Genomic DNA, 57671 nt, shown 5'->3' with positions numbered 1-57671 from the left:
GCTGCAATGTTAGTTGGGATGTTTAAAAATTCTTCCTTATATAACCCAAGACCGCACAGAAACCCTATAGGAACTAAAAATAGGAGAAATGTAGTATTGGCGCAATTAGCAAGATATGATTATATAACAGAGCAAGAAAAAGATTCTTTACAGGCTTTAGAGATGAAACTCAATTATAATCCACAATCTCACAGAGACGGTCTTGCAACCTATTTTAGGATGTATTTACAAGGCTATATGAATGACTGGATTAAGAAAAATCCAAAACCGGCATTAGAAGGAGAAAGGGATAAATGGAATCTTTTTCTTGATGGTCTTAAAATATATACTACTATAGATTCTCGTATGCAAGCAAATGCAGAAGACGCAGTTTCGCAACATATGACAAAATTACAAGCCGAATTTTTTCATCAAAATACACCAAAAAGGAATAAAACAGCACCGTTTTTAGATGTAGATAAAGATCAGATTAACCGTATTATGGAAAGAGCCATGAAAAACTCGGACCGTTGGAGACAAATGAAGAAAGAAGGAAAATCAGAAAAAGTTATTCGAGCTTCTTTTACCAAGAAAAAAGATATGACGGTTTTCGATTGGAAGAGTGAAAACAAGGAGAAAGATACCGTTATGACTCCTCTGGATTCTATTCGTTATTACAAAACTTTTTTACGCACCGCTATGATGTCTATGGAACCACAAACAGGGCATGTAAAAGCATGGGTTGGGGGTATAAATTATAAACATTTTCAATATGATAATGTAATACAGGGTTCCATGCAAGCAGGTTCTACTTTTAAACCTTTTGTTTATGCAGCCGCAATAGACCAATTACGCTATTCTCCTTGTGACGAATTGCCAGATACGCAATATTGTATAGAAGCAGATAAGCATGGAAATCCAGAGCCTTGGTGTCCAAAAAATTCTGATGGAAAATATTCAGGGAATAATTATACTTTAAAAAAGGCATTAGCAAATTCAATTAATACGGTTACTGCCCAGTTAATAGATAAAGTAGGACCTAAATCTGTAGCAATTATTGCTAAAAATTTAGGTATAACTGCCGAAATTCCAGAAGTTCCGTCTATTGCATTAGGTACCCCTGATGTCAATGTGTATGAAATGGTAGGGGCTTATGGTGCTTTTGTAAATCAAGGTGTTTACGTAAAGCCCGTAATGGTTACCCGTATTGAGGATAAAAATGGAACGGTTCTATATGAATATGTGCCAGAGACTAAAGATGTACTTAGCAAAGATGTAGCATATGCTATGTTAGATTTAATGCAGGGGGTTACTCAAGGTGGTTCAGGAACCCGCTTACGTACAACAGGCGTAAATAAGTGGAAAAAAGAATACGATGAAGTTATTACTGGGTACCCATATGGCTTTAAAAATCCTATTGCTGGAAAAACGGGTACCACACAAAATCAAAGTGATGGTTGGTTTATGGGCTTAGTTCCTAATTTGGTTACTGGAGTTTGGGTCGGTGGAGAAGATAAACCTATTCATTTTAAAAGTATAACATACGGACAAGGAGCGGCTATGGCACTACCAATATGGGGGGTTTATATGAAAAAAAATTATGAAAATAAGGAATTAGGTATTTCAGATAAGAGTTTTCTTAAGCCAAAAGACTTATCTATTAATGTAGACTGTTCTAAAGTATTAGAAGATGAAGCTTCAGACGAAGAAGATGCGGATGACTTAGAAGAGATAGATTTCTAGAGTTTTTAATTCTAAAATAGTAAAAGCACCTTTCTATTAAATTTAATAGAAAGGTGCTTTTTTCATATTAAACTTGTATTTTTAGTGAGAATTATTTAAAATGGGACTAATATTTAATCTAAATATGAAGAATCAATAATGATAAATAAAAAAGTAGACACTGTTCAAGAGGCTCTTCAGGGGGTTCAAAGCGGAATGACTTTTATGCTAGGGGGCTTTGGACTTTGTGGAATTCCAGAAAATGCAATTGCCGAATTGGTTGCGTTAGGAATTAAAGATATTACCTGCATATCTAACAATGCAGGGGTAGATGATTTTGGTTTGGGGTTGCTATTGCAAAAACATCAAATTAAAAAAATGATATCTTCTTATGTAGGGGAGAATGATGAGTTCGAAAGACAAATGTTAAGTGGGGAGCTAGAGGTAGAACTTACACCGCAAGGAACATTAGCAGAAAAATGTAGAGCAGCACAATCTGGTTTTCCTGCATTTTACACTCCAGCTGGTTATGGTACAGAAGTAGCCGAAGGAAAAGAAACAAGACAGTTTAATGGAAAAATGTACGTGCTAGAAGAAGCTTATAAAGCCGATTTTTCTTTTGTAAAAGCGTGGAAAGGAGATGAAGCTGGCAATCTTATTTTTAAAGGAACTGCTCGTAACTTTAATCCAGCAATGTGTGGCGCAGCAAAAATAACAGTTGCAGAGGTAGAGGAACTAGTACCTGCGGGTACATTAGATCCAAATGAAATTCATGTCCCTGGGATTTTCGTTAAAAGAATTTTTCAAGGAAGTAATTATGAAAAAAGAATAGAACAAAGAACGGTTAGAAAAAAGTAATTAAACGATTTGAGGATTATTTAATTTGAAAATGAGAAACGATAAAGAAAATTTAATAGTAAAGTTAACTTTTGAATTAGCTCTTGAAGTGGTTTCATTTTCAGAACAGATTAGAGCTAATAACAGGTTTGAAATGGCTTCACAGATTTTTAGAAGTGGAACATCAATAGGAGCTAATATTAGAGAAGCTCAGAATGCAGAGAGTAAAAGAGATTTTATTCACAAATTTAAAATCTCTGCAAAAGAGGCAGATGAACTTATGTTTTGGCTAGAAATTTGTGAGTCTTCTGATTTTTACCCAAACCCAGGAGAGAATTTAATGAAGAATTTAAATTCTTCAATTTTAATTATATCCAAAATTATTTCGACAAGTAAAAAATCCTAATTAACACATTTCCAAATTTAAAAAGATGTTAGATAAAAACGGAATAGCAAAAAGAATAGCAAAAGAAGTACAAGATGGCTATTACGTAAATTTAGGGATAGGCATACCTACCTTGGTGGCTAATTTTGTACAAGAAGATATAGATGTAGAATTCCAGAGTGAGAATGGTGTTTTAGGAATGGGACCTTTCCCTTACGAAGGAGAAGAAGATGCGGATATTATTAATGCAGGTAAACAAACCATTACAACCCTTCCAGGAGCTTCATTTTTTGATTCTGTAACGAGTTTTGGGATGATTCGGGGTCAACATGTAGACCTTACCATTTTAGGAGCTATGGAAGTCTCTGAAAGAGGAGATATTGCCAATTGGAAAATTCCAGGAAAAATGGTTAAAGGAATGGGAGGAGCAATGGACTTAGTAGCATCTGCAGAAAATATTATAGTTGCCATGATGCATACTAATAGAGCAGGAGCATCTAAATTATTAAAAAAATGTAGTTTGCCATTAACTGGTGTTGCTTGTGTAAAGAAAATTGTTACTAATCTTGCAGTATTAGAAGTAACCAACCAAGGGTTTAAGTTATTAGAGCGTGCTCCAGGAGTTAGCGTAGAAGAAATAAAAAAAGCGACGGAAGGGAATTTAATTATTGATGGAGAAATACCTGAGATGCAAATTTAGAATAAATTATAGGGGTCATATATCGAGTAAAAAAACATTTAATCTTTTACACCACAAAAATAGTGACTTACGCAACAATAATTTAAATAACAATGCCGTTATGAAGTACATTTATAGTGCGAAATTAGAGTAAAACCCAAATCAATTTAATATAATGGACGCCCAAATTAACAACATGCCAGCACCAAAAGAAATTCAAGTTTATAGAAATGATTTTTTTAGCGGTGTTGTTCACTTAATGCGAAAACTATTTATGTTGTAAGACAACTAAAAAGAGTTTTAAAAAAAGCAGCAGTCTTGTTAAAGGTTGCTGCTTTTTTAATCCAATAGATTCTAGTGGATTTTTAATTTTTTTAATATTTGAGATTTGTAACTACGACCAATCGGAATTTTTTGATCTCTCATATAAACTATATTCCCAGATATTTTATTTATCTCTTCATGATTAATAATATGAGATTTATGTATTTGCGTAAAATTGTATTCAGGAAGTTTTTCTATCCAATTTTTTAAGGAATCTAAATAAGTAAATTTCCTTGTTTTGGTGTAAACCGTCACATAATTTTTATCCGAAGAAATACATAGAATGTCTAGTATTGCAATCTTATGAAGGGTCTTATCAACATTTAGAAAAATACAGTTTTCTTTTTTACCTTCTTTCAAATCAGTAAAATTAAGACCTCTTTTGTATTTATTTACCGCTTTTAAAAAGCGCTCAAAAGAAAAGGGTTTTACTAAATAGTCGCAAATATTTTCTAACTCAAAACTTTCAACGGCATGTTCGGGATAAGCCGTTGTCATTATAATCGCAGGAGAATTAGGAATGGTTTTTATAAATTGAAGGCCAGAAATATCGGGTAAATTAATATCTAAAAAGATACAATCAATGTCTGTATTGGTAATAGTGTTATTTGCGTCTAAAGCGGATTGAAATACCCCAATTAAATTAACCTCTGGAATTTTAGAAATATAATTAAGTAGTACTTTTTGGGCTGGAATTTCATCTTCTATTAATATGCAATTCATGTTAATTCCAGTTTTAGTTGTACGCTATAATTTTCAGTCACCTCAATTACTAATACATGCTTATCCTTGTAAAGTAACTTTAGACGTTTCTTTAAGTTTGCTAAACCAATAGGAACGCCTAAATTTTCGGAGCTATGAATAGCAATTTTGTTAGTAACACCTAAACGTAATACGCTATTCTCTACATTGATTTCTATGTTAATTGTTGATTTAGATGCGCTATGTTTAAAACTATTCTCTATTAGTGTAATTAAAAGTAATGGCGCAATTTTGTAATTCAGAGTATCTATATTCTTCTTAAAAATTACAGTTTTTATGTTTTGGGTTCTTATTTTTTGAAACGCAATGTAATTGGTAACATAATCTAGCTCTTTTTCCAAAGAAACAAAGGTTGTATTGCTTTCGTATAGAACATGTTTTAAATTGTCGGATAACATTAAAACCATTTCGGGCACTTTTTTAGGTTCTTCTAAAGCGTAAGAATATATAGTGTTTAGGTTATTAAAAAGTACGTGGGGGTTTATTTGAGATTTTAAAAATTGTAACTCAATTTCATTATTTTTTTCTTTGATCTCTCGTACTTCTTCTTCTTTTTTTAGATAGGAAAAAAGCATCCATATAAAAGAAAAAAAGACAATAGGCACTAGGGTTTGCCATAGGTAATCCGATAGGCACTTCATGATAGAACAACCACACTGGGCAAAAAAATTACAGTAAGCTTGCGTGCCTAAAAAAGCAATAACAGATATAAGAATTACATATAAAAAATAGTACTTTTTTTTAATAAAGTAGGGGAGCAAAATACCATTGTTAAAATATACAATGCAGGCTAGAATGAAAAAATATTGCAAAAAAGGATTTTCCGTCCAATAGTAATTAGAGAAAACAAAAAGAGAAATAAATATAAATAGTACCCAAAAGAGTAGGTGAATTAAGATTTTGGTAATATGATTACTAAAGAAATGCATAAGCTCTGAAATAGGAAAGTACTAAGAATCCTATAAAATGTAAAGTAAATAAAGGTTTAAATATATCAACCGTTGTTTTGGCAATACCAAACGCATTATATTTAGGAAGATGTTGTACGTATTGCTGTGGTGGTTTTTGGAATATTCTTTTTTTCTAAGATTACAGATTAAAATAGGTTTGGAATACATATTAATTCTAAAGTTATGATAGTAGTAGGTAGGTTTTTGTTTTTGCAAATTGTTCTTTGTTTGGGAATTATTACCTGTAAAGGACAAGAGATTAACTCCCTTATAATAGAGGAAAATGGAAAAGAAATTTTATTGGGTAAAATTGATAAAAAGGGATTGCAAAGCCATTCTTTTGCAACTTGGTTTGTTCCAAATTTTAATAGATATCAAGTAGATTATACAACCATAAAAAGGATTAAGAGGAAACTTAAAAAGTATAATGTACAAGTGTTTTTAGGAACTTGGTGTGGCGATAGTAAGCGAGAAGTTCCAAGATTTTTTAAAATACTGAATGCTATAGATTTTCCAGAGAATAAATTAGAAATTGTTGCTCTTAATAATACTCGGGAGCAATATAAAAAAAGCCCTACCGGAGAGGAAAAAGGATTAAACATTACTAAGGTTCCCACCTTTATTTTTTATAAAGATGGTAAAGAAGTAAATAGAATAGTAGAAAGTCCCGTAAAAAGCTTGGAGAAGGATATTCTTAGTATAATTACAGGGAGTTACACGGCAAATTATGCTCTAAAAAGTAATTAAAGTTCTTTTAATATCTCAACTGCTTGTTGCAATGTGTCTTGCGTTTTGGCAAAACAAAAACGTAAGACCTTATCATCCCTATTATTTTCATTAAAAACAGAGATAGGAATACTAGCTATTTTGTGCTTTTTAATAAGGCGCTCTGCAAAAGAAGTATCTTTTTCTTGCGTAATGTTAGAATAATCTAAAAGCTGAAAATAAGTGCCTTTACAGGGTAGAATTTTAAATTTAGAGTCTTGCAATTCTTGAACAAAAAAGTCTCTTTTCTTTTGATAAAAGGAGCTAAGACTACTATAGCTCTTGGGGTTTTTTAAATATTTAGCTAAGGCTATTTGTGATGGATGATGCGTAGAGAATACATTAAACTGGTGTGTTTTTCTAAATTCATTCATTAAATATGAAGGGGCAACGCAGTATCCTATTTTCCAGCCTGTAATATGAAAAGTTTTACCAAAAGAAGAACATATAATACTACGATTTGCTAAGTCTTTATATTTTGCTACGCTTTCATGAGATTGCCCATCAAATACAAGATGTTCGTATACTTCATCACTAAGTACTATTATATTGGTGTTTTTTAGAATTTCTTCTAATTGTTGCATATCATTTTTACTCCAAATAGTTCCCGTAGGGTTATGAGGCGTATTTATAATAACCATCTTTGTTTTAGAGGAAATTTTATTCTTAAATATGTTCCAATCTATAGAATAGTCTTTGGGAGACATGGTAATCGCAACAGGAATACCCCCATTTACTATAATAGAAGGCTCATAGCTATCATAAGCAGGTTTTATTACAATTACTTCATCTCCTACAGAAATAAAAGCTGTAATAGCAGTAAAAATAGCTTGGGTAGCACCTGCGGTAATTGTTATCTCTGTTTCAGGATTATACTTTTGGTTGTATAGAGTTTGTATTTTTTGTGAAATGGTCTCTCTTAAACTTATATCGCCAGCCATAGGAGCATATTGATTATGCCCATTGTGCATTGCTTTTGTAACTAAATCTAGTAAGTGAGGGTCCACTTTAAAGTTTGGAAATCCTTGTGACAAATTTACTGCTTTATGCTTATTTGCTAAGATGCCAATAGTAGTAAATATAGTCGTTTTTACATCTGGAAGCTTAGAAGCTATATGGTTTTTGGGTATCAACATTTATAAATATACTTTAAATCCATATGAAAGTTAAGTTTTTTGAGGTTTGGATTTTAACTCTTCTATGAAAAGTATGTTTATAAATAATAAATTAAAAGCATAGACAATATCTTCAACCGGTATGGTGGCAATGCGTATTCCTAAATTTTCATTATTATCATACCAAACAATAGCTTCATCAATAAAGCTACCTGTTAAGATTCCATTGACTAAGAAAAATGGAATTAGAATAATAAGAAAAGAAAGATAAAACTTTTGTAATTTTTTTATTTTAATTAAACCAATGCAAAATACTACAATTGCTAGGCTAAAGTTTACCAATGTATATGCTTTATCTGTATGGAATGTTATGCTAACAGTTAAAGTGGTAATTATTATTAAGGTAATTGTAAGCGTTAATTTTTTAGATAATTCAGCTTTGGGGTAATAGTAATCTAATGCATAATGAATAAAAACGGAAGCATAGGGAATGCAAATAAAAAATAGCCATTCCTCTATCGGAAGATCTAATAATTTATATGGTAGGTGGTATTGATCGTTAAAGCCCCATATACCATATAAAGTGAATAAAGAATCCCAGAGTATAAAAGCAAGTCCCGTAATGCATATAGAGATAAAAACGGACTTCCAATATTGTATAAAGTACATTTTTTTATGAAAAGAATACAATAAAGGAATACTTATTGACGCTATATTTAAGAGTAAATATAAATACATTATACCATTTGGTTTTTAAAATATTTATAGGGGACATATAGCATTCCATAGCATTCTCCGTCTTCTTTGCCTAAATGTTTATGGTGTATTTTATGAGCCTTTCTAAGGCCAATTAAATATTTGTTTTTTGTTTTTGTGAACCATCTAAAACGTTGGTGTATTAATACATCATGTATTAAAAAATAAGCAATACCGTAGCATAAAATTCCAAGTCCAATAAAGAATAGGTAGTTAAGTTCTGGTGTTAATCCATACCAGAATAATAAGACACTTGGGGTGGCAAAGATTACAAAGAACCAGTCATTTTTTTCAAGAACACCTTTGTATTTTGGTTGGTGATGGTCTTCGTGCAAATACCAGAGAAAACCATGCATTACATATTTGTGTGTTAGCCATGTTACTATTTCCATTGTAGAAAATGTTGTTATGACTATTAAAATGTAGGTTATAAAAAACATACTACAAGATATTTAATTTAAAACGAATGAAGGATTTCGCTAATAAGTTTACCTTCATAAAGTCGGAAACTCGTATTCTTGCATCCATTATTTTGTGAGAAGGTGTAGTTTCTAATTTTCGAAGAAGTTTTAAATAATACCTGTAAGCAGTATAAACGCCAAATCTAGATTCTAACGGTAATCTTACTACTCCTTTATAGGCCTCTTTAAAATCTTCCTTAATTTCAGATATTATTAGTTTCTTATCATCAGGAGATAAGTTTTTTAAATTTATATTGGGAAAGTAAGAACGATTTAAAACCTCATAATCTTCTTTAATGTCTCTTAAGAAGTTTACTTTTTGAAAGGCCGAACCTAAGCGCATAGCAGGTTCTTTTAATAGTTCATATTTTTCCGTATTACCATTGGTAAAAACTTTTAAACACATTAGGCCAACTACATCTGCAGAGCCGTATATATAGGTTTCGTAATCTTCTTGAGTACTATAGTTTGTCTTGTGCAAATCTGCTCGCATGCTTTTTAAAAACGATTGTATTAAAGCATCTTCAATGTTGTACTTTTTTACAGTTTCCTGAAAGGAATGTAATATAGGATTTAGACTTATATTGTTTTTAAAAGCTTGATAATAACTCTTTTCAAAATCGTTAAGCAATTCCTCTTGATTATATGTAACAAAGCTATCTACTATTTCATCTGCAAACCGCACAAAACCATAAATGCTATAGATTGCTCTTCTAATTTTTGGGGATAGCATTCGTACAGCAGATGAAAAAGAGGTGCTATATTGTTGTGTTACTATTTTGCTACAAGAAAACGATAACTGTGTATAGATATTTTTCATGATTACAATTTTTTTAAGATTAAGTTAGCTGCTATTTTTCCTGAAATTAATGCAGGAGGAACTCCTGGTCCTGGAACTGTAAGTTGCCCAGTAAAGTATAAGTTATCTACTTTTTTGCTTTTAATTTTTGGTCTTAAAAATGCAGTTTGTAGTAAGGTGTTTGCTAAGCCATACGCATTACCTTTATACGAGTTGTATTCTTTTATAAAATCGTTTACGCAAAAGGATTCTTTAAATATAATGCTACTTTTTACTTCTTGATTTGTAACTTTTTCTAATCTGTCTATTATTTTGTTAAAGTATAATTCTCTTATTTCAGTTGTGTCTTTTATACCTGGAGCTAATGGAATTAGAAAGGTTGCGGCTTCATTATTTGTTGGCGCTAAAGTGTCATCTGTTTTACTTGGAAAACTGGCATAAAATAAAGGATTATTTGGCCAAGCGGGTTGGTCGTATATAGTTTCAGCATGTTTTTCGAAATCACAATCAAAAAATAACGTATGATGTGATACATTTTTTAGTGGTTTATCCAGGGCAACGTAAAATAGTAAAGAGGACGGGGCAAAGGTTCGGTTGGCCCAGTATTTTTCGGAATACTGTCTATATTCTTTTGGTAAGAGCGTTTCGGTATGGTGATAATCTGCTCCACTGAGTACTATTTCAGTTTCTATAAAGTTGCCATTTACAGATATCCCTTTTATTTTTTTATTTTCAACAATAATGGAGTTTACATTGGCATTGGTATGGAATTCCACGCCTAATGATTTTGCTAAACTTACTGTTCCTTCTATGACTTTATACATGCCACCTTTAGGATGCCATGTGCCAAGACCAAAATCGGCATAATTCATAAAATTGTAAAATGCAGGAGTGTTGCTAGGTTTTGCCCCTAAGAATAATACTGGAAACTCAAGAATTTTTATTAGTTTTTCGCTTTTAATTCTTTTTCTAACCTGATTTTTAATAGTAGATAAAAATTGGTTTGCTCTTACTATAGTTTTTGGTGTAATTAATTCAAGAGGAGAAACTCCTGGCCTGTATACTAGTTCTTTTATTGCCGTTTCGTAGTTTTTTTGCGCAGAAAGCAAGAATTCTTTTAGGTGAATAGAACTTCCAGGCTCCTCTCTCTCAAACATCTCGTATATCTCATTTATATCGCCTGATATAGTTTTGAAATCTTCTTTGGAAAAATAGACTTGGTATGCTGGATTAAGCTTGTTTATTTGATAAAAGTCTATAGGCGTTTTATTAAAATCTGAAAAGAAACGTTCAAATACATCGGGCATCCAATACCATGTAGGACCTATATCGAATATAAATCCATCTTTTTTTAATTGACGAGCTCTACCCCCTAAAGTCCCATTTTTTTCTAATACAATTACCTTATGACCTGCCTGGGCTAGGTAGCATGATGCAGATAGTGAAGAAAAACCTGAGCCTATTATATATATAGTTTTATTCATATTGTTTAACTAAAATAGTAAAAAGTTAAACAAAAATACCGTTTTACTATAATTTTTCTAAAACATCGGTGGTTTGGGAGAAAATTTTAATGTTTTTAAAAGCGTTTTTAGGATTGGTTCCTAGTGCTTTTTTGCCGATTACCCATAATTCGTTACCACTATTTTTCATTATCTTGGAAAATTCGGTGTAATAAGGAACTATTTTATCCTCTGAAGGCTCCACAATGAAATAAGATATAAAGCAAATAGAATTAAATACATTTTGAAGGTCCTTTAAATTTTTAAGAGGAACGCTTTGCCCTAAATATACAGAATGCAAGCCCCTAAGTTTAAGTTCATAGTTTAAATAAAGAAGCCCTAGTTCGTGTATTTCATTCTCTGGTAAATACAGAACATAAACTTTTTTATTACTGGTGGGTTTAAAATTTATACGTTCTGTATTGACTTGTATTTTTTGAGAAATTAAATTACTAATAAAATGCTCATGAGCGGGGGTTAGTGATTTGGTTTGCCATAGTAAACCAATAAAATTTAATAAGGGAACAAAAGTATCTTTAAATATTTCTTGAAATGTTTTTTTAGTTAATAACTCTGCATATACCTTATTGAATAGATTTTGATCAAAATTGTACATGGCTATCTTGAGCGAATTTATCGCATCGTCATCTACGTTATTTAACAACGCAATTTCTCTTGCTTTTAAGACAATTTCATCATTTGTTAGCGCTGCAATTTTAGAAATTTTGTAATTATTATTATTTAATAGAATGACATTTAAAAGTTTTTGAAGATTTTCTTGGTCGTAAAATCTGGAGTTTCCTTTTGTTCTGCTTGGGGTTAATAAGTCGTACCTTTTTTCCCATATACGAATGGTATGGGCTTTTACCCCGGAGATATTTTCTAGGTCTTTTATGGAGAATTTAGTTTTAATATTGTTCAATATAATGCTATTTTCTTTAGACAAATCTAACAATAAAAAAATATAAGTACCAAGCGAGGGATTTTATTTTGAAAATTTTGGATTAAAAGGCTTGTTGCAAAGAAAAAGCCCTAAGCAAAGAATAATGCTTAGGGCTTTGTAAAAATGTATAACTTATCTTATCCTTTTAAAGAGGCTTTTAAGAATTCACGATTCATGCGTGCTATGTTTTCTAAAGAAATTCCTTTAGGGCATTCAATTTCACAAGCTCCAGTATTGGTGCAATTGCCGAATCCTTCTAAATCCATTTGAGCAACCATGTTCTTAACCCGATCAACAGCTTCAACTTGCCCTTGTGGTAATAGTGCATACTGGGATACTTTGGCTCCAACAAATAGCATAGCGGATGAGTTTTTACAAGTAGCTACACAAGCACCACAGCCTATACAGGTTGCTGCATCCATAGCTTCATCTGCCGCGTGCTTAGATATTGGAAGCGAATTGGCGTCTTGCGTATTACCAGAAGTGTTTACAGAAATATATGCACCAGCCTGTTGTATACGCTCAAAAGACATGCGGTCTACTACTAAATCTTTAATTACAGGAAAGGCTTTTGCTCTCCATGGCTCAATAGTTATGGTATCGCCATCTTTAAACATACGCATGTGTAATTGGCAAGTTGTAACACCCCTATCCGGACCATGAGCTTCTCCATTAATATACATGGAGCACATACCGCAAATACCCTCACGGCAATCGTGATCAAATGCTATTGGCTCATCTCCTGAGTTTACGAGTTGTTCGTTAAGAACATCCATCATTTCTAAGAAAGACATGTGTTCTGAGATATCGGTAACTTTATAGTCTACCATTTGACCCTTAGTTTTCGAGTCTTTTTGTCTCCAAATTTTAAGCGTTAAATTCATAGTCTTTCTTATTTGTATGAACGTTGTTTTAGTTCAATATCGTTAAATTCTAACTCTTCTTTATGTAAGATTGCGTCTGCTGGTTCTCCTTTGTATTCCCATGCAGAAACAAAAGCAAAGTCTTTATCGTTACGTTTTGCTTCACCCTTTTGAGGGCCATCTGTTTCAGCAGATTCTTCTCTAAAGTGACCTCCGCAAGATTCTTCTCTTACAAGAGCATCTTTAGCAAACAGCTCTCCTAATTCTAAGAAATCTGCAACGCGGCCAGCTTTTTCTAGTTCTAAATTCATTTCGTTTCCAGAACCCGGTACTTTAACCTCTTTCCAGAATTCTTCGCGAATAGCTTTAATCTCTGCCATTGCTTCAGTTAAACCTTTAGCATTACGAGACATTCCTACTTTTTCCCACATAACTTTTCCAAGCCTTTTATGGAAGTGATCTACGGATTTTGTTCCGTCATTATTAAGGAAAAAGTCAATTTTATCTTTTACAGCTTTTTCTACTTCATCAAACTCAGGAGTATCTGTTGGTATTTTTCCTGTTCTAATATCATCAGATAAATAATCTCCAATCGTATAGGGAAGAACAAAATAACCGTCTGCCAAGCCTTGCATTAATGCTGAGGCTCCTAATCTATTTGCTCCATGGTCAGAGAAGTTTGCCTCACCAATACAGTATAAGCCAGGTACTGTAGTCATTAAATTATAATCTACCCATACACCACCCATTGTGTAGTGAGTTGCAGGGTATATCATCATAGGAGTTTTATACGGATTTTCATCTACAATCTTCTCGTACATTTGAAATAGGTTACCATATTTGGCTTCTACTATTGCTTGTCCTAGTTCGTATACTTTGGCTTCTGATGGGTTCGAAATACCTTGTATTTTGGCTTGCTCTTTTCCATAGCGGTTAATTGCAGCTGCAAAATCTAAGTATACGGCTTCCCCAGTGGCATTAACACCAAAACCAGCATCACAACGTTCTTTTGCTGCTCTAGAAGCAACATCACGAGGAACCAAATTACCAAATGCAGGATACCTGCGTTCTAGATAATAGTCTCTATCGGCTTCAGCGATTTGCGTTGGTTTTAATTTCCCCTGTTGAATAGCTTTAGCATCTTCTATTTTAGCAGGAACCCAAATTCTACCATCGTTACGAAGAGACTCTGACATCAATGTTAATTTAGATTGATAATCTCCTGAACGAGGAATACAAGTTGGGTGAATTTGTGTATAACAAGGATTTGCAAAGAAAGCACCCTTTTTATGAATTTTCCATGCTGCTGTTGCGTTGGATCCCATAGCATTGGTAGATAAGAAATATACATTTCCATAACCACCTGTGCCAATTACTACAGCATGCGCTGAATGTCTTTCAATTTCACCAGTAATTAAATTACGAGTAATTATACCTCTTGCTTTTCCGTCAACAAGAACTACATCCAACATTTCATGACGATTGAACATTTCGATTTTACCACGTGCAATTTGTCTATTCATTGCAGAATAGGCACCTAACAATAATTGTTGTCCTGTTTGGCCTTTAGCGTAAAAAGTTCTGGATACTAATACACCACCAAAAGAACGGTTGTCTAAAAGGCCGCCATAATCACGAGCAAAAGGAACTCCTTGCGCGACACACTGATCAATAATATTTGCGGATACTTCTGCTAAACGATAGACGTTAGCTTCGCGTGAGCGGTAATCCCCACCTTTTACCGTATCATAAAACAGTCTATATGTAGAATCGCCATCACCTTGATAATTCTTCGCAGCATTAATTCCTCCTTGTGCAGCAATGGAATGCGCACGTCTTGGAGAATCTTGATACGCAAATGCTTTTACGTTATAACCTAATTCTGCTAAAGTGGCAGCAGCAGAACCTCCTGCTAAACCAGTACCAACAACAATAACATCGATGTTACGCTTATTAGCGGGGTTTACTAAGTTGATATGATCTTTATAATTGCTCCATTTATCTTTAATGGGGCCTTTAGGTACTTTAGAATCTAATACAGACATAGAATTGTATTATTAATGATTAAAATGATGAAAAAGAGCTATTATAATAAATACTAGCGGAATTAAGATAGCATATGCTTTTCCAAACCCTTTTAAACCTTTTGTGTATTTGTTGTTTGCTCCAAGTGATTGGAAAGCCGAATCAAAGCCATGTAGTAAATGCAAGGCTAAGAAAACAAAACCTATGCAATATAAAGCGACACGCCAAATAGGAATAAATTTAAGTTGTAATTCATGATAATATCTAAAAGATCCCTCATGAAGACCACTCATATCTCCAACAATATATTTTGTGTTAATTTCTGGAATCCAAAAATCCAAAAAGTGTATTACTAAGAAAATCAATATAAATAAACCGCTGTAAATCATATTTCTACTCATCCAAGTAGAATTTGCAGCACCATTATTTTTTGCATAAGAAACAACTCTTGCAGATCTATTTTTGGCCTCTAAAATGAAACCCATAACAAAATGAAAAACAACGCCTATCATTAATATCGGCTGCATTAAAAACTGAATTAACGGGTTAGTACCCATAAAATGTGACGCTTGGTTAAAAGCGTCTTCGCTAAAAAGGGACACGGCATTTAAAGCAACATGCATTATTAAAAAAAACATTAAGAAAAATGCGGAAAGTGCCATTGCGTACTTTCGGCCGATCGAAGATGTGAAAAATCCACTCATTGGTTCATTATTTTATACAAATTTACTGCACAAAGGATTCATTGCCAAACTTTGTTTTGTTTACCTCCGTATTTATACTTAGTAAAAATAAGGCATTTTAAAATTGTTTTAAGCAAAAGTCAATGTCTTATATATAAAGGGATAAAAATCTACAAAAACGATTTCGTAAGGCTTTTACTTTTTTAGAGTAAAAATATTTTTTGTTGATTTTAGTTCTAAATTTTAACCGATATTACGTACTTAATTATAAAACCTATAAATTGATATTATGGATATCGGACTTTTATCTGTTAGTATGAATGTATATTCTACCATGAGAATAGCAGAAGAAGCAAAAAATTTAGGGCATTATGTAGAGCAGATAGATCATACTAAATGTGCTGTTAAACTAGGAAGCGGAAAACCTCAAATCTATTATCAAGGAGATAATATAACTAGTCACTTTCAAGCAATTATTCCAAGAATAGGAACTAAAGTTACTAAACATGGTTCGGCTATTGTAAAACAATTTGAAATGAACGGGGTGTTTAGTACAGCTCGTTCTTTGAGTATTACTAGAGCCAGAAATAAAGTGAGAACACTTCAGATTATGGCAAGAAAAGGTATTCCTATACCCGAAACTCTCTTTTCTATAAACCCAGATAACATAGAAGAGCAGATTGAAATATTAGGGGGAATGCCAGTAATAATAAAATTACAAGAAGGAACACAGGGTTTAGGTGTAATTTTAGCGGAAACTAAAAAATCTGCAAAATCAATTATAGACACTTTTTATAAGATGAATACGAGTATTCTTATCCAAAAATATATAGAAGAATCTAATGGTGAAGATATTCGTTTATTTGTTGTAGGGAATAGAGTAGTAGCTAGTATAAAACGCACGAGTGCTCCTGATGAATTTAGGTCTAACGTACATCGTGGTGGAGCGGCGGAGCAAATAGAGCCAACAAAAATGGAATTAAACATGGCTTTAAATGCTACAAAGCATATGGGTCTAGGGGTAGCTGGAGTAGATATTATTAGATCAAAAAAGGGCCCTCTTTTAATAGAAGTAAACGCATCACCAGGATTGCAAGGAATAGAAGAGGCAACCGGAATTAATATTGCCAAGGAGATTATAAAATTTGTAGAAAAGAATGGTAGACGAACAAGAAAATAAAGATATAATTGTTGGAGGGCAAAAAGTTTCTCCGGGAGAAGATAAATTACTCAAAATTAATATTGATCGTTTACCAACTGGGACCTTAATAGATATTCCTGTTTATGTCTACAATGCAAAACAACCAGGGCCAACTTTATTGGTACAAGGGGGGCTACATGGCGATGAGATAAACGGAATGGAGATTGTTCGTAAAATGATGCAAGAACAATTATTTAATGTGGAGAGGGGAGCAGTAATTGCTGTTCCCATTTTAAACGTTTTTGGTTTTATTCATTTTTCTAGAGATGTTCCAGATGGGAAAGATGTTAATCGTAGTTTTCCGGGGTCTAAATCTGGTTCTATGGCTAGTAGAATTGCTTATCATTATATTACAGAAATTTTATCTCAAATAGATTTTGGTATTGACTTACATACTGGTGGAGCCCAGCGGCATAATTATCCGCAGATACGATATACTATAGAAGACCATAGGAGTAAAGAGATGGCTACTATTTTTAATGCACCTTTTATTTTTCCTTCTAAACTCATTAAAGGGTCTTTTAGAAATGCAGCATACAAAATGGGTAAGCCAACCATTGTTTTTGAAGCAGGAGAAAGTATGCGTTTCGATAATTACTCTATTTTAGAAGGAATGCAAGGCGTATTGAATGTAATAAAGCATTTAGGAATGGTTAAAAATATAGAGTCTACATTTATTGAAAGACAAACATCTATTGCATTAACAGGAAGAAAATGGCTGCGTGCACCTACTGCGGGAATGTTTATTCCTCAGGTGTTAAATGGCTCTAAAATTAAAAAAGGTCAAAATTTGGGGGTCATTACAGATGCCATTGCACTTAAAACCAAAAATATTAAAGCTCCTTATAATGGTTTTGTAATTGCACTAAATTTTCAAGCTGTGGTTAATCAAGGAGATGCTTTATTTCATGTTGGACAAGGAAAATAGAAGAGAAATTCCTTACTATTTTTAATTTGTAGTTGAAGAATTACCAACTGAATGGTTTGTTTAATAAGAAAAGAGTTGTTTTGTTTTGGATATTTTTACCGATTATCGACTCTTTATAAAAGAATATCTATAAGATTATTATAAATGATCGGTATAGTAAGAATAAAAACCAACTATTGGGTTGGTTTTTATTTTTTGTAGTGAAAAAGAGTTATTTGCTAATATCTTCTAGTTGAATAGAAAGTGCTTTAGTAGAAAGTTGTACTTCTATTAAACTTAGAGTTAAAGAAATCATTAAAGCTAATAAACTAATTCCAAAAACAATATTAGCAACCATAGTACTTTCAATATATATTAGGAACATAGTTATAACCGCCAGCAAGAAACTTATTATAGCAATTGCCTGCATGCTTTTTATAATAGATAAACGTTTTCTTAATTGTTTTACTTGTAACTCTAAAGCAGAAGATTCTGTTTCCTTAAGTTTTTGATGTAATTGCCTTATTAAAGCCGCTATTGCTAGATATCTTGCATTGTACGCCAACATCGTTAAAGATATAGCGGGGAATAGTAGTGCAGGAATACTTAGGCTAAGTTCCATTACTTATAATTTACTAAATGGCCTACTACTTGTCTTAGTCTCAGATGGGAAATCTTCTGGAATTTCTTGCGTAACTTCTCCAGTAGCAGCCCATTCCGCTCCTCTTAAAAATGTGGTCATAAATCCAACACATTCTATAGAATAATCGGCATGGCCCATAATACTATGAAAAATACGTCCTTTACCGTAATTAAGTACCATAAGTGCAGGTTCATGACGCCCTGTTCCTTTATTTTCTTTATCGGAATATGCTGTTGCCAAAATAGTCATATTTTCTGCAGGGCCTCTAAGGCTATTATACAATTCATCTTCTGTGTGCATCCACTTTGTAGGTAATCCTTTTGTTATGGGGTGATTCGTATCTCTTATTTGTACTTGGTACGGGCTTTTAGGTCCATGAGCACCTCCTTTACCAGGAGTAGAGTCTCTAATTAATTTTCCTTCATCATTATAATACACATATGGCCCATCTTTTTCTGTTCGGTTGCCCCAACCTCCTAAACCAATCATTTGGTTATAAGCCAACCATTCGGGGAAAGAGTTGTCCGCAGCATGAAAAACCACTAAGCCACCACCATTTTTAATGAATTCTTCGAAAGATTTTTTTGTTTTTTCTGGTAGGGAAGCAGCATTCCAACCAAAATTACAAACAACCAAATCGTATTTAGAAAAATCAGGGGCAAAATTTGGATCCATTTTTGGTTTTTCTAAAGCCTCCGTTTTGGTTAGACTATCAATTATAAATTGTGGAATGTGCTTTTCTCCTTTCCAAGTATATGCTGTCCTATTTAAATCTACAGAAAACAATGTTGTTGTTTCCATATACTCCTTTAACATGTAGCTTATTTTGGGCCATTGATCATGATTATTTTGACCATCAATAATTAAGGTATTTATAATGGGTTTATCATTGCTTTGGCAAGAAACATTCGAGAAACAAAATAACACGAAAAGTAGAAATAGATTTTTAATAGAATTCATGAATTTTTTTTAGAAAGGTAATATTTTATAATCAAATAGATTTAATCTGTTGCTATTCCAAAATACGTCCAATGTACGTCTTGGTCAAAAGGGTTACTTTGGGAATGTAATTCTCCAGGTTCAATGGTAATACAATCCCCAGCTAGTAGTACAAAGCGCTTATTGTTAACAGTAAATTCAGCTTTTCCAGAGGTAATATGAAAAACCTCGAACATAGTGTCGTGTTTATGCGTTTCTACATTTTGGCCAGGTTTAAAAATAGCAGAGCCGAACATCATAAGTTTTGGAATTTCATTTTTTTCTATAAAAACTTTTTTCTTAATATCCGGGTTGTGAGAAACACCTAACTCTGGTAACTCTGTTGTTTTTACAATTTTCATTTTTTATTACACTTATTCTATTTCAAAAATAACTTCTTGTTTTTCTTTTTTACTTTCCAGTATAAGTTTATATTTTCCTTTAGGTAAATATGTTTTGCCATTCTTAGCTTTTTTAAGCTCTTTTTTGTTTTTTTTCAGGTATTTAGATTTACCGGCTTTAGAGAAAGTTAGGTCAAAAGAAAGAATATTGTATCCAATATCTGCATTGATTTCTGTTTCGTTTACGACTACATCATCTGCAGATAACACTTTAGTATTGTAAGTTTCTTTTTTAGAGGAGTAAAAAGTTATATCCATTCCTGGAGTTGTTGCTTCCCCCCATAAACTCCATGAATTGCCCCAGTTTTTTGAGTGTTTAATAGTGTCTATTTGGAATATAGTTAAGGCTTCTCTTTTTATGGTATCTGAATATAATTGTAATTGGGCAATATCTGTTTTATAGATACTTCTACCATGTGTGCCAATTAATAAATGTTTGGCTTCGGGTTGTATTACTAAATCATGTACAGCAACATTCGGCATTCCATTTTGCATAATTTGCCAGGAAGCTCCTTTGTTTAAAGAAACATATAAACCATTATCGGTACCTAAAAACAATAAATTTTCATTTTCAGTATCTTCTAAAATAATGTTTACCGCTCCAAGAGGGAGATCCTTGGCAATGTTTTTCCATGTAACACCATAATCATCACTTAAATAAACGTAAGGAGTAAAATCGTCGTTCCTATACCCATTTAAAGTTACGTAAACACGTTCTTTTTTATGTTTAGAAGCGGCTATTCTACTTACCCATAGGTTTTGTGGTAAAGTACTAGAGATATTAGACCAGCTTCCGCCTCCGTCATTGGTATACTGAATAAAGCCATCATCACTACCAGTATACAGTAGGCCAAATTTAAACGGCGATTCAGAAATGGTGGTAAGTGTACCGTAAGCGACATTTCCTTTCTTTCCACCTTTTGTTAAATCTTTTGAGATAGTTTCCCAATTATCCCCTTTGTTTAAAGAACGATGTAGCTTATTGCTTCCTAAATATATAATATCTTGATTATGGGGTGAAAGTAAAATTGGGGTTTGCCAATTAAAACGATATGGTGTTTCTCCTAATTCGTGTTTTGGTTGAATATATGTTTTCTTTTTAGCATTCCTATCTATTCTGTAATAATTTCCAAATTGATATCCTGTATATACTATATTACAATTTCTATTATCTATTTGTACTTGCATCCCATCTCCACCCATAATAGATTTCCAAGGATATTCTCCAGTTTGATGCCACCTTGTGTCCATAGGAGCATTATGCGGCCCTGTCCAAACACCATTATCTTGTAAGCCTCCGTATACATGGTAGGGCTCTTGATTATCTACATTTATAGAATAAAATTGACCAACACTAACAGTGTTTAACTTAGTCCAGTTCTTTCCGTCATCATAGGTCAGGTTAAGTCCACCATCGTTACCATTTAATATGTGCCCTGATTTATTAGGGTTAATCCATAGCGCTTGGTGGTCGGCGTGCATATTTTTGCCATTTATTGCAAAATAAGTTTCTCCACCATTTTCTGAAGCAATTAAAGGAACACCAGTAAGGTATATTTTGTTCTGATTATTAGGGTCTATTCTAATTTCACCAAAATAATAACCGTAACTGTAGTATAAATCATCAATGAAATCTTTGTTTCTTTTTTTCCATGTTTTTCCTCCGTCGGTACTCAAATAAACTTCAGCTCCTATTACGGGAGTATCAAATAATAGAGAATTTGCAGTTTCTAAGTATTTTGCAACATCTGCTGGTTTGGCAACACCACTACGTACCAATTGTTTTACATTTTCTGCGCGGTATTTTTCTTGAAAATTATTAGTTTTAAGAAAGGCATTTAGCTTTTTGTCGTCTATTTTTAGGAAGTCTGCGATAGTCATGCTTTTAAAATCGTCCTTTTGTATCCCTTTTTTTTCTTTGGATTCTTTTTTTGAGGAGTCTCTTCTAAATTGATTGTCGTGTACTGCATAGATTGTATTTTCATTAAAGGCGGCTAAACCTATTCTGCCGACACCTTCTCCAGTAGGGAAACCACTTTGAGGAGTAGTTATTTTTTGCCAAGTTTCCCCTGCATCCGAACTTTTATATATTCCAGAGCCATTACCATTGCCCTTAAAATTCCATGCTTTTCTATCTTTTTGCCATGCAGAAGCATATATAATATTGAAATTTTTGGGAGCATGAGCCACATCTATAATTCCAGTATTTTCATTAATAAATAAGGTTTTTTTCCATGTTTTCCCACCGTCTATAGTTTTGTATATACCTCTTTCCTCATTTGGAGTATACAAATGCCCTGTAGCACCTATAATAACTTCATTAGGGTTGTTGGGATTAAGGACTATTTTACCAATATGGTGTGTGTCATTTAGACCCATATTAGCCCATGTTTTTCCTTTATCCAAAGATTTTAGAATACCGATGCCAGCATAAGAAGAACGCGAAGAATTATTTTCACCAGTACCAACCCAAATAACACCTGTTTTCCAATCCACTGCAATATCTCCAATGTTTTGCGTATTGGAATTATCCATTATTGGAGTAAAAGAGGCACCATTATTAATCGTATACCAAAGACCGCCTGAGGCATAAGCAACATAAAATTCTGAAGGATTTTCCGTATTTACATCTACATCTACTACACGACCGCTCATAACCGAAGGGCCTATATTTTTCAATGGAATATTCTTTACGAGAGAGGTTTTTTCTAGATTATTTTTAAGTATAAGACTTTGTTTTACTTCTTCAGAAGTGGTTGTGTTTTTTTGACCAAAAGTAAAAACAGAAAAAATAAGACTAAAAATACATATTAGTTTATTCATAATTTTATTTGAATAAGAATTTGAAACGGGAAGTTAGGAATAACTTTTACGGGTTAAAAATTTTTTTATGAACTCATAAAAGAGGTACAATGCTGTTAATCAGTATTTAATGAGCTATAAAATTGCTAATTTCATAATTTTGTTGTTAATTTATTGATAAATAATCAACTAAAACATATAAAAATGGAAGAGTATTTACCGTTAATTATTCAATTAGTTACAGGAGCTGTTGGTGGCAACGTAGCAGGAAAATTATTAAAGAATTTATCATTAGGAACTCTAGGAAACACTATTGCTGGTCTTTTAGGAGGTGGTATTGGTGGGCAAGTATTGGGAATGTTAGGATTGGGAGCAGGAGCAGCTTCTGGTATGGATGCATCCGCTGCCGTTGATGCTGCTGCTGGAGGAATGGATTTATCTAGTATTTTGGGTAGTGTAGCTGGTGGTGGTGTAGGCGGTGGTATAATCATGGCAATTATTGGAGTTGTTAAAAACATGATGTCTAAATAGAATAACCAACTATTAACTATAATTAAGGGGGCTTATTTTTTAAGCCCTTTTTTTGTTCAACAAATAGTTACTTCATATTTTAAAATATTCTTTACTCGATAATCGAGATTTAAATGCTCCGACGCTTGCGTCGAAATCAATGCTAATTTTCCTTCTAATGCCTCGTGGGCTTGCCCCGAGGTTGTTTACTAAAATTTGTACTATTTTTAAGCTTAACTATTTAAATGTAAAGAATATGAAGAAATGGGCACTTTTACTTGTACTTATTTTGGGAGTAGCATTTGTCTCCTTTACTAAAGATGACTCTGTATATGAAATTGGAAGAATAAGTACTCCAAAAGGAGAAATTTTTTTATGGTTGTATAATGAAACACCAAAACATAAAGCTAGTTTTATAGAATTAGCCAAGAAAGGCTATTGGGATTCATTGAGATTTAATCGTGTTATTCCAAATTTTGTAGCGCAAGGTGGTTGTCCGGATACTCCAGAGGGATTTACGGATTCGGAATATTTACTAGAACCAGAATTTAATGACAATCTTTTACACGAATATGGTGCATTAGGCGCTGGTAGAGATGGTAATCCCGATAAGCTTTCTGCACGCTGCCAATTTTATATAGTACAAAATAAAAAAGGGTTACATAGATTAGATGGCGATTATACTGTTTTTGGTAAAGTAATTAAAGGGATGAATGTGGTGGATGCAATAGTAGATGTAAAACGAGATTCTTTAGATGAACCTTTGATTCCAATAGCTTTAAATGTAGATATAATTAAATTAAACAAAAAGGAGTTAAAAGCCCTGAATTTTATAGTTCCATATGTAAAATAGGATAGGGTTTTACAGTTGCATCTAAATCCGAACACTTTATTATTTTAAATCCATAGTTTGTACGTTTTGTTTATTAACAGCCATTTTTTAAAGTATGTTGTAACAGGCATTTTTCATTACTTTTTATAGGATAAGATGGAAGAATAAATAACATTTCTAGGTTATTTTCTGCAACACTTAGAAAACCTATATTGTTATTTTCTATATTTCATATGCGTTTACATAATGAAAATGAAGATTTGTAAAGGTTTTTGGATTTTAACAATAAAAAAATTCTAAAGGGTGTACTTAGGAATTCTTAAATTTACATCAAATAGAATAGTATGAAGTACCAACAAATAAGTGCAAGCCTTTTTATAAAAAATAGAGCAAAATTTATGGCACAAATGAAGCCAAAAAGTATTGCTGTTTTTAACTCTAATGATGTTTATCCTATAAGTGCAGATAGTACATTACCTTTTGAGCAACATAGAGATATTTTTTATTTATCAGGAGCAGACCAGGAAGAGACTATATTGGTTTTATTTCCGGATGCATTAAATAAAGCATACAGGGAGGTTTTATTTGTTCGTGAGACCAATGCTCATATTGCAGTTTGGGAAGGGGAAAAATTGACTAAAGAAAAAGCAACAGAAGTATCAGGTATAGAATCTATTTATTGGCTTTCTGATTTTGATAAAGTTTTTTTTGATTTAATGACTGAGGCAGATATTATTTATTTTAATACCAATGAGCATTATCGCCAAGCTGTTGAAACGCAAACAAGAGAGGATAGATTTATAAAAAAATGTAAAGAGCAATTTCCTGCCCACCAATACGCAAAAAGTAATCCTATTTTACAAGAAATTAGAGGGGTAAAGGAGCCCGAAGAAATTACTCTAATGCAAACAGCTTGTAATATAACCGAAAAGGGATTCCGTCGTTTGTTGGGTTTTGTAAAACCTGGAGTTTGGGAGTATGAGATAGAGGCAGAATTACTTCATGAGTTTATACGGAACCGATCTAAAGGGTTTGCTTATACACCAATAATAGCTTCTGGAAACAATGCAAATGTACTACACTATATTGAGAACAATCAACAATGCCAAGATGGCGATTTAATCCTTATGGATGTTGCTGCGGAATATGCTAATTATTCTTCCGATTTAACTAGAACTATTCCTGTAAATGGAAAATTCACCTCAAGACAAAAAGCGGTCTATGAAGCAGTTTTAAGAGTTAAAAAAGAAGCTACCTCTATGTTGGTTCCAGGTACTATTTGGGCTGAATATCATAAAGAATGTGGAGAAATTATGACCTCGGAATTATTAGGTTTAGGCTTGTTAGATAAAGCAGATATTCAAAAAGAAGATAAAAAATGGCCGGCATATAAAAAGTATTTTATGCATGGAACCAGTCATCATATTGGTTTAAACACCCATGATTATGGATCTTTAAAAACTCCTATGAAAGCTAATATGGTTTTCACTGTAGAGCCAGGAATTTATATACCAGAGGAAAATATGGGAATTCGTATTGAGGACGATGTGGTTATTCAAGAAAAAGGAGCTCCATTTAATCTTATGGCGAACATTCCTATTGAAGTAGAAGAGATAGAGGATTTAATGCATCGTTAAAATTACGGCAAATAAGAATCTATTCTTGGGCCCCTCTTTTAATTAAGTTTGTAGTTATAAAACATAGCAAAGCAGGTAAAACCCAGCCCATACTATATTCTTGTAACGGTATCCAAGAAAATAAATCCTTATTAGGATTTAAAACCGGAATACTCCTCATAAAATCAGGAATACTAAAAAGAATAGTTGTTAGAACTACCACTTTAAATACAATGCCAGAAGCGTACTTTTCGGGAAGATTATTTAGTAAAATTAAAACAATGGTAATAGGGTAAATAAACATAAGAGCAGGTAATGCCACAGCTATAATGTATTCTACATTAAATTGCCCCATTACTATTCCTAATAAGCACCCTACCGTTGCTGTTATTACATAAGCTTGTTTAGAATTATTACATCTAGATTTTATAAAGTCAGCAGTACCTGTGACAATTCCTACTGCGGTTGTGAAACAGGCCAGACTAACTAGTGTACTTAGAAATAAATTTCCAACGGAACCAAGGCTTAATGTGGCTATTCCTGTTAAAAGAGAGGTTCTAGTTATTTCCATATCGAACGTATTATGTACTAAAGAGCCAGATAATACTAATCCCGTATATATTAAAAATAAAGCAAAACCTGCTATAGAGCCCGCCTTTTGTATTAAACTTTTTTTAGCTTCATAGGTAGCTTCTTTGTTTTTTATCTGGATAGATACTATAATTACGCCACCTACAACTACAGCTCCAATAGCATCAAAAGTCTGGTAGCCTTCTAAAACACCATCCGTAAACGGATTTATAAATAGGGTGTTGCCAAATGAGAAATCAAGAGAAAAAGTAAGTATACCAATAATTAGTATTAGAATAATAATAATCGCAGGGGTTAAAATCTTACCAATTATATTTAAAATTTTAGAGCGATTTACTACAAAAAGAAAAACCAATGTAAAATAGATAATACTGGTTAGTATCGGTGATGTTTTAAAAAAAGGAGCTATTGCCATTTCATGGGTAACAGATGCAGTTCTGGGAGAGGGTAAGCTTATAGATATTGCGTATATAATAAAGGAATAGGCTAGGCTAAATGTAGGAGACACCTTTTTTCCAAAATCGAAAATAGTGCCTTGTAATTTTGCGTGTGCCAGTATTCCTAATATCGGAATTACAACTGCAGAAATACAAAACCCTAAAGTGACTAAGCTCCAGAGGTTACCAGATTTAAAACCTAATAAAGGAGGTAATATTAAATTCCCTGCGCCAAAGAAAAGAGAAAACAAAGCAAAAGCGGTGATTAATACATCTTTGGGTCTATTCATGTTTTATTTATTCTATGGTAAGATAATAAAATAGGCTTCAAATTTTTTATGCAAAAACCTATTATATGATTTCGAATATGAATTTCATCTTATCTATTTGTTTTTTAACGACTTATATTTTATGTTTTTTATCGATATAAAAATACACTTTATCGAATTATTGGTTATTCATCGAAAAAATGAGAATTTTATTTGTTTTTGCCAATAAAAAGAAGACATACGCCGTTATCTCTTCACAATGTTTTAATTGACATTTTTTTGTACCAAAACCAAATTAAAAAACTTGTATTTATAGGTCCCCAAATCGCATAAGTACGCCTAAAAAAAACCTACATTATGAAAAAAGTTATATGCAATATTTTTGGACACCACTATTCCGTGTCTAAAAAAGTTACTTCACACATTAAAGAATACAAATGCATTCATTGCGGTAGAGAGGTTACAACAGATGTTAGCGGAAATTTATCTGCATTAACACCAGAATTACAGGATATAAATAACACATTAGAAGTTATTTATCAGAAAAGACACAGAGCTGCTGCACAGCAAGTAGCTTAACCTATGCTTTGGCGAGCGAATTCCAGCCCTGAGCGGTTAACGGAATTTTAGAATTATTCCTGGAGATTAAGAAAGCACCTTCATTCTCTTCTGTCGTATGCCCCACAACAGAAAAGTTAGGATTGCCCTTAATTTTTGGGAATTCTTTTTGGTCTATTGTAAAGAGTAATTCATAGTCCTCACCGCCACTTAATGCTACCGTTGTACTATCTAAATTAAACTCTTCACATGTAGAAATTACAGTTGGATCCAAAGGAATTTTATCTTCATATAAATTTACTCCTACCTTACTACTTTTGCATAAATGTAAAATTTCAGACGAAAGACCGTCGCTAATATCTATCATTGAAGTTGGTTTAACACCTAATTCTTTAAGTAATTCAGGAATGTCCTTACGAGCTTCAGGTTTTAATTGCCTTTCTACAATATAGGAGTATGGCTCCAAATCTGGTTGGTTGTTTGGGTTTACTTTAAAAACTTCTTTCTCTCTCTCTAAAATTTGTAATCCCATATAAGCGCCACCTAGATCTCCAGAGACCACTAATAAATCGTTTGGTTTAGCTCCTGTACGGTACGTAATATCTTCCTCATTTGCTTCTCCAATTGCGGTAATACTAATTAGCATACCTTTTGTAGAGGAAGTAGTGTCTCCGCCTATTAAGTCTATCTTATATTTTTCTGTAGCAGTTGTAATTCCTGCATATAATTCTTCTAAAGCTTCTAGTGGAAACCGGTTAGATACAGCAATAGAAACTGTAATTTGAGTAGCCTTTGCATTCATGGCATAAATATCAGATAAGTTTACCATTACTGCTTTATAGCCTAAGTGTTTTAAAGGCATATAACTAAGGTCAAAATGAACATTTTCTACAAGCAAATCTGTAGATACAACAACTTTTTTGTCTTTAAAATCTAATATAGCAGCATCATCTCCAATACCTTTTATTGTTGAGGTATGTGTAATTTTAAAATGCTTGGTTAAATGGTCTATTAATCCAAATTCACCTAAACTTTCCAAAGATGTTTTTTCTTGATTCTTATCTTCTAACATCTGGCAAAAATACTAATCCTATTATTATAAATATCTTTAACTTGTAAAAGAATTAAATTTCCAAATTATGAAAAGGACTATTTTAATTTTTGGATTAATATTTTTTATATGGTCTTGTTCCAAGAAAGATTCATCTAAGGATGAGGAAAACCTGGGATTAGAAACAGAATCCAAGCCCTGTGTAAATGGAATGGCTGGTATTTACCCTTGTAATGGATACGATTTGTTAGCGCGTTTGCCCCTATCCGATTTTAATGCAACAAAAGGAAATGATATATGGGGCTGGACAGATCCAGAAACAGCAAAGGAATACGCTATTTTTGGTGTAGATAACGGAGTTGTTTTTGTAGATATTACAGATACCGAAAATGCGCAATATATAGGCAAGTTACCTACTGCAACTACAGCTAGTACGTGGAGAGATGTTAAAGTGTATAAAAATTATACTTTTGTAGTATCCGAAGCTGAGAATCATGGTATGCAAATATTTGATTTAACGAAATTAAGATCAGTAACAAATGCTCCAGAGACTTTCGAGGCGGATGTACATTATAAAGGTTTTGGTAATGCTCATAATATTGTAATTAATGAAGATGTTGGCTATGCTTATGTTGTAGGAACACAACGTGATGATGCTTTTCTAGGGGGAGCTCATTTTATTAATATACAAGACCCAATGAACCCAATTGCTACAGGTGGTTATGCTGCTAGTGGGTATACACACGATGCACAGGTAGTAACTTATATGGGGCCAGATACAGATTATACAGGTAAAGAAATTTTTATAGGAGCTAATGAAAATCAAGTGGTTGTAGCGGATGTTACCGATAAATTAAATCCTGTGGAAATTTCAACAGTTCTTTATCCTAATATTGAATATACGCATCAAGGTTGGTTTACAGAAAATCAAAAATATTTTTTATTAGGTGATGAATTAGATGAAACTAAGCTTGGATTTAAATCTAGAACTTTAGTATTCGATTTTACGGATTTAGATAATCCTGTATTGTTTCATACCTATTTAGGAGAAAGCAGTGCCATTGATCATAATGGATATGTAAAAGGAGATTTGTTCTTTCTAGCCAATTACACTGCAGGAATTAGAGTTTTAGATATTTCAGGAATTAATACTAAAGCAATTAAGGAGGTGGGTTTTTTTGATACCTATCCAGCTCATAACAATGCAGATTTTAATGGTGTTTGGAGTGTGTACCCATATTTCAATAGCGGGAAGATAGTTATCGGCGATATTAATAGTGGATTATTTGTAGTTAAAAAATCGGATTAATGAAAAAGTATATCACTCTACTTTCTATGATATTTGTTTTGTTTTCTTGCTCTGGAGATTGGGAAAATGAGCCGAAAGAAAATAATGTAAAATTTTCAGGAGAAGTAGACTGGGTTAAAAATTATGGAGGTTCAGGAGAAGAAACTGCACAATCTATTATAAAAACTTTTGATGGAGGGTATGCTGTCCTTGGTTTTTCTAATAGTATAGATGGCGATTTAGAAGGGAAAACCTTGGAAGTAAATGATTATTGGCTTTTAAAGTTAGATGAGCTGGGGAATAAACAATGGAGTAAAACCTATGGTGGCAGTAAAGATGATAAGGGACAGAGTGTAAAACAGACCAAAGATGGTGGGTTTGTATTAACCGGCTACGCAATGAGCAATGATGGCGATGGTAGTAATAATGAAGGTTTTCATGATAATTGGATTGTTAAGATAGATGCTAATGGTACTTTGGAATGGGAAAAAAGTTATGGTTTTTCTGGACACGACCATTCTTATGATATATTAGAAACCCAAGACGGGGGCTTCTTTTTTGTAGGTTTTTTAGATATAACATTAGCTAGGTCAGACGGGTACACGGATAAGAGTAATTCTTTAACAAGGCATGGTGTTGGGGAGTTTTGGGGAACAAAAATCGATGCTTTAGGAAATATAGAATGGCGAAGGTACTTTGGAGGAACCAATAATGACAGAGCCCATGCTGTAGTACAGTCTAATGACGGAGGTTTTGTAATGGCTGGTTTTTCGGAGAGTACAGATTTCGATATAACTAACTCCAATGGCGGTTATGATTTTTGGGTATTAAAAATTAATAGTTCTGGAGAACTTCTTTGGCAAAATTCTTTCGGAGGGTCGGGAATAGAAATAGCATATGATATTGCAAAAACGACGGATAATGCCTATGTAATTACAGGGAATACGTTTAGTACCGATGGAGATGTGTCTATAAATAGTGGAGAGTCAGATGTTTGGTTGATAAAAGTTAGTGATACGGGAGAGTTAATCTGGGAAAAAACATTTGGAGGAGCTAGTTTTGATGCCGCGCGAGGTGTTACTACAGACAGTAATGGCGGATTTATCATTGTCGGAAACACCAAAAGTGCAAATCCTGATGCAAGTCTAAACGCAGGCCAAAATGATATTTGGCTTATAAAAACAGATGCGCAAGGAAAATTAACCTGGCAAAATTCCTTTGGAGGTGTAAATATTGATTTTGGTTTTGATGTAGTAGAAAACACCGATAAGAGCATTGTTTTAGTAGGAGAAACTTTAAGTTCAGATTTTTTAACTTCTCAGAGTAATGGAAAAACCGATGTTGTAATTATTAAAATTAAATAAGGAAAGACCTTTCTTTTCATGCGTTAGATAAAGAAAACTTATGTAGAGATATGTTTTATTAATGTAAGTTTTTAGGTTAAAACGCTACTTATAACATATATTTGTAAACTATTTAGAATAAATCCAGTTAGCTATGATTCAAGTATCGGAAGAAGCAAAGAAAAGAGTTATCGGTTTAATGACCGAAGGAGGTTTTAATGCTACAACGGATTACGTACGTGTTGGTGTTAAGAGTGGCGGTTGTAGCGGATTATCTTACGAGTTAGATTTTGATAAAAATATAGGAGAAGCGGATAAAGTTTTTGAAGACAATGAAGTACGTATTGTTGTAGATAAAAAGAGTTTTTTATATTTAGTAGGTACCACATTAGAATATTCTGGCGGACTTAACGGTAAGGGATTTGTGTTTAACAATCCCAACGCTCAAAGAACATGTGGTTGTGGAGAAAGTTTTTCATTATAATAATTTAATAAACGAAGTTGATTAATTCCTCCTTTGGGGGATTAGATAAGGCTTATGGCATATACAGAAGAGGAATTAAAGAAAGAACTAGAAACCAAGGAATATGAGTATGGTTTCTATACAAATATAGAATCGGATACTTTTCCAAAAGGATTAAACGAGGGCATTGTTCGTGCTATTTCTAAAAAGAAAAACGAACCGCAATGGATGACAGATTGGCGTTTAGACGCTTTTCGTGTATGGGAAAAGATGGAAGAACCAGAATGGGCAAATGTTACCTATGAGAAACCCGATTTCCAGGCTATTAGTTATTATTCTGCACCTAAAAAAGCTGATCCAAATAAATCTTTAGAGGATGTTGATCCAGATTTGTTAGAGATGTATAAAAAATTAGGGATCTCAATAGATGAACAAAAAAGGTTGCAAAATGTTGCCGTAGATATTGTTGTAGATTCTGTTTCTGTAGCAACAACATTTAAAAAAACATTAGCAGAAAAAGGGATAATATTTATGCCTATTTCTGAAGCTATTCAGGAACACCCTGAGTTAGTCAAAAAATATATGGGGTCTGTTATTCCAACTACAGATAATTTTTATGCAGCATTAAATTCTGCTGTGTTTACAGATGGTTCTTTCTGTTATATTCCAAAAGGAGTAAAATGTCCAATGGAATTATCTACTTATTTTAGAATTAATGAAGGAGGAACAGGACAGTTCGAAAGAACTTTAGTAATTGCAGATGAAAGTAGTTATGTAAGCTACTTAGAAGGCTGTACAGCGCCTTCTAGAGATGAAAACCAATTACACGCAGCTGTTGTAGAGCTTATAGCTTTAGATGATGCAGAGATAAAATACTCAACGGTACAAAATTGGTTTCCTGGTAATTCTGAAGGTAAAGGTGGAGTTTATAACTTTGTTACCAAAAGAGGTATATGTGAGAAAAATGCAAAAATTTCTTGGACACAAGTGGAAACAGGTTCTGCTGTAACTTGGAAATACCCTTCTTGTATTTTAAAAGGAGATAACTCTATTGGAGAGTTTTATTCTATTGCTGTAACAAATAATTACCAGCAAGCAGATACAGGTACAAAAATGATTCACCTTGGGAAAAATACTAAGAGTACAATAATATCTAAAGGTATCTCTGCAGGGAAATCCCAGAACAGCTATCGTGGTTTAGTACAAGTAGGTTCTAGAGCAGAAAATGCTAGAAATTTTTCGCAGTGCGATTCTTTATTAATGGGTAATGAGTGTGGCGCACATACTTTTCCATATATCGAAGCTAAAAATAAATCTGCTATGATAGAACATGAGGCAACTACCAGTAAAATTGGAGAAGACCAAATTTTCTATTGTAACCAAAGAGGAATTGATACAGAGAAGGCTATTGCACTTATTGTAAATGGTTTTAGTAAAGAAGTTTTAAATAAATTACCGATGGAATTTGCTGTGGAAGCGCAAAAATTATTAGAAATTAGTTTAGAAGGCTCCGTAGGATAATTACAAAGTAATTTGAAAATGAAAAAGATACTAACAATTGTATGTACTATTTTGCTTTTAGTTGCTTGTAAAGAAGTTCCTAAAAAAGATAAAGAAGTAGTTTCTAAAGAGCGTAAAAAGCCAGAGGTAAAATTATATACTTTTAGCGGAGGAACTGTTTTGGTAAATAATTTAGAATTGTTTTCGCAAGACACAACCTACCACGGACAATCCAAAGAATTTGCTGATGCTTTTTATGTAATTCAACACCCCAAAGGAAATTTAATTTGGGACGCTGGTCTTCCAGAGGGTTTAGTGGGGTTATCACAACCATTTACTTCTCCAGATGGAAACTTTACAGTATCTAGGAAAGATTCTGTAACTCACCAGTTAAGTAGTATTGGGTTAGCCCCAAAAGATTTTAAATACATTGCGTTATCGCATACACATTTTGATCATAGTGGTCATGCTAATGTATTTAAAGAATCTACTTGGTTGGTTCAAGAAGAAGAGTTTAATTTTATTACAAGTGAAGAATCTAAGAAAACGGATAATTATAAAGCAATAAAAGACTTAAATAAGGTTAAAAAATTACACGGCGATTTTGATGTTTTCGGAGATGGTAGTGTAGTTATTAAATCTATGCCAGGACATACACCCGGACACCAAACTTTATTTGTAGATTTAGCAGAACATGGTCCCGTATTGTTATCTGGAGATTTATATCATTTATACGAAAACAGAAGACATAAAAGAGTACCGAGTTTTAATTTTGATGTAGATCAAACGCTTGCAAGTATGGAAGCTTTTGAAGCGTTTGCAAAAGAAAAAAATGCAAAGGTTTACATACAACATCAAAAAGAAGATTTTAATAAAATGCCTAAGGCACCAGAATATTTAAAGTAGAAGACAATGTTAAAAATTAATAATCTACATGCGCAAGTAGAGGACAAGGAAATCTTAAAAGGAATTAATTTGGAGATGAAAGCAGGGGAAGTACATGCTATTATGGGCCCTAATGGTTCTGGTAAAAGTACTTTGGCTTCTGTTATAGCTGGTAAAGAAAATTTTGAAGTTACAGATGGTTCTGTAGAATTAGAAGGGGAGAATTTAGAGGATATTTCTCCGGAAGAAAGAGCGCATAAAGGCGTATTCTTATCTTTTCAATACCCTGTAGAGATTCCTGGAGTTTCTGTAACTAATTTTATGAAAACAGCAATTAATGAGTCTAGAAAGGCAAAAGGATTAGAAGAAATGCCGGCCAAAGACATGTTAAAGCTTATAAGAGATAAGTCAGAGTTGTTAGAGATAGACCGTAAATTTTTATCTAGATCTCTAAATGAAGGTTTTTCTGGAGGAGAAAAAAAACGTAATGAGATTTTTCAAATGGCTATGCTAGAACCTAAACTAGCTATTTTAGATGAAACAGATTCTGGTTTAGATATAGATGCTTTACGCATTGTAGCTAATGGAGTTAATAAACTAAAAAGTAAGGATAATGCTGTTTTAGTAATAACACACTACCAGCGTTTGTTAGATTATATAGTGCCAGATTTTGTACATGTTTTACATAACGGTAAGATTGTAAAATCAGGAGGAAAAGAACTAGCTTTAGAGTTAGAAGAAAAAGGATACGATTGGCTTAAAAATGAAGCTACAGTTTAATAGGAGTACAAAGTAATAAGTCTCAGTACTTAATACTAATTACTTAATACTTGAAAAAACATGGAATTAAAAGATAAACTAGTTTCTTCCTTTATGGCATTCGAAAATAATGTGGATGTAGAACATTCTGTTCATGATATTCGTACAGAAGCCATTAAAAATTTTGAAACCAAAGGATTTCCTACCAAAAAAGAAGAGGCATGGAAATATACCTCATTAAATAGTATACGTAAAATAGACTTTAGTATTTTCCCAAAAACGGAAAGTACATTAGAATATAAAGATGTAAAAAAGTACTTTTTACATGAGATAGACACCTATAAAATTGTTTTTGTAGATGGTATTTATAGCTCTTATTTATCAGAAACCACACATGATGGTGTAGATATTTGTTTAATGAGTTCGGCTTTAACCAAAGAAATGTATAAGCCTGTTATAGATGTGTATTTTAATAAAGTAGCATCTAAAGACGAATCTTTAACTACCTTAAATACAGCATTTAGCAGAGAAGGGGCATATATTTATATTCCTAAGAATAAAATGCCTAAAAAACCTATCGAGATTTTGCATTTCGCTACGGGTAATGAGGCTTCTTTAATGTTACAGCCAAGAAATTTAGTAATTGTAGAGGAGAATGCAGAGGTTCAGATTATAGAAAGACACCAAAGCCTTACAGAGAATAATGTACTTACCAATGAAGTAACGGAGGTTTTTGCTGCAGATAACGCAATAGTAGATATATATAAGGTGCAGAATGATAATGCCGGAGCATCTTTGATTGATAACACCTATATAGACCAGAAAGGTAAAAGTGTTGTAAAAGTGCATACCTTTTCTTTTGGAGGAAAGTTAACGCGTAATAACCTTAACTTTTATCAGAATGGAGAGTATATAGACTCTATTATGAAAGGGGTTACCATTTTAGGAGAAAAGCAGCACGTAGACCATCATACTTTAGTGCATCATATAGAGCCTAATTGTGAAAGTCATCAAGATTATAAGGGTATTTACGGAGAAAGCTCTACGGGGGTATTTAATGGTAAAATCATTGTAGATAAAATTGCCCAAAAGACGAATGCTTTTCAGCAAAACAACAATATTCTTATAAGCGATAAAGCTACAATAAATACAAAACCACAGTTAGAAATTTTTGCTGATGATGTTAAATGTTCCCACGGTTGTACCATTGGCCAGTTAGATGAAGATGCATTATTCTACTTACAATCTAGAGGTATTCCTTTAAAAGAAGCTAGAGCTTTGTTAATGTATGCCTTTGCTAACAATGTATTAGAAAGTGTACGTATTCCAGAACTTAAATCAAGAATTAATAAATTGATAGCTAATAAATTAGGAGTTAGTTTAGGCTTTGACTTATAAAGAAATAAGTATTCTTTATTAACAAGATTTTATCTTAAAATACTGAAAATAATTAACGACACTATTAAAGTGTCGTTTTTATTTTGAAGGAATTTACCTATAGTTTCGTGAGCTAATTATAAACCATTAATATTAGTTCATATGAAAAAAATTTACTTTTTAATTATTTCTGTATTCTTTTTTAGTGTTTCTATTGTAGCTCAAGACAAAAAATGGAGTGTAGAAGCAAATTACCCACTATCTGTTGGGGACGAGTTAGGCAATGATGCGCCAGGTATAGCAGATGTAGGCTTAAAATATCGGTTTTTAGATTTCAATATTGTAAAAATTGGTGCAGGTATAAACACAGGTGTTTTTATAGAGAATATTAAATCTTATACAGATCCTAAAACGTACGATTTTGATGAAACTAATTGGATAATTCAGCCTAAAATTTTTGCTGAATTTACTATTCCTGGAATAAGAAAACTAAGACCAAGTATAGGATTAGGATACTCTTTTATTGAAACTAAATATGATGGTTTACTTCCTGACGAGTCGTTAGAAAATTCACATTCTGAAGGTGGAGTAAATATAAACTTAGGACTTTCTTATGATATTACTAAGAGGTTCTTTTTGCAAGCGTAATATGATTATGTTAGAACCAAAGATGATTTTAATTATTTAGATAATAATTACGTTATTAAACAAAATTTAGGATATTTAAAGGTAGGTATGGGGTTTAGGTTTTAAACGAACTAATATAAGACCTATAAGTGTTATTACTTTTGCTAAGGAGTAGGTATCTTTGCAACTTAGCAAAAGTATTATGATAGATGTTTCTAAAATCCGTAAAGACTTTCCAATACTTCATAGAGAAGTAAACGGAAAACCATTGGTGTATTTTGATAATGCAGCAACATCCCAAACACCACAACAGGTTATAGATGTTATTGTAGATTATTACCAGAATTATAACGCCAATATTCATAGAGGTGTACATGCGTTATCGCAAGAGGCTACGGATAAGTACGAACAAGCACGTATAACTATTCAAAAGCATTTTAATATAGCAAAGTCGCATGAGGTCATTTTTACTTCAGGAACTACACATAGTATTAATATGGTTGCCAATGGTTTTACGGCACTTTTATCTGCTGGAGATGAAATAATTGTTTCGGCCTTAGAACATCACTCTAATATTGTGCCTTGGCAAATGCTTTGTGAACGCACAGGAGCAATTCTTAAAGTTATTCCAATGAATCAAGAAGGGGAGTTGGTTATGGATGTATACAAAGAGCTGCTATCTAGTAAAACGAAATTAGTTTTCTGTAACCATGTTTCTAATGCTTTGGGAACCGTTAATCCTGTAGAAGTAATAATACAAGAAGCTCATAAAGTTGGTGCTGCAGTATTAATAGATGGCGCACAAGCAGCACCCCATATAAAAGCAGATTTGCAAGCTTTAGATGTTGATTTTTATACAGTATCCGCGCATAAAGTTTGTGGCCCTACTGGAGCAGGTATGTTATATGGTAAAGAAGAATGGCTTAATAAACTACCGCCATACCAAGGAGGAGGAGAAATGATTGCGGAGGTAACATTTGAGAAAACTACCTATGCAGATTTGCCACATAAATTTGAGGCTGGTACACCAAATATTTGTGGCGGTATTGCATTTGGAGCCGCTTTAGACTATATGAATACAATTGGTTTTAATGCTATTGCATCTTACGAGAACGAATTGTTGGAATATGCTACGGAAAAGCTTTTAAGTATAGACGGACTTAAAATTTACGGAACATCAAAAAACAAAACATCTGTAATTTCTTTTAATATAGATAGCTTACACCCGTATGATATCGGTTCTATATTAGATAAATTAGGAATTGCAGTGCGTACAGGACACCATTGTGCACAGCCAATTATGGAATTTTATAAAATTCCAGGTACGGTAAGAGCTAGTTTTAGCTTCTATAATACCAAAGAAGAGGTAGATGTTTTGGTTGCAGGAGTAGAAAGAGCACGTAATATGCTGCTGTAATCGTTATCATTTTCCTAAACTTTTGAATCCCAAAGATTCCTATCGTACTTTTGTAAAAAATAACAGGTATGACCATTGAAGCAATCCAAGAAGAAATTATAGACGAGTTTTCCATGTTCGATGATTGGATGCAGCGCTATGAGTATATGATAGACTTGGGAAAATCTCTACCTTTAATAGAAGAAGAGTTTAAAACAGAGGATCATATTATAAAAGGATGTCAAAGTAAAGTTTGGGTACATGCCAAACTACAGGAAGATAAATTGGTTTTTACTGCGGATAGCGATGCTATAATAACAAAAGGAATAATTGCTATCTTAATACGAGTTTTTAGTAACCAAAAACCACAAAATATTATTGATGCTAATACCAATTTTATTGACGAAATTGGGCTGAAAGAACATTTGTCTCCCACAAGAGCGAACGGATTAGTGAGTATGATTAAACAGTTGAAATTATATGCAATAGCATATCAAACACAACTAAACTAAAAGTAACATGAGCGAAGAAACAACTACAATAGATACACAAGAATTAGGAGAACAAATAGTAAGAGTGTTAAAGACTATTTATGATCCAGAAATTCCAGTAGATATATATGAACTTGGTTTAATTTACGATGTTTTCGTAAATGAAGATAACGAAGTTAAAATTTTAATGACTCTGACATCTCCCAACTGTCCAGTTGCGGAATCTTTACCAGTGGAAATAGAAGAAAAAGTAAAATCTATAGATGCGGTAAAGTCGGCTATTGTAGAAATTACTTTTGATCCACCTTGGACGCAAGATCTTATGAGTGAAGAGGCGAAGCTAGAAATAGGACTTCTCTAAGAAATCAGTTTTAAGAATTTTCGATTTAATCTAGTATTAGAAAAATACAGATTTCTGATTCCTTTGATCTGATAACTGCTAATCATGAAAGAAATAATAAATAGAGTTGCCGAAAGTCAGTTAATGACCTTTAATTTGGAAGACCACTATCCAGAGGGAAGGAGAATGGTGTTGGATATTAGCCAGTGGTTGTTTGAAGGGTTTATTCTTAAGGAAAAAAATTTTAGAGCTACTATTGCAGAACATAACTGGGAACAATATAAAGATTCCTATGTAGCCCTCAGTTGTAGTACAGATGCTATAATTCCGGGATGGGCATATATGTTGATTGCAACGAAATTAGAGCCTTTTGTTACTATGGTAGCACAAGGAAATCTAGAAGATTTAAATGCTTTGGTGTATAAGTCTATCATAGACAATTTAGATATTACGGCTTATCAAGGTAAGCCGGTGATTATCAAAGGATGTAGTAATAAACCAGTACCGTCAAATGCTTATATATGGGCAACTATTAGATTGCAAAGTGTAGCTAAGAGTATTATGTATGGGGAAGCTTGCTCCTCTGTTCCTTTATACAAAAAGAAATAATTTATCGCTTTATAAGTGACATTTATTACTTTTGCGTTTCTAAATTAAAAAACACTAAACACTACATTATGAAAAAACTAGTATTTACTTTGGTAGCGGTATTTGCAATGTCTGCGAGTTATGCGCAAACAATTGATGAATTAAAAGCAGAACAAGCTTTAAAAAAGGACTCCGTTGCAGCTATCCAAGGTAGAGTAGATGCATTACAAGGAAAAATTGACGCTTTCCCTGGATGGAAAAAAGGAGCTTTTGGAACTATTGGTGCTAATTTATCAGGATTTAGTAACTGGTATTCGCAAGCTTTACCAGATAATTCTTCTGGTAATATAGGAGTTACAGTTAATGGTTTTGCAAACTTGGATCGTGAAAAATTCTTCTGGAGAAATAATGGTAATATTAATCTTGGTTGGGTAAAGTTAGATGATCAAAATTTACCAGAAAATCAACAAGATGGTTTTAAAGAAGCAACAGATGTGTTTACAATCTCTTCTTTATATGGTCGTAAATTAAGCGATAAATTTGCTATCTCTGCTTTAGGAGAATATAGAACTACTATCTTAAATAATTTTAATGACCCGGGATATTTAGATTTAGGTATTGGTGCAACATGGACACCAATAAAAGATATGGTAGTAGTTATTCATCCTTTAAACTACAACTTTGTATTTGCTAAGAACGATGCTGTTTTTGATTCTTCTTTAGGAGCTAAAATAGTAATGGACTATACAAAGCAATTAGGAGCAGTAAATTTTAAAACAAACTTCTCTACCTTTCAAAGTTATAAGAGCGGAGACCTGTCTAATTGGACATGGATTAACTCTTTTGGCTACACATTATGGAAAGGTATTGGTTTAGGTTTTGAGTTTGGTTTAAGAGGTAATAAGCAAGAAGCATTAAATAACGCATTTAAGCTGGATCCAAATACAACTGCAAGTTTATCTAACATAGATAATAAAACACAGTCATATTGGTTATTTGGTCTTAACTACGCTTTCTAAGAAAAGCTTAACCACACTAAAACAAAAAAGCCCTCTTTTTTAGAGGGCTTTTTTTATTGAAGTTTAATGAGTAATAAGGTTTTTGCGTAAAATTATGAAATACGCATTCTATCTTTTATAACGTAAAACTCCGGTTTCAATATTTATTGCAGTTCTTGCTAAGATGGTAAATATAAATGCACCCATAGCCCAAATACCCAGAGTAACTCCAATTTCTATACCTGTAGGAGTATATTCTGCAATCTTACCATAAGAACCGGGAATAAAACCTGGGATTATAAGACCAAATCCTTTCTCTATCCAAATGGCAATAAATAGGATAAAACAAGCAAAATAAAGCACTTTTAGATTGTTACGAAGTTTATGAAAAGTTAAAAGAATGGTGGCTAGTATATTTAAAGGTATGGCTGTCCATATCCAAGGCATTAAAGCATCTTTTCCATGAAGCCCAAAAAATAAATAATAAGCACTTTCACTATGATGTGTAGGGGCATAGAATTCTTTAAAAAGTTCAGATATTAACATGATTAAGTTTATTTGAGCAGCAACGGTAACTACTAAGGCAATCTTTTTAATGGTTTTATCGGGTATTTTAAATGTTGTGTGTGATCTAATAATGGCAAGTACCAGAATTATTAAAGCCGGGCCTGCTGCGAATGCTGAAGCCAAAAATCTAGGGCCCAGTAGGGCATTATTCCAGAAAGGTTTTGCTTGTAATCCTTGATATAAAAAGGCGGTAACTAAATGTATACCAATAGCCCAAAAAACGGAAATCAGTGCTCCGGGAAGATAAACTCTAGGCTTAGCTTCTTTATTTTGATAATGTCTAAAAAGAATGTATAATGGAATGGTAATGTTTATTATTAAATAACCGTTTAGAGCTATAACATCCCATGTAAGCATGGAGTTAGGAAAATTGAAGACTCCAATCCCAGGTAACATATGCCATAATACCGAAGGACCTCCCATATCTGCAATAACAAATGCTAGACACATAATTAGAGCGGCTACTGCTAAACCTTCCCCTATTAAAACAGCTTGTTTAAAATCTATATCTTTCAATACATAGGTTGGCATTACGAGCATTACAGCAGCTGCGGCTACACCTACTAGAAACGTAAAGTTGGAAATATACAAACCCCAACTTACACTATCGGTCATACCTGTTGCACTTAAACCTTCCTCTAATTGTATAGAATAACAGTACATACCTACAAGCATACCAAAGGTTAAAAATGCCATCCATAGATGGTATTTTTTAGTCCCGTGGGTAATTGTATTTAGGCTGTCTACAATTAAACTCTTAAAAACCTTCATTGTTTTCATTTCTTATTAATTTGCACTATTCTTAATCCATGAAATACCAAAACTTAGGCTCTGTACCTAAATCTTCTTTTAATCTAAATACTTTTTTGTTCTCTAGAACCCAACGTATTGTACTATCAGGGTCTAGTAAATTCCCGAAAATACGTGCTCCGGTAGGGCATGCTTCAACACAAGCTGGGTTTTGACCAGACCTAGAACGTTGCACGCAGAAGGTACATTTTTCCATAACCCCTTTTTTACGCATTCTATTTCCCAAGTAGTGTTGATTTTTGTTTACCTCTTCTTCTGGTACTTCTGGGGTGCTCCAATTAAAACGTCTACCATCATAAGGGCAAGCAGCCATACAGTACCTACAACCTACACACCAATCATAATCAATAACAACTAAGCCATCTTCTTCTCTCCATGTTGCTTGTACAGGGCATACCTCTACACAAGGAGGGTTATCGCAATGAAAACATTGTGTACCCATATAAAAATGCCCTTCAGCAGGTACTTCGTGATAATAGTTATCATCGGCTTCGTTAAAATTAAACCCTTGGCCATCTTTCATTTCATGAATACGGATGTATTGCATTTGCGAGTTTCGGTCTTGGTTGTTTTCTTCAACACAAGCAGTAACACAATCCATATATCCTTGGCATTTGGAGATATTAAAAGCATAACCAAAGAGAACATCTTCTTCGGCGTTTTTAGAGGACATATTTATGGATTTTCCCGTTCTTAATTGGTAGGATCTAACTAAACGGTTTACGGTATCGTTCTTTTCTTGATCCGTCATCAGTTTGTAATTACCTTTAAACTGCTCTTCCCAATCTATTTGTGCTTTTTCTTTTGTTTCCTCACCGGCAATCATACTGCAAGAAGTACTTACAGCTCCAGCACCAATAGCTAAACTTGCGGTGAGCTGTTTAAAAGCAGATCTTCTATCCATTTTAACATCAAAAACTTGTTGATAGCCGTCTTTCGGTTTTTTAATTGGATTTTGTGTGTTGTGAGACCCACACCCTCCTTCTGTTTTACCACAACCACAGGAAGATGAAGTTCGTTTTTTTGTATTATTTAGGTTTAAAGAAAACCATTTCTTTTTAGTGTCACTCATACCTTAATTTATTTTTTCACCAAACTATGGTGTACTATTTTCTTTCTTCAGCTTTTACAGAATTGTACCTTACTGGCCATTTAGAGGCTATGTGTGGGTCATGAGGATTATGACAATTTACACAAGTGAGTGCTGCTCTAGGCGGAGCCCAACCACCAATACGTTTACCATGAGCTCCTCCTTCCCAATCTTTAAATTGTTTCGTATGGCATTGACTACATAAAATATAGCTGTTATTAAAATCGATTGGATTTCCGGTTAATGACTTTAGTTCATCCATAACATCTCCATTATGACAACTAATACAGTTCATGGTATTTTTATCGGCATGAACAATACCAATATCCCAATGTGCTTTTTTAGCGGAACCTGTAAGTTGCGTTTCTTTTAAAGGTTTGGCATGGCATTCCGTGCATTTGTATGATTTAATTTTACTCTTTCTTTCTGGAATTAAAAAGGTATGTTCGCCAGTGGTAATTTCCATAGTTTTTATATGATCTATATAGGATTCTGATGATACAGAGACGCCTTTATAGCTTTTGCCTTCTCCTTCTATCTTATCCATTACCGAATGGTATCCGTGATCCTCATTTTTACACGATAAGAATAGAAAGGCAAGAAGAAAACTAAAACCTATTTTTTTAATATTTCGGTACATATTCATTGTCTTAATTAGCTCTGGTGAAAAGGTCTAAATCTTTAATTTCCTTGTCTTTAGGGACATGGCATTGTCTACAGTTTACACGTTCAGGGTGGCTTACTCTAATTTCTTTTGGCGCGCTAGACCCTGCATGGCATGACAAACAATTTTCTCTCATTTGTAAAGCATGTGGTATCATTGGCGGGCTTCCTAACAGTGCATTGTTTATACCTACCTTTGGAGGTGTTTTTTTATAAAAACTATTTCCTTTAAAAAGAGTTTTGGTTCTAGATTCTACATGACATTGCCTACAGTTTGTCATTTCTGGATGAGGCGTTACAGGAGTATATGCATTATACTTTATTACAAATCCTCCGTTTTCATGACATTTTAAACAGCTATTGCCACCTACAATGCCATCTTGGAGAATTTCATGAGGAATACTTGGTGGTGCTCCAGGATATGCTCTATTGTTGTAATAGGTAATTAAGGAACGTTGGTATTTTGCATCAACAGGCATTTCTGCGTAATTTAAAGCATGTTTAGAACGTGTAAAAACCTTACTTTCTGATGGTAGTTCATTAATGATATTGTCCTTTTTTATAGGAATATAGGCTTCCTCTAGTCCTTGGTGGTAACTTTTATTCCATATGGTAATAAAAGCACCAAAGAGCAAAGCAAATAAGAATATGATGCCTAATCTTTTTTTCATGGCCTATGCTTTTATTATTTTGACCGCACATTTTTTGTAATCCGGTTCTTTAGAAATAGGACAAAAAGCATCTAATGTAACATCGTTTATCATCATATTTTCATCAAAAAATGGCACAAAAACTTGTCCTATGGTTGGTAATCCTCTTTCGTTAACAGAAGCGGGTAATATGCAGGATCCCCTTCTAGAGACGACCTTTACCTTTTCACCATTTTTAATTTTCATTTTTTTGGCATCTTCGGGATGTAGCTCTACGTAGGAGTGCGGAACTGCTTTGTGTAATACTGGGATTCTACGAGTCATGGAGCCAGTATGCCAATGTTCTATAACACGACCGGTATTTAACCAAAAAGGATATTCATCGTCTGGTGATTCAGCAGCGGGTTCATATGGCCTTTGCCAAATTACAGCCTTACCATCGGGTTTACCGTAAAAATGAAAATCTTTACCGTTATCACAGGCAGGGTCATACGCTGCATTAAATCTCCATTGTGTAGATTTACCTTCCACATAAGGCCAGATTGCTCCTGCTTGGGATTTTAAGACTTCTAATGGAGCCATATTATGTTTTTTTCCGACATGGAACTGGCGGTACTCGTTGTAAATTTCTTCTACATGGTTTTCTTTGGAATATGGAAATAAATCGCCATAGCCCATGCGTTTAGCTACCTCTATTGTCATCCAGGCATCATCCGTTGTTTCTCCAGGCCCTTCTACCATTTTATCCCAGTGTTGGGTTCTACGTTCTGAGTTACCGTATAATCCGGATTTTTCTATGTGCCATGTTGCAGGTAAAATTACATCAGCTACATCGGAAGTAGGTGTTGGAAAAACATCAGAAACCACTACAAAGCATGATTCTTTTTGCATACCAGGTTTGTACCTGCTTGTTTTAGGAAGAGATACTAGTGGGTTAGTTACTTGCGTCCATATAAACTTTATATCTCCCCGATCTACTGCTCTAAACATTTCTGTTGCATGGTAGGTAGGTTTAGAAGGAATACGTTCATAAGGTACTTTCCATATTTTAGCAGCTTTTCTTCGGTGTTTTTCATTAGTTACAACCCCTTTAGGGAGTTTGTGTGTAAATGTACCAACCTCTCTAGCAGTACCGCAAGCGGATGGCTGCCCTGTTAATGAAAAAGGACCATTGCCAGGTTGCGATATTTTACCAGTTAATAAATGAATATTATATACTAGATTATTCATCCAAGTACCTCGGGTATGTTGATTCATACCCATACACCAATAAGAAACTACTTTTTTATTTGGATCTCCGTAAATTGCTGCTAAGTACTTTATGTCTTTAACAGATACCTTGGAATATTTAGATACTTTTTCCGGAGTGTAATCTTCTAAAAATTCTTTGTATTCTTCGAATGATATTTTACTGGGTTTATCTTTAAATTTATAATTGTCTTCTAAACCGTACCCCATTTTAGTAAGACCTTTATTGAAATTACAATGTTCTTCTACAAAGGAGGTGTTTACCCATCCGTTATTTACTATTTCATAACAAATGGCATTGGCTACAGCTAAATCTGTCTGTGGTTCAAATAATATAGATTTGTTTGATGCCGTGCTGGAGCGGGTAGTTCTTGTTGCAAAATCGATTATTTTGGCATCTCTTCTATTTTTTTGTTCTAACATTCTAGAGAACAAAACTGGATGCATCTCTGCCATGTTATTGCCCCAGGTAATAAAATAATCCGCAGAATCTATGTCTTCGTAACAACCCATAGGTTCATCAGCTCCAAAGGTGGTAAGGAACCCAGCAACGGCACTGGCCATACATAAACGAGCATTACAATCTAAGTTATTAGTGCCAATGGCGCCTTTCATAAATTTAGAAGCTACATAACCTTCTGGAATAGTAGACTGTCCCGAGGTGTACATAGCAACAGAATCTTTACCGTGATTTTTAATGGTTTGTTTCATTTTACTAGCCACTAAATCCAATGCATCATTTATGGGTGTCTTTACATAGCTCCCATTTTTTTTAACCAAAGCATGTGTTAAGCGATCTTTAGATGCAATACACATTATTTGATGGTATCCTTTAACGCAAAGTAATCCCTTGTTCACAGATGAGGATGGGTCCCCTTTTACGGCGACTGCCTTTCCGTTTTCTACGCCTACTAATATTCCGCAGCCTACTCCGCAAAATCTACAAGGTCCTTTCTTCCAATCTAAATCAGCATCTTTAGGTATATTTTTTTCTTGTTCATCGGCAAAAATAATACCAGGAAACATGGTTGCTGCCGCGGTCATTGCCGATGCTAGGGCCATTTTTTTTATAAAACTTCGCCTGTTAGTTATAGAGGTATACATAAATGATGTTAGTTTTTAGGAGTATTAAAGCCAGAAACTAGGGTTAGCAGTTTTAAGTTACTTATAGTTTCTATTTGTTGTTTTGTGTTTTCGTCTTCTAATTGTGTTTTTGTGTCCGTAATTACAATTAGTAAATCTTTGTTTTCAGCAGCAACTACTTCACAATAGTCGATTTTGGCAATTGCGTCGTGCAAGGCTTTTTTTGCACCTTTTAAAGGATAGGCCAAATAACTTTTTACGGGCATATATTAGTTTTTTAATAATTTACTACAAGAATCCTCGAATTTTTGCAGAAAAAACATGATAATTATCATGTTTTCAATTGTTTGCATTAATTTTTAAGAATAATATTTTACCTTCTCTTTAGGTAACTCTCAATTAAAAAATGCGTTATATTTGCAAGAACATAACGTATTTTTTAATGATATCAGTTTCGAAGGCAAAAGAGGAAATAGCAAAATATAGTGTACGTGGCAATGAAGTGGTGCTGCCATTGGAGGAAGCTTTAGGGTATACGTTAAGTGAAGCCGTTGTTTCTCCTATTAATATGCCACCTTTTAGGCAATCTGCTATGGATGGTTATGCTTTACATTTAACAGATGATTTACATTATAAGCTTATAGGAGAAGTGCAGGCTGGTGACGGACATAATCCTGTTTTGAAGCCAGGAGAAGCCATACGCATATTTACAGGTGCAGCGGTGCCAGATACAGCAAATGCAGTGGTAATGCAAGAAAAAGTAGTTGTTAATGCTCAGAGTATTATCATAGAAGATGGAGTTTCTCTAGAAATAAATATTAGAAAAAAAGGAGGGCAAGTACAAAAAGGAGATATTGCCTTAGAAAATGGAACAACCCTAAATCCTGCTGGTATAGGTTATTTAGCTTCTTTAGGAATAACAGAAGTAACCGTTTATGAAAAACCAAGTATTGCAATAGTTACTACTGGTAATGAATTGTGCAAGCCTGGAGAGTCTTTAACTTATGGAAAAATATATGAAAGCAATTCCGCCATGTTGGCGACTGCACTTTGTAGTTTGCATATAAAAGATTATACCGTAAATACTGTAAAAGATAATTACAAGGCAACTTTACAATTGCTGCAAGAGGTTATTAGTACAAATGATATAGTAATTATAACGGGCGGTATATCTGTAGGGGATTATGATTTTGTAGGTAAAGCTCTTAAGGAGCTAAAAGTAGAGCAATTGTTTTATAAAGTAAAGCAAAAACCAGGAAAGCCTTTGTTTTATGGTAAGCAAGAAAACACGCGAATTTTTGCTTTACCAGGAAATCCGGCAGCAGCTCTTAGTTGTTTTTATATGTATGTGTATCCTGCATTGCAAAAATTTATAGGAGCAACCGCAACAGACCTTCCTCAAATAAAAGCCAATTCATTATCTGCTTATAGTAGAAAAGGAGATCGTGCACATTTTTTAAAAGCCATTTATAAAGATGCTTCTGTAGAAATTTTAGACGGGCAAAGCTCTGCGATGTTACAAACCTTTGCACTAGCCAATGCTTTGGTGTATGTGCCAGAAACTAAAGATAATATTACCCAAGGGGAGGAAATAGATGTTATTTGCTTACCGGTTTAAATTCTTTTGGTATGGATTATAAAATAAAAAGTAGAATTTGGATAGAGGTAGGCGGAAAAGTTTTATTAGGTGAAGGACGCGTGCAACTATTAAAAGCTATAGATGCTACAGGTTCTTTATCTAAAGCCGCAAAATCCCTTTCCATGTCCTATAAAAAAGCATGGGAATTATTAGATGCCATTAACAAAGCAGGTGCTGCTCTAGTAGTAATAAAAAGTACTGGAGGAAAAAATGGTGGTGGAACAGTAATTACACCTTATGGTAAAGAGCTTATTACTGCCTACGATAGTGTTAATAAAAACTGTTGGGAATATTTAGATACACAAATACCACAGTTTCCTAATCCTAAGAATGTAGAAATTATATCAGAATAAAATAGATAGTATATGAATATAACCGTTAAATATTTTGGAGTATTAGCAGAACTTACTCAATGCATGGAAGAAACGATAGTGTTTACGAAAAGCACGGTGATAGAGTTGCTAGAGGTAGTATACCAAAAACATCCAACGCTAAATGGCAAAAACTTTAAAGTTGCTCTGAATAATGAGTTGGTAGATATGGGAACTATAGTTTCTGAAGTAGAAGTTGCATTATTACCTCCATTTTCAGGAGGATGAAAACGTTAATAAGAATGAAAAATAATAAGAAAAAAAGTGTATTTATAGACGGGGCTATCTCTTCGGCATTTATAGCAGATTCAATCGCAAAACATCAAACGAAAACAAGTATTGGGGCTCATAATATATTTTTAGGACAAGTACGTGCAGATGAGGTAAATGGTAAAAAAGTAAGTGCTATTGAATATACAACGTACGAAGAAATGGCCAACAAAAAATTTCATGAAATTAGAGAAGCAACTTTCGAAAAATATAACCTTACCTGCATGCATATTTATCACAGTATAGGTAATGTTAACGCTGGTGAAATTTGTTTGTTTGTATTTGTGTCTGCTACGCGTAGAAAAGAAGTATTTCCGGCAATAGAATTTGTGGTAAATGAAATAAAGGCACAGGTTCCCATTTTTGGAAAGGAAGTGTTTGAAGATGAAAGCCATCAATGGAAAAGTAATACCTAAATCTTAAATTAATATGGTAGATATTACCCTTAAAAATAATACCCTTAGAGTTGCTACTGCCCAAGCTACTGTTTTGGTTAGTTCTATAGATACTATAAAAGCTATAGAAGAAAAAACAGTACCCAAGGGCGATGTTTTTGCAATGAGCAAAGCTGCAGGTTTATTAGGCGTTAAAAAAACGCCAGAGCTATTACCAGATTGTCATCCCTTACCAATAGAGTTTACTGGGATTGAATACACTGTTAATGGATTAGAAATTACCGTTTTGGTAACTATAAAAACTATTTACAAAACAGGAGTAGAGGTAGAAGCTATGCATGGAGCAAGTGTAGTTGCTCTTAATATGTATGATATGTTAAAGCCTATTGATAAGGGAATAGAAATTTCGAATATAAAATTACTACACAAAAAAGGGGGAAAATCAGACTATACAGATCGTTTTCGAAAAGATATTACCGCTGCGGTTATTGTTTGTTCGGATACTATTTCTGCTGGGCAAAAAGAAGATAAAGCTGGTAAAGCTATTATTGCAAAATTAGAAAGTTGTAATGTTTCCATTGCTGATTATTGTATAATTCCGGATGAGATTAATGATATTCAGGAAAGGTTAAAACAATATCAAGAAAAAGGGGTAGACCTTATTATTTATACTGGTGGTACGGGTCTGTCTAAAAGAGATTTTACACCAGAAGCTTTAGCGCCCTTATTAGAGCGTAAAATACCTGGTATAGAAGAAGCCATAAGAGCATATGGACAACAGAGAACACCATATTCTATGTTGTCGAGAAGTGTAGCAGGTACCTATAAAGATAGTTTGGTATTAGCATTACCCGGCTCCACAAATGGAGCTAAAGAGTCTATGGAAGCTATTTTCCCAGCAGTATTGCATTTGTTTAGGATTTTTAAAGGAGCAAGACACGATTAATGGGGCCAAAAACAAATACACTAACGGATACTTTTGGAAGAGCACATTCCTACTTAAGAATATCCTTAACCGAACGTTGTAATTTACGGTGTACGTATTGTATGCCGGCTGCGGGAGTACCCTTGTCTCCTAAAGCCCATTTAATGACTGCGGATGAGGTATATGCTATCGCAAAAACTTTTGTAGACCATGGAGTTACTAAAATTAGACTTACGGGTGGAGAACCCCTTGTACGTAAGGATTTTAGGGAAATACTGCAAAAATTAGCTTCCTTACCAGTACGTATGGGAATTACCACTAATGGTATTACTGTAGATCGCTTTATAGCCGATTTTAAAAAGAATAATTTAAAGGATATAAATGTAAGCTTAGACTCCTTAGATGTTCAAAAGTTTAAAGATATTACTCGTAGAGACTATTTTGAGAGGGTGTATAATAATATACTTCTGTTGGAAAAAGAAGGCTTTAACGTTAAAGTAAATGTTGTTCTAATAAAAGATTTTAATGATAGTGAAATTGTCGATTTTATTGGGCTTACGAAAGATTTAAATATAAGTGTACGTTTTATTGAGTTTATGCCTTTTGATGGTAATAAATGGAACGTAAAGAAAATGGTTTCCTATGCAGAAATAATGAAGCTTGTGAACACTGCATATACTTCAGAAAAATTACTCAGACTACAAGATGCACCTAATGATACTACTAAAAACTATAGCATAAAAGGGTTTAAGGGTAGTTTTGGGATTATATCATCTGTTAGTAATCCGTTTTGCGATTCTTGTAATCGCTTACGTTTAACAGCAAATGGTTGTTTAAAAAATTGTTTGTTTTCTAGTTCTGAGTCTAATCTTCTAGGTTTATTTCGTGAAGGAAAATCTATAATTCCTTCTATAGCAAAAGCCGTAAAAGCCAAGCAAAAAATTAGAGGAGAAATGGATACTTTAGAGAAACTAAAGGAAAGCAATTTACATTCTAAAAACCGTAGTATGATAACTATTGGCGGTTAAGGCATATAAGAAGACTTTAAAATAGGTCTTTATGCATAAACAGACTATGTAGTCTGTTTTTTAATATGGTATTAAAAGTTAAGATTAGGTTACTACAGATTAAAAACGTTAAAGTCTCGGTAAGTTGTTGTAAAGAGCGTGCTTTACGTCAATGATACATTGTAAAGATACTTAGTGGTTTGTTTTATTGGAGGATGTAAAGTGATTATGGAGGTAAGTAATATAGGTCAATAGCTACATACGCAACTGTAAATATCTTCAACGGAATGAAATTATCTCTTTAAAAAGATTAGCATAGTCGGTTCGAGCGAAGTCGAGAACTATTCGTTAGTTATAAATAGGCTAGGGCTCCGCTCAGCATAATATTTACAAAAATTTGAGGTGTAATCCGGGTAACTATCTACTAACATCTATTGAATAAATAGAATAGTAACAAGCTAGAGTTTTTTTCTTGTACTTTAATAATTGCAACTAGAATAGATATAGTAAAGCCCTCATTAGAGGGCTTTATTTTATTAAGTAGGATACGTTAAATTTGGTTTACACAGTCTATAATATAACATAAGAGTTATGTTAAAGATTCGCAGTAAGAGGCCTTATTTAAGTATCAAAAAAATAAGGTTTTTATTCGGGACAAAACATTTAGTTTTAAATACAAAACGAATGTATAGACGAAAAGGATAATGCAAAAAATTTTGTTGTAAAATGGCCTATTTCTGTTGCGTAATCCGTTAAAAAGCATGTTTTATCGCTGAAATACATATATTAAAAAATAATAGAAATAAAAAAGCCCTTTTGGGAAAGGGCCAATTTTTTAGTTAAGTAGGTATTCTGTAAAATTTGGGTCCGAAATTTACTCGATAATCGAGGTTATTTATCTCGGTAATTCTTTTAGGTTAAGTATCATTTTTTGGGGAAAAGACACTTGGTTTTTTTTGGTTAAGTTCTAGCATTCATTTGGGATAAACACTATATCTTAATTACATTACAAAGATAGTATAGGAGATAAGTTTTTGCGCAATTTATGTTGTGAACGAACTCTATAATGTTGTGAAAAATACGAGTGGTATTCTTTCTTCGATGAACCGCAGTTTTAAAGTTGTTGTTTTTTATTTTCAGAAAATGGGGCTGTAGAAATAGTTTTTAATTCTCTATACATACTAAAGAGTAAAAACGAGGGAAAAACCTACATTTTGTAAGTTAATTATTTCCTACATTTACCGTGAGTTTTGTAATTTACATGTATAAATAATTTAAAATGCATGTTATTATGAAAACAAAAAATTTTTTAGCAGTAATCGCGGTAGTATTTTTAATTGGCTTTGTAAGTTCTTGTACAAAAACAGACACCGCTGAAACAGAGACATTGTATGGAATGGATAGAGGAATTCAAAGGCCTGGGACTCAAAAATAGATTAGAAAATAGAAGAGTTTTAGCTTCGATATTTGTTGCCTTGTCTGGATTATTATTATACCTAGACAAGGTTTTTCTATTATTAAATATAGAAGGAAGCAATACTTTTGGTTTTAGTAATTATTCTAATTTTATATGGGCTTTTACGCAATCTATTGCACCAGTAATAATGATTATTGGTTTTCAATTTAAGCCATATCTACTTTCTTTTTTGATTCCAATATATTGTTATGCTGTTCAAATAGTTTGGATTTTTCAACCACAGTTTTATTTTGATGAAATCTACTTACAAATTTACGCTATAGGTTCCTGTCTTAGCTTTTTATTATTAATGTATCTAATAAAAAAAATAGCACTGTGGCATAATCATCAAACAACACTTAAAAAAGAATTTCAACAAGAGGCACAAGAAATACTACACATATTAAAGGCCAAAACGGTATCTGAAAATTAAAAACCCTACTATGCAAGATTTAATTAACCAAATTAAAGAAGTACGCCACCAACTTAGCGCTGGCGATTTATCTGTGGAAGAAACCATTATTGTACTAAGTACTATAATAGATGAATTTAATGAAAGAGACGAGGAAGGAGATAGCGAAAAGGGCTATTTAAAAAGCTTGTTTACGAATAAAAAAGTAAAAGAAATAAACGCTAAAAATGAGGCTGCGAAAAAGCGTGTTAAAAATCTTAAAATATTAACCTTATTACATGATCTAGGTCTAGATCAATTAACAGAAAAGGATGTGACTAGGGTTTTGGCTGGTGTATAATAAGTCTTATTTCATAGAGTTTTTAAGTAACAGTTGCTCTTGTAATAACTCTACTTTTGCCTGATTAACAAGTGAATTTTTGTAAATTTTAAAGATTTCATTCTTTTCAAACTCTTCAATATGATTTACAATAAACGTTGTTATTTCTTCTATTGTAATTCTATTTTTCCCTTTTGTGTCTAGACAAACCTGCCTTGATACATTTTTGCGGTCGTCAGAAACATATTTTTGATCACTATTACCAATGATAAACTCGTAATTTATTTCTGGCTTTACTAAAGTAATGCTATGCGCTAGTTTAGAAGATATTTTTTTGGTGTAGCCTTTACTAATATTACTTATAGTAGATTTATGTACATTTAAAATAGTGGCAAGCCCTGCTTTATCTGTCTGAAATTCTGAAAGTAAAAAGTCTATAATTTCGTTAGTTTTCATAAATATTTGTAGGACTTTATTTCAAAAAATGTACTTTTATGTACTACTGTGAACTATTTTTTATTACTTTTACTAATAAGAAACAAAAGATAAGTAAATTATTTTAAGCCACAATCTGTTACATAATCCATATCTTAATTGCACCGATATAAAAAGGTGATTTTTAAATAGGTAACATGCAAAATAAATTATTTATAATAGATATGGATTGGTTGTGCTTTTAAGTGCTACTATGTTTTATAAAAATAGGATATGAGCCAAGAGTTTTATGAGATTTTTGATTTAAAGGAGTTACATCTAAAACTATATCTAGACAAAAATTCTAATTTGTATTATCGAGAAGATACAAATGAGATTTATCCTTTAAAGCAAATGCCATGGAGATTACAAGCGCCTTTTTATTTTAAGTTTTTACATAGCCAACAATTAGGAGATTTATTTAAAGATCACGATGTTATTGGTGGTATAGATTTGTTTGTAAAATGGAAGTATTGCTTACAGGAAGATTTGAATATTACTTCGGGTTTAGTGGCTGTGTAGTATTTTGTCATAAAAAAAGCCCTTTTGGGAAAGGGCCAATTTTTTAGTTAAGTAGGTATTCTGTAACATTTGGGTTCGAAATTTACTCGATAATCGAGGTTATTTATTTCGGTAATTTTTTAGGTTAAGTATCATTTTTTTGGGGAAAAGACACTTGGTTGTTTTTTCGGTTAAGTTCTAGCATTTATTTGGGGTAAACACTATATCTTAATTACATTTCAAAGATAGCATAGGAGATAAGTTTTTGCGCAATTTATGTTGTGAACGAACTCTATAATGTTGTGAAAAATACGAGTGGTATTCTTTCTTCGATGAACTGCAGCACAGGGACTTAAATAAGCAATAAAACTATTTTAAAATATTGCAATTGTAGGGCATAAAAAAAGCCCTTTTGGGAAAGGGCCAATTTTTTAGTTAAGTAGGTATTCTGTAAAATTTGGGTTCGAAATTTACTCGATAATCGAGGTTATTTATTTCGGTAATTTTTTAAGGTTAAGTATCATTTTTTGGGGAAAAGACACTTGGTTGTTTTTTCGGTTAAGTTCTAGTATTTATTTGGGATAAACACTATATCTTAATTACATTTCAAAGATAGTATAGGAGATAAGTTTTTGCGCAATTTATGTTGTGAACGAACTCTATAATGTTGTGAAAAATACGAGTGGTATTCTTTCTTCGATGAACTACACTTTTTATAATTTATTTTATCTTTTACAGGCAAAAAAAAGATGCAATATATTACTATTACATCTTGTTGTTCTATTCTAAAAGATAACACTATCCTTTATCTTTAATACTCATCCAAATGTTCCGGGTATAAGAAATTATTATACGGAAACCGTGTTACATGAATATCGCGAACTTCATTATAAACTCGTTTTCTAAATTCATCTAAATTCTCTTTGTTTAGTGCGGATATAAAAAGGGCTCTATCTCCTACTTTTTGCATCCAAGTTTTTTTCCATTCTGCAATAGTAAAGTGTTTTGAGGTTTTTTCTGTTATTAGGTCATCTTCCTCTATAGTCTCATGTTTGTACTGGTCAATTTTATTAAACACCATAATAGTTTTCTTATCCCTGCTTTTTATCTCGGATAAAATTTTATGAACAGAATCTATATGTTCTTCAAAGTTTGGGTGGCTAATATCTACAACATGTAACAGTAAATCGGCCTCTCTGACTTCGTCTAACGTACTTTTAAAACTCTCTACCAATTGGGTTGGTAGTTTCCGTATAAAACCAACTGTATCACTTAAAAGAAAAGGCAAGTTGCCTATAACTACTTTACGTACGGTAGTATCTAATGTTGCAAAAAGTTTGTTTTCTGCAAAAACATCACTTTTACTTATAACATTCATAAGTGTAGATTTACCTACATTGGTATAACCCACTAAAGCAACACGTACTAATGCCCCACGATTTCCTCGTTGGGTGCCCATTTGTTTATCAATTTTTAGTAATTTCTTTTTAAGTAGCGTTATACGGTCGCGGACAATACGCCTATCTGTTTCGATTTCTGTTTCTCCTGGGCCACGCATACCAATTCCCCCTTTTTGTCTTTCTAAGTGTGTCCATAGTCCAGTTAATCTTGGTAGTAAATATTGGTATTGTGCTAACTCTACTTGGGTTCTAGCGTAACTAGTTTGCGCGCGTTGGGCAAAAATATCTAGAATTAGGCTGGTCCTATCAATAATTTTACATCGTAATTGTTTCTCTATATTTCTTTGTTGCCCGGGAGTAAGCTCATCATCGAAAATAACAGAACCTATTTTATTAGCTTCTACATAAGCCTCAACTTCCTCCATCTTACCACTACCAATTAGAGTTTTAGGATTTGGCACATCTATCTTTTGTACAAAGCGTTTTAATACTTCGCCACCAGCAGTATAGGTAAGAAATTCTAGCTCGTCTAAATATTCCTTAACTTTCTCTTCATTCTGTTCTTTGTTAATTACGCCTATTAGAACAGCCTTTTCATAGGCAGTGGTCTTCTTTTCTATCATAAATTCTATAAAGTGCAAAATTAAGCAAATCTCACCTAGCTATTTTGTAAATTTAGCACCCCAATACAAAATGCATGCGTTTTTCCTTATTTAAACAAAAGAAAGAACCACAACTTTACACGGTTGCGTTCTACAATCTAGAAAATTTATTTGATACTGTAGATGATGAAAAAACTTTAGACGATGATTTTACCCCAACTGGGTATAAGAAATGGACTAAGAAAAGATATCATAAAAAGTTGTTTAAACTTGCTAAGGTAATTAGCAAAATTGGATATGAATCTGCAAATACTCCTCCTGTGTTGGTAGGTATTGCCGAAGTAGAAAATGAAGAAGTAATAAAAGACCTTTTATACACTGAGCCTTTACGGGATATAGATTATGGATATGTACATTACGATTCGCCAGACGAGCGTGGAATAGATACGGGATTATTATATCTTAAAAGTAATTTTGAAGTTATACATTCTGAGCCAGTAACTCTTTTGATTCATAATTTAAAAGGAGTAAGAGATACTACTAGAGATATACTTTATGTAAAGGGTAAACTTAATGGAGAAGTGGTACATCTTTTTGTGAATCATTGGCCTTCTAGACGAGATGGTAGCTCAGAAACAGATTATAAAAGAGTAGAAGCAGCCAAAACCGTTAGAAAAGTTATGACCGAGATAGAAGAAGCGGAGGTAGATCCTAATTATATAATAATGGGTGACTTTAATGATAATCCTAGCTCGGAAAGTATACAAACATTAATAAAAGATACTAATCTGTACAACCCAATGGAGAAATTGCATACACCAAGTCATAAAGGAAGTACAAATTATAAGAAAAGTTGGAGTTTGTTTGATCAGATTATGGTTTCTCATAATTTCTTTAATTATGAAAAAGGAACGCATAGTTTTGCGCATGCCAATATATTCGATGATACCTTTTTAACAGAATTTAAAGGGAAGTATAAAGGTAGCCCTTATAGAACCTATGCAGGAAGTAAATATTTGGGAGGCTATAGCGACCATTTTCCTGTTTATATTCAACTTAAATTAAATTCTTAGCACAAGAAATTGTAGAATTTTTTGAATAGGAATATTCTTACACATCATATTTTTGCACTTTCACAACAACTAGATTAAATTAACTATGTAGTTCATCGAAAATTGTCTATTGTTTTATAGTAACTCTTATTACTAAAATATATTTGTAGTCCAAATCTTACAATGTATTTTATGACCTCCAGACAACCTTTTTGTCTATGGTTTTATAAACTAGTAATGTGCTTTTTATTTGTATTAAGTTCTTTACTTTCTTATAGCCAAACAAAGACACAAAAAATAAATATTACTAAGGAGTATAACACTTCTAACTTAAAG

61 protein-coding genes (2 of these 61 cut by a window edge) are annotated in these 57671 nt (G+C 33.2%); 36 read left to right on the top strand and 25 right to left on the bottom strand.

Annotation, left to right across the window (positions count from 1 at the left end; genetic code table 11):
* The 4 genes from Q0856_RS12355 to Q0856_RS12340 all read left to right on the top strand — a co-directional run.
* Positions 1 to 1722, top strand: the 3' portion of a protein-coding gene (locus Q0856_RS12355; protein WP_298505423.1) for a transglycosylase domain-containing protein. The gene continues 639 nt to the left of window position 1, outside the view; 1722 of the gene's 2361 nt are visible here — the last part of the coding sequence; its start codon lies off the left edge, out of view; it ends in the stop codon at positions 1720 to 1722.
* Between the two features lie 138 nt (positions 1723 to 1860).
* Positions 1861 to 2559: a CoA transferase subunit A gene (locus Q0856_RS12350; RefSeq protein ID WP_298474913.1), complete on the top strand. Its 699-nt coding sequence runs from the start codon at positions 1861 to 1863 to the stop codon at positions 2557 to 2559.
* 31 nt (positions 2560 to 2590) lie between these two features.
* Positions 2591 to 2944, top strand: coding sequence for a four helix bundle protein (locus Q0856_RS12345; protein ID WP_298474911.1), 354 nt, complete (start codon positions 2591 to 2593; stop codon positions 2942 to 2944).
* A gap of 25 nt (positions 2945 to 2969) precedes the next feature.
* A complete protein-coding gene (locus tag Q0856_RS12340; protein WP_298474909.1) occupies positions 2970 to 3623 on the top strand; it encodes a CoA transferase subunit B in 654 nt (217 codons plus the stop codon).
* 333 nt (positions 3624 to 3956) lie between these two features.
* Here the strand turns inward: Q0856_RS12340 and Q0856_RS12335 are convergent, their stop codons facing one another.
* Complete coding sequence (locus Q0856_RS12335) at positions 3957 to 4649, bottom strand: LytTR family DNA-binding domain-containing protein (protein ID WP_298474907.1); 693 nt, start codon at positions 4647 to 4649, stop codon at positions 3957 to 3959.
* On the bottom strand, positions 4646 to 5329 hold the full coding sequence (locus Q0856_RS12330; RefSeq protein WP_298505420.1) for a sensor histidine kinase: 684 nt from the start codon (positions 5327 to 5329) through the stop codon (positions 4646 to 4648). Before Q0856_RS12330 ends, Q0856_RS12335 begins: the two co-directional genes overlap by 4 nt.
* 492 nt (positions 5330 to 5821) lie before the next feature.
* Here Q0856_RS12330 and Q0856_RS12325 point away from each other — a divergent pair, with 492 nt between their 5' ends.
* Positions 5822 to 6385 (top strand): thioredoxin family protein, encoded by a 564-nt coding sequence (locus Q0856_RS12325; RefSeq protein WP_298505418.1) that lies wholly within the window; start codon positions 5822 to 5824, stop codon positions 6383 to 6385.
* Here the strand turns inward: Q0856_RS12325 and Q0856_RS12320 are convergent.
* The 9 genes from Q0856_RS12320 to Q0856_RS12280 all read right to left on the bottom strand — a co-directional run bounded on the left by Q0856_RS12320 (position 6382) and on the right by Q0856_RS12280 (position 15571).
* Complete coding sequence (locus Q0856_RS12320) at positions 6382 to 7539, bottom strand: methionine aminotransferase (protein ID WP_298505414.1); 1158 nt, start codon at positions 7537 to 7539, stop codon at positions 6382 to 6384. The genes Q0856_RS12325 and Q0856_RS12320 overlap by 4 nt on opposite strands.
* A 30-nt stretch (positions 7540 to 7569) precedes the next feature.
* Positions 7570 to 8256 (bottom strand): lycopene cyclase domain-containing protein, encoded by a 687-nt coding sequence (locus Q0856_RS12315; RefSeq protein ID WP_298474898.1) that lies wholly within the window; start codon positions 8254 to 8256, stop codon positions 7570 to 7572.
* Entirely contained in the window at positions 8256 to 8714 is a 459-nt protein-coding gene (locus Q0856_RS12310; RefSeq protein ID WP_298474896.1) for a sterol desaturase family protein, read from the bottom strand. Before Q0856_RS12310 ends, Q0856_RS12315 begins: the two co-directional genes overlap by 1 nt.
* 1 nt (position 8715) lies before the next feature.
* On the bottom strand, positions 8716 to 9555 hold the full coding sequence (locus tag Q0856_RS12305) for a phytoene/squalene synthase family protein (RefSeq protein WP_298505411.1): 840 nt from the start codon (positions 9553 to 9555) through the stop codon (positions 8716 to 8718).
* A 2-nt stretch (positions 9556 to 9557) separates the two neighbouring features.
* The gene (crtI, locus tag Q0856_RS12300) at positions 9558 to 11018 is read right to left on the bottom strand and encodes a phytoene desaturase family protein (protein WP_298505408.1); all 1461 of its coding nucleotides are present in this window, start codon (positions 11016 to 11018) and stop codon (positions 9558 to 9560) included.
* 46 nt (positions 11019 to 11064) lie between these two features.
* Complete coding sequence (locus tag Q0856_RS12295; RefSeq protein ID WP_298505405.1) at positions 11065 to 11958, bottom strand: MerR family transcriptional regulator; 894 nt, start codon at positions 11956 to 11958, stop codon at positions 11065 to 11067.
* A gap of 158 nt (positions 11959 to 12116) precedes the next feature.
* Positions 12117 to 12863, bottom strand: a complete 747-nt coding sequence (locus tag Q0856_RS12290) for a succinate dehydrogenase/fumarate reductase iron-sulfur subunit (protein ID WP_298474888.1) — start codon at positions 12861 to 12863, stop codon at positions 12117 to 12119.
* Between the two features lie 8 nt (positions 12864 to 12871).
* Positions 12872 to 14887, bottom strand: coding sequence for a fumarate reductase/succinate dehydrogenase flavoprotein subunit (locus tag Q0856_RS12285; RefSeq protein ID WP_298505403.1), 2016 nt, complete (start codon positions 14885 to 14887; stop codon positions 12872 to 12874).
* Positions 14888 to 14899: 12 nt separating this feature from the next.
* Positions 14900 to 15571, bottom strand: a complete 672-nt coding sequence (locus tag Q0856_RS12280) for a succinate dehydrogenase cytochrome b subunit (RefSeq protein ID WP_298474885.1) — start codon at positions 15569 to 15571, stop codon at positions 14900 to 14902.
* Between the two features lie 268 nt (positions 15572 to 15839).
* Here Q0856_RS12280 and Q0856_RS12275 point away from each other — a divergent pair, with 268 nt between their 5' ends.
* Entirely contained in the window at positions 15840 to 16730 is an 891-nt protein-coding gene (locus Q0856_RS12275; protein ID WP_298505400.1) for a RimK family alpha-L-glutamate ligase, read from the top strand.
* The gene (locus Q0856_RS12270) at positions 16708 to 17679 is read left to right on the top strand and encodes a succinylglutamate desuccinylase/aspartoacylase family protein (protein ID WP_298474881.1); all 972 of its coding nucleotides are present in this window, start codon (positions 16708 to 16710) and stop codon (positions 17677 to 17679) included. Before Q0856_RS12275 ends, Q0856_RS12270 begins: the two co-directional genes overlap by 23 nt.
* A 211-nt stretch (positions 17680 to 17890) precedes the next feature.
* On the opposite strand, the gene Q0856_RS12265 is transcribed toward Q0856_RS12270, so the two are convergent.
* Genes Q0856_RS12265 through Q0856_RS12250 form a run of 4 tightly spaced genes read right to left on the bottom strand, consistent with a single transcriptional unit; the run spans position 17891 to position 22503 of the window.
* Positions 17891 to 18280, bottom strand: a complete 390-nt coding sequence (locus Q0856_RS12265) for a DUF2721 domain-containing protein (protein WP_298505397.1) — start codon at positions 18278 to 18280, stop codon at positions 17891 to 17893.
* 3 nt (positions 18281 to 18283) lie between these two features.
* Positions 18284 to 19261, bottom strand: a complete 978-nt coding sequence (locus Q0856_RS12260) for a ThuA domain-containing protein (RefSeq protein WP_298474877.1) — start codon at positions 19259 to 19261, stop codon at positions 18284 to 18286.
* Positions 19262 to 19302: 41 nt separating this feature from the next.
* Positions 19303 to 19641, bottom strand: coding sequence for a cupin domain-containing protein (locus Q0856_RS12255; protein ID WP_298474875.1), 339 nt, complete (start codon positions 19639 to 19641; stop codon positions 19303 to 19305).
* Between the two features lie 12 nt (positions 19642 to 19653).
* A complete protein-coding gene (locus Q0856_RS12250; RefSeq protein ID WP_298505395.1) occupies positions 19654 to 22503 on the bottom strand; it encodes a glycosyl hydrolase in 2850 nt (949 codons plus the stop codon).
* A gap of 183 nt (positions 22504 to 22686) precedes the next feature.
* Between Q0856_RS12250 and Q0856_RS12245 the strand changes: the two genes are divergently transcribed.
* The 3 genes from Q0856_RS12245 to Q0856_RS12235 all read left to right on the top strand — a co-directional run bounded on the left by Q0856_RS12245 (position 22687) and on the right by Q0856_RS12235 (position 25461).
* Positions 22687 to 23013, top strand: coding sequence for a hypothetical protein (locus tag Q0856_RS12245; protein ID WP_298474871.1), 327 nt, complete (start codon positions 22687 to 22689; stop codon positions 23011 to 23013).
* A gap of 235 nt (positions 23014 to 23248) precedes the next feature.
* A complete protein-coding gene (locus Q0856_RS12240; protein ID WP_298505392.1) occupies positions 23249 to 23845 on the top strand; it encodes a peptidylprolyl isomerase in 597 nt (198 codons plus the stop codon).
* A gap of 323 nt (positions 23846 to 24168) precedes the next feature.
* Positions 24169 to 25461 (top strand): aminopeptidase P family protein, encoded by a 1293-nt coding sequence (locus Q0856_RS12235; protein WP_298474867.1) that lies wholly within the window; start codon positions 24169 to 24171, stop codon positions 25459 to 25461.
* A gap of 19 nt (positions 25462 to 25480) precedes the next feature.
* On the opposite strand, the gene brnQ is transcribed toward Q0856_RS12235, so the two are convergent.
* Entirely contained in the window at positions 25481 to 26758 is a 1278-nt protein-coding gene (brnQ, locus tag Q0856_RS12230; RefSeq protein ID WP_298505389.1) for a branched-chain amino acid transport system II carrier protein, read from the bottom strand.
* A gap of 336 nt (positions 26759 to 27094) precedes the next feature.
* On the opposite strand from brnQ, the gene Q0856_RS12225 reads away from it, so the two are divergent.
* On the top strand, positions 27095 to 27316 hold the full coding sequence (locus Q0856_RS12225) for a hypothetical protein (protein WP_291869806.1): 222 nt from the start codon (positions 27095 to 27097) through the stop codon (positions 27314 to 27316).
* Position 27317: 1 nt separating this feature from the next.
* On the opposite strand, the gene thiL is transcribed toward Q0856_RS12225, so the two are convergent.
* Positions 27318 to 28367, bottom strand: a complete 1050-nt coding sequence (thiL, locus tag Q0856_RS12220; RefSeq protein WP_298505386.1) for a thiamine-phosphate kinase — start codon at positions 28365 to 28367, stop codon at positions 27318 to 27320.
* 67 nt (positions 28368 to 28434) lie between these two features.
* On the opposite strand from thiL, the gene Q0856_RS12215 reads away from it, so the two are divergent.
* The 13 genes from Q0856_RS12215 to Q0856_RS12155 all read left to right on the top strand — a co-directional run bounded on the left by Q0856_RS12215 (position 28435) and on the right by Q0856_RS12155 (position 40422).
* Positions 28435 to 29655, top strand: coding sequence for a choice-of-anchor B family protein (locus tag Q0856_RS12215; RefSeq protein ID WP_298505383.1), 1221 nt, complete (start codon positions 28435 to 28437; stop codon positions 29653 to 29655).
* Entirely contained in the window at positions 29655 to 30998 is a 1344-nt protein-coding gene (locus tag Q0856_RS12210) for a hypothetical protein (protein WP_298505381.1), read from the top strand. Before Q0856_RS12215 ends, Q0856_RS12210 begins: the two co-directional genes overlap by 1 nt.
* A gap of 133 nt (positions 30999 to 31131) precedes the next feature.
* Complete coding sequence (locus tag Q0856_RS12205; protein ID WP_298474856.1) at positions 31132 to 31461, top strand: iron-sulfur cluster assembly accessory protein; 330 nt, start codon at positions 31132 to 31134, stop codon at positions 31459 to 31461.
* Positions 31462 to 31515: 54 nt separating this feature from the next.
* The gene (gene sufB / locus Q0856_RS12200; RefSeq protein ID WP_298474853.1) at positions 31516 to 32961 is read left to right on the top strand and encodes a Fe-S cluster assembly protein SufB; all 1446 of its coding nucleotides are present in this window, start codon (positions 31516 to 31518) and stop codon (positions 32959 to 32961) included.
* 18 nt (positions 32962 to 32979) lie between these two features.
* Complete coding sequence (locus Q0856_RS12195; protein ID WP_298474851.1) at positions 32980 to 33846, top strand: N-acyl homoserine lactonase family protein; 867 nt, start codon at positions 32980 to 32982, stop codon at positions 33844 to 33846.
* A 6-nt stretch (positions 33847 to 33852) separates the two neighbouring features.
* Entirely contained in the window at positions 33853 to 34605 is a 753-nt protein-coding gene (sufC, locus tag Q0856_RS12190; RefSeq protein ID WP_298474849.1) for a Fe-S cluster assembly ATPase SufC, read from the top strand.
* 60 nt (positions 34606 to 34665) lie between these two features.
* Positions 34666 to 35982: a Fe-S cluster assembly protein SufD gene (sufD, locus tag Q0856_RS12185; protein WP_298505378.1), complete on the top strand. Its 1317-nt coding sequence runs from the start codon at positions 34666 to 34668 to the stop codon at positions 35980 to 35982.
* Positions 35983 to 36123: 141 nt separating this feature from the next.
* Positions 36124 to 36609: an outer membrane beta-barrel protein gene (locus Q0856_RS12180; protein ID WP_298505376.1), complete on the top strand. Its 486-nt coding sequence runs from the start codon at positions 36124 to 36126 to the stop codon at positions 36607 to 36609.
* 181 nt (positions 36610 to 36790) lie between these two features.
* Positions 36791 to 38005, top strand: a complete 1215-nt coding sequence (locus tag Q0856_RS12175) for a cysteine desulfurase (protein WP_298505373.1) — start codon at positions 36791 to 36793, stop codon at positions 38003 to 38005.
* 68 nt (positions 38006 to 38073) lie between these two features.
* Positions 38074 to 38496 (top strand): SufE family protein, encoded by a 423-nt coding sequence (locus Q0856_RS12170; protein ID WP_298505371.1) that lies wholly within the window; start codon positions 38074 to 38076, stop codon positions 38494 to 38496.
* 7 nt (positions 38497 to 38503) lie between these two features.
* The gene (locus Q0856_RS12165) at positions 38504 to 38836 is read left to right on the top strand and encodes a DUF59 domain-containing protein (RefSeq protein ID WP_298474839.1); all 333 of its coding nucleotides are present in this window, start codon (positions 38504 to 38506) and stop codon (positions 38834 to 38836) included.
* Between the two features lie 84 nt (positions 38837 to 38920).
* A complete protein-coding gene (locus Q0856_RS12160; RefSeq protein ID WP_298505369.1) occupies positions 38921 to 39424 on the top strand; it encodes a DUF2480 family protein in 504 nt (167 codons plus the stop codon).
* A 68-nt stretch (positions 39425 to 39492) separates the two neighbouring features.
* Positions 39493 to 40422: a DUF3078 domain-containing protein gene (locus Q0856_RS12155; protein WP_298474836.1), complete on the top strand. Its 930-nt coding sequence runs from the start codon at positions 39493 to 39495 to the stop codon at positions 40420 to 40422.
* Between the two features lie 108 nt (positions 40423 to 40530).
* Here the strand turns inward: Q0856_RS12155 and dsrP are convergent, their stop codons facing one another.
* From dsrP to Q0856_RS12125, 6 genes are read right to left on the bottom strand one after another with little or no spacing between them, the layout of a single operon-like run.
* Positions 40531 to 41748, bottom strand: coding sequence for a sulfate reduction electron transfer complex DsrMKJOP subunit DsrP (gene dsrP, locus Q0856_RS12150; RefSeq protein ID WP_298505366.1), 1218 nt, complete (start codon positions 41746 to 41748; stop codon positions 40531 to 40533).
* A gap of 22 nt (positions 41749 to 41770) precedes the next feature.
* Positions 41771 to 42850 carry a 4Fe-4S dicluster domain-containing protein gene (locus tag Q0856_RS12145; protein ID WP_298505363.1) on the bottom strand — a complete coding sequence of 360 codons (1080 nt, stop codon included), beginning with the start codon at positions 42848 to 42850 and terminating at the stop codon, positions 41771 to 41773.
* A 34-nt stretch (positions 42851 to 42884) separates the two neighbouring features.
* A complete protein-coding gene (locus Q0856_RS12140; protein ID WP_298505362.1) occupies positions 42885 to 43508 on the bottom strand; it encodes a cytochrome c3 family protein in 624 nt (207 codons plus the stop codon).
* A 10-nt stretch (positions 43509 to 43518) separates the two neighbouring features.
* The gene (locus Q0856_RS12135) at positions 43519 to 44202 is read right to left on the bottom strand and encodes a cytochrome C (protein ID WP_298505360.1); all 684 of its coding nucleotides are present in this window, start codon (positions 44200 to 44202) and stop codon (positions 43519 to 43521) included.
* Positions 44203 to 44205: 3 nt separating this feature from the next.
* Positions 44206 to 46491 carry a molybdopterin-dependent oxidoreductase gene (locus tag Q0856_RS12130; RefSeq protein WP_298505359.1) on the bottom strand — a complete coding sequence of 762 codons (2286 nt, stop codon included), beginning with the start codon at positions 46489 to 46491 and terminating at the stop codon, positions 44206 to 44208.
* 50 nt (positions 46492 to 46541) lie between these two features.
* Positions 46542 to 46778: a hypothetical protein gene (locus tag Q0856_RS12125; protein WP_298474823.1), complete on the bottom strand. Its 237-nt coding sequence runs from the start codon at positions 46776 to 46778 to the stop codon at positions 46542 to 46544.
* Positions 46779 to 46954: 176 nt separating this feature from the next.
* On the opposite strand from Q0856_RS12125, the gene glp reads away from it, so the two are divergent.
* The 9 genes from glp to Q0856_RS12080 all read left to right on the top strand — a co-directional run bounded on the left by glp (position 46955) and on the right by Q0856_RS12080 (position 53327).
* The gene (gene glp / locus Q0856_RS12120; RefSeq protein WP_298505357.1) at positions 46955 to 48130 is read left to right on the top strand and encodes a gephyrin-like molybdotransferase Glp; all 1176 of its coding nucleotides are present in this window, start codon (positions 46955 to 46957) and stop codon (positions 48128 to 48130) included.
* A gap of 11 nt (positions 48131 to 48141) precedes the next feature.
* The gene (locus Q0856_RS12115; protein WP_298474820.1) at positions 48142 to 48504 is read left to right on the top strand and encodes a winged helix-turn-helix domain-containing protein; all 363 of its coding nucleotides are present in this window, start codon (positions 48142 to 48144) and stop codon (positions 48502 to 48504) included.
* A gap of 12 nt (positions 48505 to 48516) precedes the next feature.
* A complete protein-coding gene (locus Q0856_RS12110; protein ID WP_298505355.1) occupies positions 48517 to 48750 on the top strand; it encodes a MoaD/ThiS family protein in 234 nt (77 codons plus the stop codon).
* A gap of 14 nt (positions 48751 to 48764) precedes the next feature.
* A complete protein-coding gene (locus tag Q0856_RS12105) occupies positions 48765 to 49208 on the top strand; it encodes a molybdenum cofactor biosynthesis protein MoaE (protein ID WP_298505352.1) in 444 nt (147 codons plus the stop codon).
* Between the two features lie 13 nt (positions 49209 to 49221).
* Positions 49222 to 50133, top strand: a complete 912-nt coding sequence (gene moaCB / locus Q0856_RS12100; RefSeq protein ID WP_298474816.1) for a bifunctional molybdenum cofactor biosynthesis protein MoaC/MoaB — start codon at positions 49222 to 49224, stop codon at positions 50131 to 50133.
* Positions 50133 to 51140 carry a GTP 3',8-cyclase MoaA gene (gene moaA / locus Q0856_RS12095; RefSeq protein ID WP_298505350.1) on the top strand — a complete coding sequence of 336 codons (1008 nt, stop codon included), beginning with the start codon at positions 50133 to 50135 and terminating at the stop codon, positions 51138 to 51140. The genes moaCB and moaA overlap by 1 nt, the downstream gene beginning before the upstream one ends.
* Positions 51141 to 52410: 1270 nt before the next feature.
* Entirely contained in the window at positions 52411 to 52554 is a 144-nt protein-coding gene (locus Q0856_RS12090) for a hypothetical protein (protein ID WP_298505347.1), read from the top strand.
* Entirely contained in the window at positions 52511 to 53008 is a 498-nt protein-coding gene (locus Q0856_RS12085; protein ID WP_298505344.1) for a hypothetical protein, read from the top strand. The genes Q0856_RS12090 and Q0856_RS12085 overlap by 44 nt, the downstream gene beginning before the upstream one ends.
* Positions 53009 to 53018: 10 nt before the next feature.
* Positions 53019 to 53327, top strand: coding sequence for a hypothetical protein (locus Q0856_RS12080; protein WP_298505341.1), 309 nt, complete (start codon positions 53019 to 53021; stop codon positions 53325 to 53327).
* Between the two features lie 6 nt (positions 53328 to 53333).
* Here the strand turns inward: Q0856_RS12080 and Q0856_RS12075 are convergent, their stop codons facing one another.
* Positions 53334 to 53762, bottom strand: coding sequence for a hypothetical protein (locus Q0856_RS12075; RefSeq protein ID WP_298474807.1), 429 nt, complete (start codon positions 53760 to 53762; stop codon positions 53334 to 53336).
* A 252-nt stretch (positions 53763 to 54014) separates the two neighbouring features.
* Here Q0856_RS12075 and Q0856_RS12070 point away from each other — a divergent pair, with 252 nt between their 5' ends.
* Positions 54015 to 54302, top strand: a complete 288-nt coding sequence (locus tag Q0856_RS12070) for a hypothetical protein (protein ID WP_298474805.1) — start codon at positions 54015 to 54017, stop codon at positions 54300 to 54302.
* A gap of 790 nt (positions 54303 to 55092) precedes the next feature.
* Here the strand turns inward: Q0856_RS12070 and hflX are convergent.
* Positions 55093 to 56304 carry a GTPase HflX gene (hflX, locus tag Q0856_RS12065; RefSeq protein ID WP_298474803.1) on the bottom strand — a complete coding sequence of 404 codons (1212 nt, stop codon included), beginning with the start codon at positions 56302 to 56304 and terminating at the stop codon, positions 55093 to 55095.
* Between the two features lie 74 nt (positions 56305 to 56378).
* Here hflX and Q0856_RS12060 point away from each other — a divergent pair, with 74 nt between their 5' ends.
* Together Q0856_RS12060 and Q0856_RS12055 are read left to right on the top strand one after the other, a co-directional pair.
* Positions 56379 to 57356, top strand: a complete 978-nt coding sequence (locus tag Q0856_RS12060) for an endonuclease (RefSeq protein ID WP_298505339.1) — start codon at positions 56379 to 56381, stop codon at positions 57354 to 57356.
* 216 nt (positions 57357 to 57572) lie between these two features.
* On the top strand, positions 57573 to 57671 hold the 5' end (the start) of the coding sequence (locus Q0856_RS12055; RefSeq protein WP_298505336.1) for a S8 family serine peptidase. 2061 nt of this gene lie beyond the right edge of the window; the window shows 99 of its 2160 coding nt (coding positions 1–99); its start codon is at positions 57573 to 57575; its stop codon lies off the right edge, out of view.

Source organism: uncultured Maribacter sp., from assembly GCF_947496775.1.
Lineage (GTDB): Bacteria > Bacteroidota > Bacteroidia > Flavobacteriales > Flavobacteriaceae > Maribacter_B.
The sequence above is the reverse complement of the archived record's forward strand: the minus strand, read 5'-3'. Positions and strand labels throughout refer to the sequence as shown.

Bases quoted from the DNA above. Each gene is read 5' to 3' on its own strand.
- Q0856_RS12350 (WP_298474913.1), top strand. From the start codon at position 1,861: ATGATAAATAAAAAAGTAGACACTGTTCAAGAGGCTCTTCAGGGGGTT.
- Q0856_RS12345 (WP_298474911.1), top strand. From the start codon at position 2,591: ATGAGAAACGATAAAGAAAATTTAATAGTAAAGTTAACTTTTGAATTA.
- Q0856_RS12340 (WP_298474909.1), top strand. From the start codon at position 2,970: ATGTTAGATAAAAACGGAATAGCAAAAAGAATAGCAAAAGAAGTACAA.
- Q0856_RS12335 (WP_298474907.1), bottom strand. From the start codon at position 4,649: ATGAATTGCATATTAATAGAAGATGAAATTCCAGCCCAAAAAGTACTA.
- Q0856_RS12330 (WP_298505420.1), bottom strand. From the start codon at position 5,329: ATGAAGTGCCTATCGGATTACCTATGGCAAACCCTAGTGCCTATTGTC.
- Q0856_RS12325 (WP_298505418.1), top strand. From the start codon at position 5,822: ATGATAGTAGTAGGTAGGTTTTTGTTTTTGCAAATTGTTCTTTGTTTG.
- Q0856_RS12320 (WP_298505414.1), bottom strand. From the start codon at position 7,539: ATGTTGATACCCAAAAACCATATAGCTTCTAAGCTTCCAGATGTAAAA.
- Q0856_RS12315 (WP_298474898.1), bottom strand. From the start codon at position 8,256: ATGTATTTATATTTACTCTTAAATATAGCGTCAATAAGTATTCCTTTA.
- Q0856_RS12310 (WP_298474896.1), bottom strand. From the start codon at position 8,714: ATGTTTTTTATAACCTACATTTTAATAGTCATAACAACATTTTCTACA.
- Q0856_RS12305 (WP_298505411.1), bottom strand. From the start codon at position 9,555: ATGAAAAATATCTATACACAGTTATCGTTTTCTTGTAGCAAAATAGTA.
- crtI (WP_298505408.1), bottom strand. From the start codon at position 11,018: ATGAATAAAACTATATATATAATAGGCTCAGGTTTTTCTTCACTATCT.
- Q0856_RS12290 (WP_298474888.1), bottom strand. From the start codon at position 12,863: ATGAATTTAACGCTTAAAATTTGGAGACAAAAAGACTCGAAAACTAAG.
- Q0856_RS12285 (WP_298505403.1), bottom strand. From the start codon at position 14,887: ATGTCTGTATTAGATTCTAAAGTACCTAAAGGCCCCATTAAAGATAAA.
- Q0856_RS12280 (WP_298474885.1), bottom strand. From the start codon at position 15,571: ATGAGTGGATTTTTCACATCTTCGATCGGCCGAAAGTACGCAATGGCA.
- Q0856_RS12275 (WP_298505400.1), top strand. From the start codon at position 15,840: ATGGATATCGGACTTTTATCTGTTAGTATGAATGTATATTCTACCATG.
- Q0856_RS12270 (WP_298474881.1), top strand. From the start codon at position 16,708: ATGGTAGACGAACAAGAAAATAAAGATATAATTGTTGGAGGGCAAAAA.
- Q0856_RS12265 (WP_298505397.1), bottom strand. From the start codon at position 18,280: ATGGAACTTAGCCTAAGTATTCCTGCACTACTATTCCCCGCTATATCT.
- Q0856_RS12260 (WP_298474877.1), bottom strand. From the start codon at position 19,261: ATGAATTCTATTAAAAATCTATTTCTACTTTTCGTGTTATTTTGTTTC.
- Q0856_RS12255 (WP_298474875.1), bottom strand. From the start codon at position 19,641: ATGAAAATTGTAAAAACAACAGAGTTACCAGAGTTAGGTGTTTCTCAC.
- Q0856_RS12250 (WP_298505395.1), bottom strand. From the start codon at position 22,503: ATGAATAAACTAATATGTATTTTTAGTCTTATTTTTTCTGTTTTTACT.
- Q0856_RS12245 (WP_298474871.1), top strand. From the start codon at position 22,687: ATGGAAGAGTATTTACCGTTAATTATTCAATTAGTTACAGGAGCTGTT.
- Q0856_RS12240 (WP_298505392.1), top strand. From the start codon at position 23,249: ATGAAGAAATGGGCACTTTTACTTGTACTTATTTTGGGAGTAGCATTT.
- Q0856_RS12235 (WP_298474867.1), top strand. From the start codon at position 24,169: ATGAAGTACCAACAAATAAGTGCAAGCCTTTTTATAAAAAATAGAGCA.
- brnQ (WP_298505389.1), bottom strand. From the start codon at position 26,758: ATGAATAGACCCAAAGATGTATTAATCACCGCTTTTGCTTTGTTTTCT.
- Q0856_RS12225 (WP_291869806.1), top strand. From the start codon at position 27,095: ATGAAAAAAGTTATATGCAATATTTTTGGACACCACTATTCCGTGTCT.
- thiL (WP_298505386.1), bottom strand. From the start codon at position 28,367: ATGTTAGAAGATAAGAATCAAGAAAAAACATCTTTGGAAAGTTTAGGT.
- Q0856_RS12215 (WP_298505383.1), top strand. From the start codon at position 28,435: ATGAAAAGGACTATTTTAATTTTTGGATTAATATTTTTTATATGGTCT.
- Q0856_RS12210 (WP_298505381.1), top strand. From the start codon at position 29,655: ATGAAAAAGTATATCACTCTACTTTCTATGATATTTGTTTTGTTTTCT.
- Q0856_RS12205 (WP_298474856.1), top strand. From the start codon at position 31,132: ATGATTCAAGTATCGGAAGAAGCAAAGAAAAGAGTTATCGGTTTAATG.
- sufB (WP_298474853.1), top strand. From the start codon at position 31,516: ATGGCATATACAGAAGAGGAATTAAAGAAAGAACTAGAAACCAAGGAA.
- Q0856_RS12195 (WP_298474851.1), top strand. From the start codon at position 32,980: ATGAAAAAGATACTAACAATTGTATGTACTATTTTGCTTTTAGTTGCT.
- sufC (WP_298474849.1), top strand. From the start codon at position 33,853: ATGTTAAAAATTAATAATCTACATGCGCAAGTAGAGGACAAGGAAATC.
- sufD (WP_298505378.1), top strand. From the start codon at position 34,666: ATGGAATTAAAAGATAAACTAGTTTCTTCCTTTATGGCATTCGAAAAT.
- Q0856_RS12180 (WP_298505376.1), top strand. From the start codon at position 36,124: ATGAAAAAAATTTACTTTTTAATTATTTCTGTATTCTTTTTTAGTGTT.
- Q0856_RS12175 (WP_298505373.1), top strand. From the start codon at position 36,791: ATGATAGATGTTTCTAAAATCCGTAAAGACTTTCCAATACTTCATAGA.
- Q0856_RS12170 (WP_298505371.1), top strand. From the start codon at position 38,074: ATGACCATTGAAGCAATCCAAGAAGAAATTATAGACGAGTTTTCCATG.
- Q0856_RS12165 (WP_298474839.1), top strand. From the start codon at position 38,504: ATGAGCGAAGAAACAACTACAATAGATACACAAGAATTAGGAGAACAA.
- Q0856_RS12160 (WP_298505369.1), top strand. From the start codon at position 38,921: ATGAAAGAAATAATAAATAGAGTTGCCGAAAGTCAGTTAATGACCTTT.
- Q0856_RS12155 (WP_298474836.1), top strand. From the start codon at position 39,493: ATGAAAAAACTAGTATTTACTTTGGTAGCGGTATTTGCAATGTCTGCG.
- dsrP (WP_298505366.1), bottom strand. From the start codon at position 41,748: ATGAAAACAATGAAGGTTTTTAAGAGTTTAATTGTAGACAGCCTAAAT.
- Q0856_RS12145 (WP_298505363.1), bottom strand. From the start codon at position 42,850: ATGAGTGACACTAAAAAGAAATGGTTTTCTTTAAACCTAAATAATACA.
- Q0856_RS12140 (WP_298505362.1), bottom strand. From the start codon at position 43,508: ATGTACCGAAATATTAAAAAAATAGGTTTTAGTTTTCTTCTTGCCTTT.
- Q0856_RS12135 (WP_298505360.1), bottom strand. From the start codon at position 44,202: ATGAAAAAAAGATTAGGCATCATATTCTTATTTGCTTTGCTCTTTGGT.
- Q0856_RS12130 (WP_298505359.1), bottom strand. From the start codon at position 46,491: ATGGCCCTAGCATCGGCAATGACCGCGGCAGCAACCATGTTTCCTGGT.
- Q0856_RS12125 (WP_298474823.1), bottom strand. From the start codon at position 46,778: ATGCCCGTAAAAAGTTATTTGGCCTATCCTTTAAAAGGTGCAAAAAAA.
- glp (WP_298505357.1), top strand. From the start codon at position 46,955: ATGATATCAGTTTCGAAGGCAAAAGAGGAAATAGCAAAATATAGTGTA.
- Q0856_RS12115 (WP_298474820.1), top strand. From the start codon at position 48,142: ATGGATTATAAAATAAAAAGTAGAATTTGGATAGAGGTAGGCGGAAAA.
- Q0856_RS12110 (WP_298505355.1), top strand. From the start codon at position 48,517: ATGAATATAACCGTTAAATATTTTGGAGTATTAGCAGAACTTACTCAA.
- Q0856_RS12105 (WP_298505352.1), top strand. From the start codon at position 48,765: ATGAAAAATAATAAGAAAAAAAGTGTATTTATAGACGGGGCTATCTCT.
- moaCB (WP_298474816.1), top strand. From the start codon at position 49,222: ATGGTAGATATTACCCTTAAAAATAATACCCTTAGAGTTGCTACTGCC.
- moaA (WP_298505350.1), top strand. From the start codon at position 50,133: ATGGGGCCAAAAACAAATACACTAACGGATACTTTTGGAAGAGCACAT.
- Q0856_RS12090 (WP_298505347.1), top strand. From the start codon at position 52,411: ATGAAAACAAAAAATTTTTTAGCAGTAATCGCGGTAGTATTTTTAATT.
- Q0856_RS12085 (WP_298505344.1), top strand. From the start codon at position 52,511: ATGGAATGGATAGAGGAATTCAAAGGCCTGGGACTCAAAAATAGATTA.
- Q0856_RS12080 (WP_298505341.1), top strand. From the start codon at position 53,019: ATGCAAGATTTAATTAACCAAATTAAAGAAGTACGCCACCAACTTAGC.
- Q0856_RS12075 (WP_298474807.1), bottom strand. From the start codon at position 53,762: ATGAAAACTAACGAAATTATAGACTTTTTACTTTCAGAATTTCAGACA.
- Q0856_RS12070 (WP_298474805.1), top strand. From the start codon at position 54,015: ATGAGCCAAGAGTTTTATGAGATTTTTGATTTAAAGGAGTTACATCTA.
- hflX (WP_298474803.1), bottom strand. From the start codon at position 56,304: ATGATAGAAAAGAAGACCACTGCCTATGAAAAGGCTGTTCTAATAGGC.
- Q0856_RS12060 (WP_298505339.1), top strand. From the start codon at position 56,379: ATGCGTTTTTCCTTATTTAAACAAAAGAAAGAACCACAACTTTACACG.